Below are 49,146 nucleotides of genomic sequence, written 5' to 3'. Positions count from 1 at the left end.
GCCGTCGTGGCGGCCCTTGTTTACACGCTGTTCCAGCGCACGCAGACGCCGGTGGTCTATCCGTTTTCCCGCGCCGCGGCGGACGACTGGAACTTGCAGGCCAGTCATCCGCAGGCCGTGCGCTGGGAATGGAACGATGACAGTCTGTCCGTCGAGATTGACGAGGAGAAGGCGGCGGGCGCCTACGGCGTCGTCTCCGGCCCCGGCCAGGATGCGCGCAACCGCCTCGCCGTCGTCACCTGGCAGGATTACCCCTATGTTCGCATTGCCGTCGAACCACAGGCGCGCGACAGAACCATCATGCTGGTCTGGCAAACCAGGGGCATTTCGCAGCAGGTGGCGCGGGCGGAGATTCCGGCGCACGCCGACGAGATCATCATCAACACCCATGGCGAGGCGCGCTGGCAGGGCAAGATTTCGTGGGACATCGGCGCCGGCATTTCGGGCCTGAACCTGATTGCGGCGGACAGCATGACCTTGCGCAGCGTGTCGCTGGAGATGACCCTGCCGCTGCCGGACCTGCTCGCGACCGCGTGGCGCGAATACACGGCCATTGAGCCGATCACCACCTATTCAATCAACTTCAGGGCGCACAGCAGGGTTCTCGGGTTTTCGCTGGTGGTCGCGCTCGGCGTGCTGGTGCTGCTGTCCGGCCTGGCGCTGGCGCTGGCGCGCACCCGGCGCAGCGCGGTTGTGTTCTGCTGCGTCGCGTCGGCGGCGTATCTTGCGCTGGATATTCCGTTCATGGGCAGTCTGTTCGCGCATGCGCGCCTCGCCCATGAAGTTTCGGCGTGGCACGCCGACCGCTACGATGAATATGCCTCGCGCTTTGACGAGGAGTTCGCGCAACTCGACCGCGCCCTGCGCGAACACGCGCCGCCGGGCGCCAAGGTGGCTTTTCCGTGGCCGCGCAAGCGGTTTTTTCCGGGCGAGTCGAACTGGCTGGTGTTTTTGTACCGCGACCATGAGTACTACGCCGTGGTCGGCTCGTGGTGGGATACGAGAACCGGCGGCAAATGGATTAGCGACGACATTGAATACCTGTTTTACTACTATCCCGAGGGTTTGGTCGTCGAGGCCGACGGGGAGACGGTTTCGGTCGAGGGCAGCGACAAGAAATACAGGGTTGAGACGCTGTATCAATCATCGCCCGGCGCGCGCCTGCTGAAGGTGGTCCGTTGACCGGGGTTTTTCTGGTTGTTCTGCTGAGCCACTTGCTGCTGGCGGCGAGCGGCCTCGCGCTGATGCAACTGGCGGCGCCCGGGCGGCGCCTGCGCTGGCTGCCCTGCCTGCCATATGCGTGGCCGACGGGCGTTGTCGTGCTGTACGCGGTCGGTTACCTGTTTGTCTTGGCGGGGTGGTGGAGCACGCACTGGAACTACGCCGCCATCGCCGTCATGCTGCTGCTGGTGGCGGCGGGCGCGGTGCTGTACCTGCGGGCGCCGCCGTTGCCCGCCGTTGCCATGCCGGTCATCAAGCCGCGCGACTGGGTGCTGTTCGCGCTGCTGGCCGCCAAATGCGCGGCGGTGGTTTACGCCGCGCTGAATTACCCGGTGATTGATTCGGATGCGACGAATCCCGCCGGCTATGTTTCGCTCGCCAAGAGACTCGGCGAAGGCACCGTGTTTCCGGGCGGCGGCACGGCATCCCCGCTCGGCCCGCCGATACTCGCGGCGTGGGCGAGAATGCCGCTCGACCGCTGGTACGACAGCATGATTGCGGTGCCGTGGCTGTTCGCATGGCTTTCGTTCATTGCCATCGCCGCCGCCGCCTGCTACCGGCTGACGCGCCACACCACGGCCTCGCTGGCGTGCGCCTGGTTGTTCGCGTCGCTGCCGCTGGTGGTCCATCATGCGCTGCGGCCCGGCTTCAACGATTTGCTGGTGGCGTGTTTTTTCATCGCCGTGGCCGGTGTTCTCTGCTTTTTTTATCTGGACAAGGGCAAAACCGCGCGCTTCTGGCTGGTGGTCGCGGGCGCCTGCCTGGTGTGCGGCGCCTTGTCCAAGATGGAGGGCAGGATGTGGCTTGTGGTGCTGTCGGTGATGGGCGCAAGTTACTGGCTGTACGCGCGCGGCCAGTACCCGTGGAGGAAAATTCTGCTGTTTCAACTGGCCGCCGCCGCGGTCGTTTATCTGCTGTACTGGCTGACCGCCGATTTCATCGGCCAGTACGCCAGCGGGAGAGTGGCGTGGTTGTTCGAAAAACGCTACAACTCCGATTCTTTCTTTCATTTCTTTTCCGCGCTGTTCAGTTACGGAAGTTTCAATGTGTTCTGGTGGCTGTTCGTGCCGATGGCGCTGTTCGCGCTGATTGGCCGGGTGGAGATGAGCGCCAGGGCGCTGGTCATCTACATGCTGGCGGTGGTGTTTGCCCTGTTTTATTTCTCCAATTTCACCGGCAACGTACAATTCACCTTGATAGGAACGAATGTGAGCCGGTTCTTTCTTCAGGTCAGCGGCATCATGCTGCCGGTTTACTGCATTTTTGCGCGGCAGGTGCTGGAAATCATGTCGCGCCCGGCGGCGGCAGGGCGATGAAGCAGCCGCGCGTCGCCGTCGTCATTCCGTGCCACCGGGTCAGGGAGCGCATCGTGTCGGTCATCGAGCGCATCCCGCCGTCGTGCGACCGCATCGTCGTCGTGGATGACGCCTGCCCCGAGCGCAGCGGCGAGCAGGTCGCCGCGCAGGTGAAGGATGCGCGGGTTCAGGTGCTGTTCAACGACGAGAACCTCGGCGTCGGCGGCGCGACGCTGCGCGGCTTCGCGCACGCCGCCGAAGACGGCGCCGACATTCTCGTCAAGATCGACGGCGACGGCCAGATGGACCCGCGCCTGCTGCCGCTGTTCACGGCGCCGGTGGCGGAAGGGCGCGCCGACTACGCCAAGGGCAACCGCTTCCACGACCTCGAGGGGCTGAAAGACATGCCGTGGCCGCGGTTGCTTGGAAACGCGATGTTCTCTTTTTTCGCGAAACTGTCCACCGGCTACTGGAACATCTTCGACCCCAACAACGGCTACCTGGCGCTCAACGCGAATGTCTTCCGCGCGCTGCCGGGCGCCAAGATAGACCGCGGCTATTTCTTCGAGAGCGACCTGCTTTTCCGGCTCGGCCTGCTGCGCGCCGTGGTCGAGGATGTGCCGATGCACAGCCGCTACGACGGCGAGGTCAGCGGCATCCGCGCCATCCGCGAGGCGCCGCTCTTCCTGTTCAAGCACCTGCGCAACCTGTTCAAGAGAATCGCCTACAATTATTTTTTGAGGGACTTCAACCTCGCCTCGATAGAACTGGTGCTCGGAAGCGCGCTGCTGATTTTCGGCCTGTCTTTCGGCGCCGTGAAGTGGATGGAGTCCGCCGAGGCCATGCTGACGACGCCGGTCGGCACCATCATGCTGTCGGTGCTTTCGATTATTCTCGGCAGCCAGTTCCTGCTCGCCTTCATCAACTACGATGTGCAGATGGTGCCGAGAACGCCGGTCGCCGGCCTGCTGCGCGGGCTGTCGCGGGATGACGGTGGCGGAAAAATCCAATGACCCGGTGCGCCGCCGCACCCGCCGCCGGGCGGCGCGCTGTGCCGTCGCCAGCCGCCGGCGCGGCGCTTCGGCAATGCGCGCGGCGGCTGTTTTACCGCGCTTCTCCGGCGTTCTTGCGGGCGCGGACGAATCCGGTGAAGCGTTGTGTCCAGCGGTTGTCGGCGGTGGCGCGGCGGTGCAGGTAACTTGCCAGCAGGTTTTTGTGGACGATGCCGTCGCGGCCTTCGCCGAGGCCGTCGCCGCGTGACACCGCGTAGGCGGTGTTGAAGGCGGCGGCGTTGACCAGGCGCGAGTAGTGGAATTCGTGGGCGCGGCGCGTCTTTGCCTCGCCCCCGATGGCGGGCCACGGCATGTGCGCGGTTTCGCTGAACTCGACATGGCCGCGGCCCTGCGGGCGTTCGCACATCAGCGTGTCGGCGGCGATGACGCCGCACATTTCACGGCGGTGTTCGCGCCAGGTGATGGCGCGCGACAGATACATCAGGCCGCCGCATTCGGCGTAGGCCGGCAGGCCGCCGTTGATTGCGCGCGCGACCTCGCCGCGCAGCGCGGCGTTGGCTTCAAGCGCCGCGGCCTGCGTTTCGGGAAAGCCGCCGCCGATGAACAGGCCGTCCACCGGCGGCAGGCGCGTGTCATGCAGGCTGTTGACAAACACCAGTTCGGCGCCGCAGCGTTCAAGGTCTTCGAGGTCGTCGGGGTAATAGAAAGAGAACGCGCGGTCCCTGAAAACGCCGAGACGCAGCGGGCCGCCGTTGTCGCCGGATACCGCAGAAGCGGCGCCGGATGCTTGCAGCGGCCTGCCATCACCGGATACCGTGGAAGCGACGCCGGACGCCGGCGGGTCATCGTTGCCAGACGCTGTTAAAGCGGCGCCGGGTACCGGCAATGTGCCGCCGTCGCCGGACGCTGTTGAAGCGGCGTCGTCAACGGCGCGCAGCAGGTGCTCCAGATCCACCTGCGCGGCGACGGCGTCGCGCAAATCGTTGATGCGCCGCGCCGCGCCGTTCGTTTCGGCGGACGGCACCAGGCCCAGGTGTCTTTCCGGCAGCGTCAGGCGCGCGTCGCGCATCACCGCGCCCAGCACCGGCAGGTCGGTGTATGCCTCGACTGCGGCGGTCAGTTTGGCGCGGTGGCGTTCGCCGCCGACCTTGTTCAGAATCACGCCGGCCAGCGCGACTTGCGGGTCGAACGCGCGGTAGCCTTGCAGCAGCGGCGCGATGCCGCGCGTCATGCCGTCGCAGTCCACGACCAGCACCACCGGCAGGCCGAGCAATCTGGCGAGCGCCGCGTTGCTGTCGGCGCCGTCGGCGGCGACGCCGTCGTACAGCCCCTTGTTGCCCTCGACCAGCGTGCAGCCGCCGGGCGGCGCCGCGTGTGCGGCGACCGTCGCGATGATCCCGGCGTGCGACTGCGTGTTGAAGTCGAGGTTGTAGCAGGGCCGGGCGCAGGCATGCGCCAGCCACTGCGGGTCAATGTAGTCGGGGCCTTTCTTGAACGCGCGCACTTCCATGCCGCGCGCTTTCAGCGCCGCGCACAGGCCGGCGGCGACAACCGTCTTGCCGGACGACTTGTGCGCCGCGCTGACCAGCCACCGCGCCATCGGGCCGCGCCGCCGTCATTCCGCCGCGGCGGCGGCGGTGCTGAAATGGCGGTCGGACAGGTCTTCGGGCAGGAAATCGAGGACGGCCAGCGCGAACATCAGCAGCGCCAGCGACAGCGCGACGCCGCCGACGCCGAGCGTCAGTTCCGGCAGGCTCGGCGTGTAACCGGCGACAACGCCGTCGAAGAAACCGCTGCCTTCCTCCATGCCCGGAAACAGCACCAGCGGGTAGGCCTGGCCGCCGATGATGATGACATACAACTGCGCGAAGGCGCCGACGACGACCAGCGCGCAGCCGGCGGCGACGGCGGCGCGCGAACGCGCCAGCGGCGGCGCGTAGAACAGCAGCAGCGGCAGCAGGCCGCCGGCGCCGACCTGCACGGCCCAGAACAGCAGCGGATAGACGCCGCCGCTCGCCAGCAGGAAATCCTCGACGCCGCGGTGTTCGGCGGCGTAGAGATTGGTCAGGTTGAAGGCGACGACGAAATACAGCACCGCGGCGACGAACACGCCGAGCAGGTTTTTCAGTTTGTGCAGAATCAGGCCGCCGAGCGGGCGTCGCGCGAGGCGGCTGGACGCCATCAGCACGAGGATGAACACGGCGAGGCCGTACGAGAACGACATGGCGACGAACATCGGCGCCATCAGCGCGGCGTCGTAGGCCTGGCGCGCGACCAGAAAGCCGAAGATGGAGCCGGTTCCGGTCGTCAGCACCAGGCGCCACAGCAGCGCCGCGATGCCGGCGCCGCGGTTCCAGCGCCCCATCCGGCGCTCGAACATCGTCCACAGATAGGCGGCGGCGACAAAGATGAAGCCGATGTAGAGAAAGATGTTCCACGCGAAGATGGACTTGAAGTTGTAGTAGGTCATCGCGACAATCAGGCGGTCGGGGCGGCCCAGGTCGAGCACCAGGATGGCAAGCCCGCCGACCAGCAGCGCCACGGCGAGGATGGCCGACAGCCGCGCCAGCGGTTTGTAGTCGAGTTTGCCGAACACCGACGCGATGGAAGCGACATTGAGCGCGCCGGAGGCGGCGACAATCAGGAAGATCGCGAAAACATGCGGCACGCCCCACACAATCTGGTTGTTCATGCCGGTCACATAATGGCCTTCGTGCTCCATGTACCAGGCGGCGCCGGCGCCGGCCAGCGCGAACAGCGCGAAGCCGGCCAGCAGCGCGAAGTAGCCGGCGCTGTCGGCGTCGAGGGCGCGGTGGCGAAACGGCGGCATCGTCACAGGCCCTGGTAGCGCACGCCGGTGTTAAGCCCGAGGTCGGCGCGTATCTGCGCGCCGCCGTGCTCGGCGAGGCGCCTTGAAATCTCGCTGCCGGGGTCGTTGAGGTCGCCGAACACCAGCGCGCGGTGGCCTTCGCGCTCGCACGCCTCGGCGCAGGCGGTGGTTCCGTCGCCGCGGTCCACCTTGTGCACGCAGAAGGTGCAACTCTCGACGGTGCCCTTGCCCCTCGGCGCGTGCGGCAGTTGGTCGGCGAGCGCCTCGTGGATGAACGAGCGCGCCTTGTACGGGCACGCCATCATGCAGTAGCGGCAGCCGATGCAGGTGTGCTTGTCCACCAGCACGATGCCGTCGGCGCGCCGGAACGAGGCGCCGGTCGGGCAGACATCCACGCACGGCGGGTGTTCGCAATGCTGGCACATGACCGGGAATGACTTGGCGTGGCCGCTGACGCGGTCGCGCACGGTCAGTTTGCGTATCCACTGGGCGTCGGTTTCGGGGCGGTCAAATCCGGCCAGGCCGTGCTCGTCGTCGCACGCCTCGACGCACGCGGTGCAGCCGTCGGCGCAGGCGTTGACATCCACCAGCATGCCCCAGCGCACCCGCGCCGACACCGGCTCGTCGGCGGCGCGCACGCCGGCGCGTCCGACGCCGTACAGAAAGACGCCGGGCGCGACGGCCAGCCCCGCCGCCAGCGCGCCGGCTTTCAGGAATTCACGGCGCTGTTTGTCCGGTGGCGGGTTTGGCATGTCAGCGCAGTCGCTCCAGGTGCAGGTCGTTGATGCCGAGGCGGGTCGGGGCCTTGCGCGCCGACTGGCGGCCCGCGGCGTAGGCTTCGGGCGGTCGGTCGGCGTGGCATTGGAAGCAGTCCATTTGCACGCTCGCGTAGCGGTGGCAGACGCTGCAGAAGTGGCCGTCGTCGGTGTGGCGCGGCCACGCGCCGGCGGCGTTTGGCCGGACATGGCAGTCAATGCAGTTGACGAAGCGGTGTTTTTGCGTGCGGATTCCGCGGTGCACCGTTTCGTCGCGCTGGTGCAGGATGAACTGCGCGTGGCGCCGGCGCATGACTTCGGTCGGCTCGACGCACTGCTCGCCCTTGGCTTCGGGCAGGGGGGGCATCAGGTGGCCGTCGGCGGCGGCGCCGGAAAACGCCGCCAGCGCGGCAGTGGCCGTCGCCGCGGCGGCCATCATCAGGCGGCGGGCGCGGCGGGTCAATGGTCTCCCAGCGCCATGTCAATGTAGCCGGTCGGACAGACATCGGCGCAGATGTGGCAGCCGATGCAGCGGTCGTAGTCGGTGTCCACATAGCGCCCGGTCGTCTTCTTCGACTTGTCCACCCGGAAAACCGCGTCCTGCGGGCAGAACACGACGCAGTTGTCGCACTCAAAGCACATGCCGCAACTCATGCAGCGTTCGGCCTCGCCGACGGCCTGCTCCTCGCCGAGGCCGGTGGTGCGCTCCTCGAAGTGCCCCAGCACTTCCTCCGCCGACGGCCCGCGCCCCTCGCGTATGTGCCGCGCGGCATAGGAGAAGTGGCCGAGAAACAGCCGCTCGACCGGGATGACTTCCTGGCTTGAGCGGTCTTCGTAGTTGTGCACCGAGAAGTCGGCGTCGCAGGTGCCGCGCTCGCCGTCGCCGGCGTCGAATTCCTGCGGCTCAAGGCCGGTCTCGCGCAGTTTGTCGAGCAGGTCAAAGTGGTGCACATCCACCTTCGGGCGCTTGCCGAGTTCGGTTTTTCTCAGGTGGTAGTCCACGCTGTCGGCGGCGATCGAGGCCTGGCCGATGGCCGTCGTCAGCAGGTGCGGGCGGATGATGTCGCCGGCGGCGAAGTGCCCGGCGCGCCCGGCGACGCCGTAGAGGCGGTCCACATCCATCAGGCCGCGGCCATTGTCGAATTCCTCAAGCCCCGACAGGTCGCCGCCCTGGCCGATGGCCGACACAATCAGGTCGCACTCAATCTCGAACTCGGTGCCGGCGACCGGCTTCGGCTTGTTTTCCTCCATTTCGCACTTCGCCATCTTCAGCGCGCGCGCGCGCCCGTCGCCGTCCACCAGCACCTCGACCGGCATCACGCCGTTGATGATCTTGACGCCTTCCTTCAGCGCGTCCTCGACCTCGTGTTCGCTGGCCGTCATTTCGCCGCGGTCGAACAGCGAGGTCAGCACCACGGTCGCGCCCTCGCGCGCCGCGGCGAAGGCGGCGTCGTGCGCGACATAGCCGCCGACGACATATTCCGGCTGTTCCTTCTCCGACAGTTTGCGAACCTTGCCGAGGCGCCGCGCCACCGACACGACATCAATCGAGGTGTCGCCGCCGCCGACGCAGACAATCTTGTCGGAGGCCACCTTCAGCAGCCCCTTGTTGAACACCTCGAGAAACTTGACGCCGCTGACGCAGTTCGAGACATCGCCGTTCGGCACCGGCAGGCCGCGCCCGGTCTGACAGCCGAGGCACCAGACGACGGCGTCGAATTCGCGCTCCAGTTCCTCGACCGAGACATCGCGCCCGACGCGCACCGACAGGCGCGTCTCGATGCCGCCCATGTCGAGAATGCGCCGGATTTCGTGGTCGAGCAGGTCGCGCGGCGTGCGGTAGCCGGGAATGCCGTAGCGCATCATGCCGCCGAGTTCCTCGTGTTCGTCGAAGATGACGCCGGCGTGGCCCTTGCGGCGCAGGTGGAAGGCCGCCGACAGGCCGGCGGGGCCGCCGCCGATGATCGCCACTTTCTTGCCGCTCAATTCGGGCGCGTCGTCAAAGCGGAACTTCTGCTCGATGGCGGTGTCGCCGATGTACTGCTCGACCGCGTTGATGCCGACATAGTCCTCGACATGGTTGCGGTTGCAACCGTCCTGGCACGGCGCCGGGCACACCCGCCCCATCATGGACGGGAACGGGTTGGCGTCGGTCGAGCGCCGGAAGGCGTATTCCTGCATGGACATCCCCTCGGGCGGCTTCTCGATGCCGCGCACGATGGACAGCCAGCCGCGGATGTCCTCGCCGGACGGGCAGCTGCCCTGGCACGGCGGCGTCCGGTGCACATAGGTCGGGCACTTGTGCGAGTGGTCGGCGAGAAAGATCTGCTCGGAAAAGCTCTCCCACTTGTGGTCGCCGTCGGCGTAGCGCCGGAAGGTCAGTTTCTGTTCGGGCGCGTCTTGCGCCGCGGTGTTGTCTTTGGCGGTTGCCATGGTGTGTGCTCCTGTCGGTTGCTTGTGCGCGGCGCCGTCACGCCGCCTGTTGTTCCGGGGGTTTGCCGTCGCCGGCTTCGTCGTCGTCGCCGGACTCGCTGCCCGGCATCAGCGCATTGCCGACCAGTTCGTGCAGGCTGATGACCTGGTCCATCGTGAACCCGTAGTAGGGCAGCACCTTGGAGAACTGGCTCTTGCAGATCGCGCAAATCGCGACCATGTGGGTTACGCCGTAGTCTTCGACGACCTCTTTCAGCGCCTCCATCCGCGGCAGCGCGCCCTTGACGCGCAATTCAATGAGGTCGTCGGTCAGCAGGCCGCCGCCGCCGCCGCAGCAGTAGGTGCCCTCGCGCACCGTCTCCGCCGGCATGTCGTGAAAATGGTTGCAGCACGCCTTCAGAATCTCGCGCGGTATCGTGAACTGGCCGCCCGGCTCGCCGCCCATGCGCGACGCGCGCGCGATGTTGCACGAGTCGTGGAAGGTGACGACCTTGTCGTCGTTCTGCGACGGGTCGAGCCGCAGCTGACCGTCGCGTATCAGGCCGTGGGTCACCTCGCAGATGTGCTGCGGCACCGGCCACGCCGGGTCGAGAAAGTCGAACGGCCCGGCCAGCGTGTTCAGGAAACTGTAGGCGACGCGCCAGGCGTGGCCGCACTCGCCGAAGACGATGCGGCGCACGCCGAGTTCAAGCGCCGCCTCGCGCACGCGCAGCGCCATCTTGCGCATGTTCTCGTAGTTGCCGATGAACATGCCGAAGTTGGCGGCCTCGCTCGCGTGCGAACTGAAGGTCCACGAGATGCCGGCCTTGTGCAGCACCTTGGCGTAGCCGATCAGCCCGTCCACATGCGGCTCGGCGAAGAAGTCCGCCGACGGCGTCACCAGCAGCACATCGGCGCCTTTCTCGTCGAGCGGAAAGCGCACCGGCTCGCCGGTGTCCTCGAGCACCTCTTCCTCAAGCCCCTCGAGCGTGTCGCGCAGCGCCGGTTCCGGCAGGCCGAGGTTGTTGCCGATGGCGTGCACCTTGCCGATGATCTCGTTGCAGTACTTCTGGCCCTTGCCGACATGGTCCATCACCTCGCGCGCCGCCATTGATATTTCGGCGGTGTCAATGCCGTAGGGGCAGTACACCGAGCAGCGGCGGCACTGCGAGCACTGGTGAAAATAACTGTACCACTGGTCGAGCACATCCCTGGTCATGTCCTTCGCGCCGACCAGCCACGGGAAGTGTTTGCCGGCGAATGTGTAGTAGCGCCGGTACACCTTCCGGTACAAATCCTGGCGCGCGACCGGCATGTTGTTGGGGTCGGTGGTGCCGAGGTAGTAGTGGCATTTGTCGGTGCACGCGCCGCACTTGACGCACGAGTCGAGGAACACCTGAAGCGAGCGGTATTTCTTGTTCAACTCGCCCATCTTCTCGACCGCCTTGCGCTCCCAGTCGTCCACCAGTTCGCCGGGAAAGCCGAGCGGCTCCTGAAAGCCGGGCTTGGCGACGAACGGTTGGCTGTGCGCCATCGCGCCCTCGCGCAGTTTCGGGATGACGCGGTATTCGCGAAACGCCGGGGTCTCGAACGCCGCGTCAGCCACCGGAACGCTCCAGTTTGGCCGCCCACGGCGCGACATGGCGCTTGCGGCGCGGGTTGTCGGCCTGGTTGCGCGTCGGGCTGAAAAACAAGCCCGGCACATGCAGCAGTTTGCTGAACGGGAAAATCACCATCAGCGCCGCCACCAGCGCCAGGTGCACGGCCATCAGCGGGTCGGGCGGCAGCGGCTGCCAGTCGAGGCGCATCAGGCCGATGAAAAACGCCTTCATTGAGACGATGTCAACCGGCCACACAAAGGTCATCAGCACGCCGGTGACGCCGATGGCGAGCAGCAGCAGCAGCATCAGGTGGTCCGACGGCGACGAGATGTAGCGCACCCGGTCCACGGCGATGCGCCGCAGCCACAGGCCGGCGAGGCCGGCGATCATCATCAGCGACGCGTACTTGCCGACGGGTTGCAGCCACCCGACCCACGCCCACACCGGCTGCGTGAAGTAGCGCAGGTGGCGCAGCAGCACCAGCAGCAGGCCGAAGTGAAACAGCCACCCGAACAGCCAGGTCCATTTGCTGGACTTGAACAGGCTCTCGAAAAAAACGACTTCGCGGAACAGGCGCCAGACGACGCCGCGCCGCGTTGTCGGCGCCGGCGTCGTCGGAATCTTCAGCGGCGCCGGCGCGCGCCGGTAAAGCCAGATGTGCCACGCGAGGCCGCCGACAAGCACGGCGGTCGCCGCGTAGAAAAGCACCGCGTAGGACAGCGTCAGCAACGACATCTTGGTTTCCGTTCGGCTGTGCGCGGCGCGGCGCCGTCCGCCGGTTCCGCATCGCGCCCGGCTCAGACGCAGCCGGTCGGTTTCGGCAGCCCGGCGTATTTGCAGGCCTGTTTGGCCGGCCCGTAGGGAAACAGTTCGTACAGGTATTTGCTGTTCCCCTTGTCCTTGCCGAGTTTCTTGCCGATGGCCTTGGTCAGCACCCGCACCGCCGGCGCGATCTGGTATTCCTCGTAGTACTCACGCAGAAAATTGATGACTTCCCAGTGATTGTCCTCAAGGTCGGCGCCGTCGGCGGTGGCCATCGCCGTCGCCAGTTCGGGCGTCCAGTCGCCGAGGTTGGCAAGGTAGCCCTCCTCGTCGGTCTCGTAGGTTTTTCCGTCTATTTGCAAAGGCATGGTTCTTCCTCCTCGTTGGGCCCTTGTGGTTCAGGGCGTTACAGCCATGATTGTACAGTATCGTGGCTTGTCACCAAGTCCACAAAACCGCCGTAATCCACCGTTTCGACGCCGGGCACCAGCCTTTCCGGCGCCAGCCCGCGCGCCGCGGCGTCGTGCGACAGCACAAAAAATTTCAGGTTTCTTTTCATGCCGTCGGCGAGCAGGCCGCCGAAGCGCGTGTTGTTCGCCGCCGCGACGACGCCGTCCTCAATCAGCAGCACCGTGCTGTCGTCGGCGGCGAGGCGCAGGCAGGTCGCCAGCGCGTTGCGCTCGAACGGCGACTTGTTGACGATGTGCAGCATCGGCGGATGGCGCGCGGCCCGTCAGAAACTCAGGACGATGTCCTGTTCGGCGATCAGCGCCGCCAGTTCGTCGCGCCCGACCAGGTGCAGCGAACTCTTCTCCTTCCAGTCGTCGTCCTCGTCCTCCCAGGTCAGCGCCTGGAGGTCGTCGAGCGACAGCCCGCGTTCCTCGAGCGACTCGCGCTCGATGTAAATCTTGTTGATGTCGTAGTCGCCGAGCGCGGCGTAGGCCGGCGAGAAATTCTTCATGCCGATGCCGTCGGTGTCCTGGCCCTTCATCAACTGATAGACGCCGTCGTCGGCGAAGACGACGCTGATGTCCTGCTCGAACGCCGCCGCAATCAGCACCACCTCGAGCGATTCAAGCGCATAGACGGTGCCGTAGGGCGCCTTGCGGTTCATGTACATGAACTTCTTGGTGACGCCGTTGGCGCCGCCGCCGCCGTTCGCGTCGTCCATCAGTCGCCGAAGGTCACCAGCCGGTCGGACTGGATGCCGGCCTCGATTAACTGCCCCAGCCCGGAGATGCGAAAGCCCGGCGCGATGTTGTCGGCGTCCTTGCCGTGGCGCTTGGCCTCGTCGCCGTCGAGCAGGCCGCGGCGCTGCGCCGCCGCGACGCACAGCACCAGGTCGAGTTCGTGCTCGGCGGCCAGTTGCGACCACAGTTGCGACAGGTTTCTGTCGTCCTGCGGCGGCACCGCCAGGCGGGTGCCGTTGTTGACGCCGTCGTGGTAGAAGAACACGCGGTAAATCTCGTGCCCCTTGTCAAGCGCCGCGCGCGCGAAGCGGTAGGCGCTGTCCGACGCCTGGTGCGTGTAGGGGCCTTCGTTGACCAGCAGCGACAGTTTCATCGGCGGCGCCGGCGGCGGTCAGAAGCGGATGTGGGTGGATGCGTTGAGACTGCGCCGGGCGCCGAGCCAGTTGTCGATGTGGTACTTGGTGAACGGCAGTTCGGTCAGTTCAAAAAAGCGCGGCCAGCCGATGCGCTCAATCCAGTCGTTGATTCGCTCCCAGTCCTTGGCGTCCTCCTTGTAGGTCTGGAGGATTTTCTTGACGACCGCGGTCGCCTCCGGCCAGCGCGGCGGGTTGTTCGGGATGCCGGCGGCGACCAGTTTCTGGAAGGTCGGCTTGCCGCGCGCGTTCGAGTGGTTGCCGCCGACCCAAATCGCCAGTTTCGTGTGCTCCGGGTCGTTGATCTGCATCGGCGGGCACGGCGGGTAGCAGGCGCCGCAGCAGATGCACTTCTTCTCGTCCACCTCAAGCGACGGCTTGCCGTTGACGATGGCCGGGCGTATCGCCGCCACCGGGCAGCGCGCCACCACCGACGGGCGCTCGCAGACATTGGACACGAGGTCGTGGTTGATCTTCGGCGGCTTGGTGTGCTGCACATTGATTGCGATGTCGCCCTGGCCGCCGCAGTTGATCTGGCAGCACGAGGTGGTGATGTGGACGCGGTTCGGCATGTTCCAGTTTCTGAATTCGCCGACCAGTTCGTCCATCATCGCCTTGACGACGCCGGAGGCGTCGGTGCCGGGGATGTCGCAGTGCAGCCAGCCCTGGGTGTGGGAGATCATCGTCACCGAGTTCTTGGTGCCGCCGACGACAAAGCCGGCGTCTTCAAGCGCGTTGATCAGCGGCATGACCTTGCTCTCGTCGCCGACCATGTACTCGATGTTGCTGCGTATCGTGAAGCGCACATAGCCGTCGGCGTAGCGGTCGCCGATGTCGCACAGTTTTCGCAGCGTGAACACATCGAGGATGCGCTGGGTGCCGGCGCGCACCGTCCAGATGGCGTCGCCGCCGTGGGCGACATGCTTGAGCACGCCCGGGCGCGGGTCTTCGTGGTAGGCCCAGTTGCCGTAGTTGCGGCGCATCACCGGGTGCATGTATTGAAGGCCGTCGGGGCAGCCGGATTCAATCGGGTCGCGGTCGTGTTGTTTTGCCATGGTCTTGCCTGTTGTCTGTGGTGTTGCCTGTGTCGCCGTGCGCCGCTCAGGCGGTGGCGGCCTGGCGCGATTGCTTGTGCTCGAACCACCGCGCCGCTTCGTCTTCCCAGTCGTCGGTGCGGACATAGGAACTGGTGCGCGGGTCGGTGATCATGTTCGGGTCCACATCCAGGCCGATGCCCTCGAGGAAGTTGACGAGGCCGATGCGCTCGATCATCTCGCCGCAGCGTTCGTGCTCAAGGCCGTTCTCGGCCCAGAAGTCTATCGTGTTCTCGGCGATCTCGACGAGGCGCTCGAAGTCTTCCGGCGTCTCCAGTTTGATGAACGGCACGATGACGGTGCCCATCAGGTCGCCGATTTTCAGCGTGCGCTTGCCGCCCAGCAGCAGCGTCGCGCCCTTGTCGTCGCCCGGCGACAGCGCCTTCGGCATCACATTCAGGCAGTGCATGCAGCGCACGCAGTTGCGGTTGTCCACCTCGAGCGTGTCGTCTTCGGCCAGCGACAGCGCCTTCGTCGGGCAGCGCGCGATGACATTGTCCACGATGTACTGGCGGCCCTTCTTGGCGACATATTCCTTCACTTCCTTCTGATCCACCTTCATGTCGTCGCGCCAGGTGCCGATGATGGCGAAGTCGGAGCGCTCGATGGAATTCATGCAGTCGTTGGGGCAGCCCGAGACCTTGAACTTGAACTTGTACGGCAGCGACGGGCGGTGCACATCGTCGGTGAAGTTGTTCAGCAGCGTGCGGTGCACCCGCATCTCGTCAATGCTGGACTGTTCGCAGCGCGCCGAGCCGACGCACGACTGCCCGGTGCGCACGCACGGGCCGGCGCCGCCGAGGTCCCAGCCGTATTCGTTGATGTCGTCGAAGAAGTGCTGCGTGTTCTCGGTGGAGGCGCCGATGAACATGATGTTGCCGGTCTGGCCGTGGAAAGTGACGAGGCCCGAACCCCATTTCTCCCAACTTTCGGCGAGTTGGCGCAGCATGCCGGTCGTGTAGTAGTTGCCGGCGGGCGGCTGCACCCTGAGCGTGTGGAATTCCTTTGATGCGGGAAACGCCGAGCCGACTTCCGAGAAGCGCGGAATGATGCCGCTGCCGTAGCCGAAGACGCTGACGGTGCCGCCTTTCCAGTAGCCCTTGCGCGTTTCGTACGAGTGTTCAAGTTGCCCCAGCAGGTCGTTGGCGACGCCGCTGACGCGCCCGTCCGGGTGCTGGTCGCGAAGGCGCTTGATTCCCGAGATGAAACTCGGCCACGGGCCTTTCTCCAGTTCGTCCAACATCGGCGTCGGATGAGTTTGCTTTGTCATCGCATCCTCCGTGAAATCATTCGGTTGTGCATGGCTGTTTGTCGGCCACCCTGCGCGCGCAGAACCGCCGCATGGTGGCCCGGAATTATAACGGCCCTGCGCCCCGCCATCAAACTGGCCTATTGGCATATAACATTGGCGCGGACGGGGCGCGCAAGCCTTGTGTACAGCGGCTTTGCGGCGGCCCGCGCGCGGGCGGCCCGGGGCGGCGGAATTGACAAAGCACGGGGCAATTTCCGACACTATCGCCTGTCATGACCGAAAACTCGCCATTCCTGCCCGGCAACGACGCCGCCTACCGGCGCTGGCGCGAGCGCAAACTTGCGGCCAGGCCGCGTTCGGCGCGGGAGTTGACCGTCGTCATCGGCGACCCGCAGGCGCTGACCGCCGCCGAGCGCGGCGCCATCATCGCCAACTGCCGGCGCTCAAACCTGTGCTTTTACCGCGCGCGCCGCGCGCCGCGCGACCGCGCCGCCTTCAAGCGCCTCGGCGAGCAAATCGGGCTGGCCGCGCTGGTCGGCAACCCGTGCGCCGACGCCGCGCGCATCAGCCACATCACCGCGGTGCCCGGTAGCCGCTACATTCCGTACACGAACAAGGCGCTGAACTGGCACACCGACGGCTATTACAACGAGCCGGGCGACACCGTGCGCGCGTTCTCGATGCACTGCCTGCACCCGGCGGGGCGCGGCGGCGAAAACCACTATCTCGACCCCGAACTGATCTACATCCTGCTGCGCGACGACGACCCCCGCCACATCGAGCAACTGATGCACCCGCAGGCGATGACGCTGCCGGCCAACATGGACAACGGCGCCGTCGTGCGCCCGGCGCGCAGCGTGCCGGTGTTTGCGGTGGACGCCGGCGGCGCGCTGCTGATGCGCTATTCGGCGCGCGCGCGCAACCTGGAATGGCGCGCCGAATGCCGCGCCGCCGCGGCGCGCCTCGGCGAGGTGCTGGAAGAGGCCGCGCAGTGGCGCATTTGCCGCCGCCTGGCCGCGTCCGAGGGCGTGATTTGCAACAATGTGCTGCACAACCGCGCCGCCTTCGAGGACGGCGCCGCGCACGCGCGCCATCTCTACCGCGCGCGCTACCGCGACCGCGTCGAGGGCGGCGGCTGGCGTTCGCTGATGGGGCGCGCGCCGTGCTGAGTGTCAGCGAGGTGCTGATGAGCAACCACGACATGACGAGTTTCGGCCAACTCGTCGAATATGTGCGGCGGTGCGCGCGGCAGGGCGAGATTTTTTTCGAGATGGATTTGCGCCCGCCGTTCGAGGACACGCCCGACGACTGGGCCGAGCGCCTTGAAGCCGCTTTCTCCTCCGCCGACAATATTCCATGAACCGCCGCGTGCAGCCGCGTGCGCGGCAACAGCGACAGCGGGGCCGGGCGGCCCGCAGCGCCCGATGAGGCCTGGCCGGCAACGGCGCGGCGCGGCGGCGCGGGGCGCGCGATGAACCTTCACTGGCAAGAGGAAAGCGCCGCCGACGCCGCGCCGCGCGTGCCGGACGACATCGCCGACCTGAACTTCCGCATCACCTGCCGCCTGCTGCCGGCGGACCATGCGTGGGCGCTTTACCGGGCGTTGTCGCAGGCGCTGCCGTGGCTGGACGACGAGCCGCGCGCGGCGGTGCATTCGATACACGGCGCCGAGTCCGGCAACGGCTGGGAACGCCCGCAGCGCGGCAGCGACGAGATTCATCTGTCGCGGCGCGCGCGGCTGTGCCTGCGGCTGCCGCGCGAGCGCTTTGCCGACGCGCGCGCGTTGCAAGGCGCGCGGCTGGATGTTTCCGGTTACGAGGTGCGCGTCGGCGCCGCCAATGTGCGCCCGCTGAGCAGCGAGACGACGCTGTTCTCGCGCCATCTGCCGGCGCCCGCCGCCGGCGGCGAGAACGCCTTTCTGGAACAGGCCGCGGCGCAACTCGCGGGCGCCGGCGTCAGCGCGTCGCGGATGATGGGCGGGCGCGGCCATGTCATCCGCACGCCCGAGCGCGAGATTGCCGTTTGCAGTCTGATGGTCAGCGGCCTCGCGTTCGGCGACGCCGTTCGTTTGCAGCAGCGCGGGCTGGGCGGCGAGCAGAAACTCGGCTGCGGCATCTTCCTGCCGCACAAGGGCATCGAGGCCGTCGCCTGACGGCGGTTGCCGTTATAATTCGCGCAGTCCGGCAACGATTTTCCCGCCGCCGCCCGACGATTTCCCGATGGCCCCGATGACACTTGAGTTCGCAAAAATGCACGCGCTTGGCAACGACTTCATGATCGTCAACGCGGTGCGGCGCCCGTTTGAGCCGGACGCCGCGCGGGTGCGGGCGCTGGCCGACCGCCGCACCGGCGTCGGCTTTGACCAGTTGCTGCTGGTCGAGGCGCCGCCGGCGGACGATGTGGATTTCGGCTACCGCATTTTCAACGCCGACGGCGGCGAGGTGGCGCAGTGCGGCAACGGCGCGCGCTGCTTCGCGCAGTTTGTCCGCGCGCGCGGGCTGACCGACAAGACGACGCTGCGCGCGCGCACCGCCGGGCGCGTTGTTGAGATGCGGGTGCGCGGCGACGGCCGGGTTTGCGTCGGCATGGGCGAGCCGGTTTTCGACGCCGCGCGGATTCCTTTCGCGTGCGACGGTGATGTGCATGCGTGCCATTTGGATGTCGGCGGCCACCGCCTGCTTTTCGGCGTGCTGTCGTTCGGCAATCCGCACGCGGTGACCGAGGTGGCGCGGCTTGACGACTTTCCGGTGGCGGAGGTCGGCGCGCAGATGCAGGTGCACCAGTGCTTTCCGGAGGGCGTCAACGCCGGGTTCATGCAGCGCCTGGACGAGCGGCGGCTGGCGCTGCGGGTGTATGAAAGGGGCGTCGGCGAGACGGCGGCGTGCGGCAGCGGCGCGTGCGCCGCGGCGGTCGTGGCCGCGCACTGGGAACTGGCTTCCATGCCGGTGGAAGTGCAACTGCCCGGCGGCGCGCTGGAGGTTTCCCGCGGCGACGGCGGGGTGGAATTGAGCGGGCCTTGCGAGCATGTTTATGACGGGGTGTTGGCGTGGTGAGCGGGGGCGTTGGCGTTGTTTGCGGTGTTGCGTTGGGCGTGCCTTGCGGTTGTGTTGTTTGCGGTGTTGCGTTGGATGTGCCTTGCGGTTGTGTTGATGGCGGAGCGCGGGTGTTGTGAGCGCGGATGAAGTGAAGCGCAAGCCGGGCGTTGCCATTGTTCCCGACGATGGCGGCGGGGTGGAACCGGCGCCGCCGTCGCTGGTGACGAAGCAGATTGCGCTGCTGCGCGGCAAGAACGAGGCGTTGCAGCAGAAACTGGAATCGCTGGTGGCCATCGCCCGCAACAACGAGAACCTGAGCATCGGCCTGCACCGGCTGTCGCTGCGGCTGGTGGCCGCAAACACCGTGCGCGACGCGGTTTCCGTGTCGCTGGCCGAGTTGCGGCAGCGGCTGCCCGGCAACCAGGTGGTGATTCGGCTGCTCGGCAAATACGACCCGCACGAGGGGCTGAACGCCGACGGGCGCGACCGCGGCGCGGTCAGCCTGCTGCATTCGCTGGCGGCGTCGGGCAGGCCGGATTGCGGGCCGTTCGACAACGCCGTCAAACTTTCGCTGTTCGGCCATTTCGCGCAGCGCGCCGCGTCCGTCGTCGTGATGCCGCTGGTGGCCGGCGACGAGCGCTTCGGGCTGCTGGCGCTGGGCAGCGCCGACAGCGGCAGTTTCAGCGCCGGCAAGGGCACGATGTTTCTGGTGCAGTTCGGCGAGTTGATCGCGTGCGCGCTGCGCGCCTGCATGCGCCGGGAGAAGCGCGCCGGATGACGCAGCCGCGCGACGCCTGCCGCCAATTTCTCGACACGCTGCACGGCGCGCGCAACTACTCGCCGCGAACGATTGACGCCTACCGGCGCGACATTCTCCGCTTTCTTGATTTTCTGCAAACCGCCGGCGTTGAATGGCGCGCCGCCGGCGAGGAGCATGTGCGCGATTATGTGTCGCGGCGTTTCCTGTCGGGCGTGCGCGGCAGGACATTGCAGCGCGAGTTGTCGGCGCTGCGCCAGTTCTTCCGCTATTGCGGCGAATGCGGATGGATGGACGGCAACCCGGCGGCGACGGTGAGACCGCCGCGGGTGGAAAAGAACCTGCCGCAGACGCTGACGGTGGATCAGGTGGTGGAGTTGCTGGATGGGGGGGGTGCGAGTGCCGGCGCGGGTGGTCGTCGTGTTGGTGCTGGTGGTAGTGGCGCTGGTGCGGGTGTTGGCGGGCGTGGTGCTGGTGGTGGTATTGCCGCCGTCGGCGGGCGCGGTGCAGGCGGCGCGGGCGGCATCGGTGGTGTCGGCGGCGGGCGCGTTGGAGAGGGCGGCGTTGGCAGTGGTCGTGCCGGTGGTGTCGGCGGTGTTCGCTTTGGCGGCAGAGGCGGCGATGGCGAGGCGCTGGCGATGCGCGATTTGGCGATGATAGAACTGGCGTATTCCTCCGGCCTGCGTTTGTCGGAACTGGTGTCGGTGGATTTGGGCGACATTGACCTGGACGCGGACGCGGCGTCTGTGCGCGTGACCGGCAAGGGTTCAAAGCAGCGGGAGGTGCCGGTCGGCGCCCACGCCCGCAACGCGGTGCGCGCGTGGCTGGGATTTCGCGCGCAACTGGCGGACGCCGACGAAACGGCGCTGTTCGTCACGCGCAGCGGCCGCCGCATCGGCGCACGCGCCGTGCAGACGCGCATGCGCCAGTTCGCCCGCCGCCGCGGCCTGCCGCAGCGCCTGCACCCGCACATGCTGCGCCACTCATTCGCAAGCCACCTGCTGGAGTCGTCCGGCGACCTGCGCGCCGTGCAGGAATTGCTCGGCCACGCCGACATCAGCACAACGCAGGTCTATACGCACCTGGATTTTCAGCACCTGGCGAAGGTGTACGACAAGGCGCACCCGCGGGCGCGGAAGAGGAGGGGGAAGTAGGTTGGCTTGTCAGGAACCGTAGCGGTGGAGAATGTCCTTATTCGTTATAAACCTGCCAAGGTGCTAACAAAGAAATCCGTCTTCCCAATAAATTCTTTTACCATTATTCCTTTATATTTCTTATTAATGCTTTTTGTTGATATGGGTCTGATTGGTTGTTTATCAAATTTAGAGTTGACCTTCTCAGAAACAAGAACATATTTAACCGAAATTCTCGGATTAATATTGTGTTCTATTTTGCAGGCTGAAACAAGGTAGTCTAGAATGGGCAACGAGCGTCTCAGCTGCTCGTGCCCTTTTTGATCTCGCATGGTTTCCTTCGTTTCGATAAATACTGCATAGTAGTTCGCATTAGATTGAAAAATAACCAGATAATCACATATTTTGTTGCATCCGCTTTTCAGGCAAGAAAGATGCTTGAGTGCACCTCCTTCTTTCTCTGCGCATATAACCAAAACAGGCTCGCTCGTCCTGATGCAAATTTCCATCCCGGATTGTTTGTCTTTCAATTTGATGACTCGGTGTCCATTAGATGGACGCCCTTTTTCCCAGGCACCGGATCTCAAAATCTCTTTCAGACAGTCCACCAGCGGCATTTTATTTCTCCTCTTCGTGTTCCAGTCGTGTGGCGAGCTCGTTTGACACTTTATTGATGTCATCAATCGTGTTGTCAAAGATGGGCATATTGACCCCGAACTTGTCTATTTTACAAGGATTCAATTGGCCTTCTTCAGCCACATAGCAGCGCAAATCCCTGGAATACAAAAATTCATTGTCGCCGTATTTATGCTTTTTAATGAATTCCTTTTTGCCTTCAAAAGAATTACTTAACATAATAAGATTGTTGACTTCTTTAAGGACGTAATCACTATGAGTGGTAATCAGGACCTTAATGTTATTGCGAATAAAATGAGCCAACATACGTGCCAGCATAATCTGATTTTTTGTGTCCAGGTGGCTTTCAGGCTCATCAATAATGAGCAGCTCATTCTTCATTGCCGCATAACGCAGGTAGAAGTAGAGATCAGATAAGCCACGGGCTGATGAAGAAGCAAGATGCAACGGTATGTCAAAACGCTTATTCTTGCGCCTTGTGGAGACAAAACGTATCTCGTTTTCATCGCTTCTGTAATATCCTTCCATAATCTTTTTTATATCATCATACAGTTTTGCATGATGCATTTCGCTATTCTCCTCTACGAGCCTGGATATGTCTCTTGTGTAGTCGATGTTGTCTTTGATTGGCAATGCATAGCGACTTGCAGTTTTTTCTATAAACATAAGCGGGTCAACTCTTTTTTCTTGCTTACCGCCCATATTTTGGAGGATTTCAACCAATTTATTTTTTGTAAAATCAAGCTCCTTGTAGAATAAGGAAATACCAAAACGTTCAGCTGAGATAATAAACGGGCTGGGGAGTCCCATCAGCAAGAACTGCGTATAGCTAGACAAAACTCTATATTCTATTCCGGGTATCGGAATAGGTCTTTCTGTAAGTTTTTCTGCGGAAAAAATTAAATTTTCCCCATCATATATTATTGAAACTTCTTTTCCTGTGTGTTCAAGTTTCTTTGAAGAGAAATCATTTGAATTACTGACACCAAAGTCAACCTTGATGGATGACCCTGCAAAATTCTTGTGCGAAGAACTAAATATATTTGCAATCTTCATTCTTGAAAAATCACCTGTTATTCTGTCGATTATTTTTCTGCGATCTTTATTGAGAGCAGCACAATCCGTCAAGCATTTATACTGTCCTTCTTCCCTCAATTTCTTGCATACTTGTTTAATATCGACAGCCTGGATAAAGGGATTTTCACGCGAAATTCTCCTTGATTGAATTCGCAAACCCAATGGGTGTATCCAGTCTCTCCATTCCTTCAGGAATCCATACAGGGTATAAACCAAATATGTTTTCCCGGTGTTATTCTGACCAGCGATAATCGTCAAATTCCCGAGCTCCATTTCGGCTTTGTTTATTGGGCCAATATTTGCAAAATGAAATTTCATCTTTTAATCTCCAGAACCTGCGGGTTCCTCCCCCTGCGGTCGTCCATTGGTTTAAATTCGCTTGTGTTCGCCAAGCTCTAAAGGCAATGATGCCGCGCCGTGGCACGCCCCTGTCAAACCTTTATCAATTCCCTCCCGCAGGCGGATTGTTCGCTCGTTCTTTGCCTTTGCGCTGGCAGAGCCGAAGCTTCTTGCGTTTTTAGTAGGTGGCATGGCGGTTGGGGCACACATGAGATGAGGGGCATTATATGGCAGACAGGCGAAGAGGCAAGCAGTTTGGGATAGTCGCAGTGGGTCAGGCCCGGATGAGGCTGGCCCTTCGCATGCGGCGGGTTGCTATCCTCAGGCGTCGATTGGGTTTGGGAGTTCAATCCCCTCGGGGATATTTTCAGGCGGGGTTCTCTCATGGAAGCGAATGTCGGAAAGCATTTTTGTCGTGATATTTTTAGCCTGCGTAAACCATGTTTTATTGCACCAGGAAGAAAGGAGGTTAACCCCGGTCATGTCCGCTTCCCGGAATGACGCGAAATCGAGTGTGGAATCAGAGAAACGTACTTTGGTGAGATTTGCTTCTCTAAATCGAGCGCAGGAAAGGTCCACAGATGCAAAGGTGGTGCCAGCAAGGTTTGCGAATGAAAAGTTAGCGCGTGAAAGAGTTCCCATTTTGAAATTGGCGTTGGCAAGATTGGTTTTTTCAAACCATACTCCGTTACACTTAATATTGAAAAACCGCCCATGCGGGAGGTTAGAGTTGGAAAAATCAAAGTGGGCAAAGCATGCACCTTCTGGGGATTCCATATAAGGCAATTCGGTTTTTGATAAATCTACGCGAAAATCTTTGTTCTTCAAAAATGAATCATATTGGCGGGCGAGCCGGGAAAGTGCATATACACATTCCAGAATATCTAATGGCGGAGGATTAGGCTGTTTGTTGCTGGGTGCTTTCACCGGACTGTTTTCCCGAACAAACCCTGAAAGCAAGTTTAGAACTGTCAACACATCATCTTTGCTGTCACGCCCAATACGTTCCAGTGCAGCAATCGCACCTACGCGCAAAAAAAGTTTGTCAGAACCCAGTTGCTCTATCGCACGAGTGAATCGTTCGGTAATCTGGCCTTGTTCAGAAATTTCAATTTGCCTTGATACATTTTCAACTTGGCGCGATTGTTGTTCGGCCTGTTTTTGTGCGGCTCCGGCCTGCTCATCCGCCGCTTGTGCGCGCCGGGCGGCGATGGCAAGTCCGATGCCACCGCCGACAAACAAGATAATGTTTCGCAAGTGCTCTTCAATGGATTGCCCGAAAAACTTGTGACCGAGCCAGCCTGCGCCGATATAAAGGGCTATGCCCGCCAAAGCCCAACGCAAAATAGCCCTGCCGCTGAACTCTTTTTTCCTCTCATCCGTCATATTTTGCCGCCCGCTCCGCGCTTGACTATTGTAACCCGACCGAGCACGCCCACACCCGCTATAATTCCCCCATGCCTCCCCAACTTTTCACCATCGGCTACTCCATCCACTCTTCGGGCCTCATCGCCTCATGCGCGAAATGCCCCCCGACATCCTCGCGCGTCTGATGCAGCAGCGCAGCCAGGCGCGGCTTGTCCGCTTTGATGAGCAGTTCGTGCCGAACACATCCATTGACAACCTGGAAGAGGAATTGTGGCGCCCGCTGGTGGCGCGCGCCGAAGAGTCCGGGGAGCGGGCGCTGGTCAAATGCCGCCTGCTGGTGGAAACGCAGGGGGAAATGTGCGCCTCCGTCAGCGGGATTCTGATGTGCAGCAAAAAGCCCGATGAATTTCTTCCGGGCGCTTTCATTGAGGCGGTTCGTTACCGGGGCACAAGGAGAGATTCCAATTACCAGATTGACGCAAGCCGGATCACCGGCCCGCTGAACCAACAGATTGATTCGGCCATGCACTTCTTCCGCAAGAATCAATTCAATTCCGCCGTCAAAAAACCTTACCGGAAGGAGACACCGCAGTTCGGCACCCGCGCTGTTTTTGAGGCGGTTGTCAACGCGGTCGCGCACAGGGATTATTCCGTCCACGGCTCCAAAACACGCCTGTTCATGTTCGATGACCGCATGGAAATCTACTCGCCGGGCGCGCTGCCAAACACGGTTTCCATCGAGAGCATCCACCTGCGCCAGGCCACAAGAAATGAATTGCTGACCAGCCTGTTGAGCCGCTGCCGCATCGGCTTTGAGGGCGACGATCCGGGCCGCAGTTTTTATCTCGAACGCCGCGGAGAAGGCGTGCCCATCATCATGGATGAAAGCGAGAAACTGAGCGGGCGCAAGCCGCAATATCAATTGATAGACAACGCCGAACTGCTGCTGACCATCTACTCATACCAACGCCCGCCGGAGTAGTTTGGCCGCCCGGCGCTTCGGGCCTCGCGCATTCCACAAACACCGCTTCCAGGGCAATGTGATTGCCTTCATCGTTGCAGCCCTTGCTCCGGGGATTCCCGCAGACTCACAAACACCTCTCCGGGGCGACAGCCGCTAAACACTTTGCCGCCTTGCCTCGCCCGCCGCCACCCACCCTGCGCCACCCCCAATATCCTGCTAAAATGCCCGTTTCTGCGGTGCTCCCCGCCGCCGAACCCCCGAACCCAGACACATGAACAACCCCGACCAACCCCGGCCACCACCCTCATGAACCCATTCCACGGCACAACCGTCCTCTCCGTTCGCAAGGACGCCACCGTCGTCATCGGCAGTGACGGCCAGGTCTCCATGGGCGGCACCATTGTCAAGCGCAACGCATCCAAGGTGCGCCGCCTGTACCACGACCAGGTGCTGGCCGGTTTCGCCGGCGGCACCGCCGACGCCTTCACGCTGTTCGAGCGTTTTGAGAACAAACTGCAGGAACACAGCGGCCAGTTGACGCGCGCCGCGGTTGAACTGGCGAAAGACTGGCGCACCGACCGCAGCCTGCGCCGCCTCGAGGCGCTGCTCGCCGTCGCCGACAAGAGCGCCTCGCTGATCATCTCCGGCACCGGCGATGTCATCGAGCCGGAAGACAACCTCATCGCCATCGGTTCCGGCGGCAATTACGCGCGCGCCGCCGCCACCGCGCTGCTCGGCCACACGCCGCTGCCGCCGCGCGAAATCGTGCGCGAGGCGCTGCTGATCGCAAGCGAAATCTGCATCTACACCAACGGCGAACTGGTGCTGGAAGAACTGTAAGGAGAACCCCGTGTCCATCATGACGCCGCGCGAAATCGTGCAGGAACTCGACAAGCACATCATCGGCCAGCACAATGCCAAGCGCGCCGTGGCGGTGGCGCTGCGCAACCGCTGGCGCCGCATGCAACTTGAGCAGCACCTGCGCGACGAAATCACGCCGAAGAACATCCTGATGATGGGCCCGACCGGCGTCGGCAAGACCGAAATCGCAAGGCGCCTCGCGCGCCTCGCCGACGCGCCGTTCATCAAGATTGAGGCGACGAAGTTCACCGAAGTCGGCTATGTCGGGCGCGATGTCGAATCCATCATCCGCGACCTCGCCGACATCGCCATCAAGGGCGCGCGCGAGCAACACGCCCGCAAGAACGAACACCGCACGCACGAACTGGCCGAGGAAAAGGTGCTCGACGCGCTGATGCGCCAGGGCGCGGGCCGCGCCGCCCCGCCCAACCGCGCCGCGCCATCCAACCGCGGCACACCATCCAACCGCGCCGCGCCGCCCGACCGCGCCACGCCCCCCGACCGCCCCGCGCCGCCCAACCGCGCCGCGCCGTCCGACCGCGACGCGCGCCAGGAACTGCGCGCGCGCCTGCGCCAGGGCGACCTCGACGACGAGGAAATCACCATTGAAACCGGCCCCGGCTCGGTCAATGTCGAGGTCATGTCGCCCCCCGGCGCCGAGGCCCTGACGCAGCAAATCCAGAAACTCTTCAAGAGCATCGGCAGCGACCAGCGCCAGGAACGCCGCATCAGCGTCGCCAACGCGATGAAACTGTTGATGCAGGAGGAGTCGGAAAAAATGGTCAACGATGAAGAGTTGCAGGCCGCCGCCGTCGAGAATGTCGAGCAGAAGGGCATCGTCTTCCTCGACGAGATAGACAAACTCGCCAAACGCGACCAGCACATCGGCGGCGAGGTCTCGCGCGAGGGCGTGCAGCGCGACCTGCTGCCGCTGATAGAGGGCAGCACCGTCAGCACCAAATACGGCATGGTCAAGACCGACCACATCCTGTTCATCGCGTCCGGCGCCTTCCATTTCTCAAAGCCGTCCGACCTGATCCCGGAACTCCAGGGCCGCCTGCCCATCCGCGTCGAACTCGAATCGCTCGACGCCGCCGCCTTCGTCCGCATCCTGGCCGAGCCGGATGTGTCGCTGATACGCCAGTACTGCGAACTGATGGCCACCGAAAACATGACCATTGAATTCACCGACGAGGCCATCGAGACCATCGCCGGCATCGCCTACGACATCAACCAGAACACCGAAAACATCGGCGCGCGCCGCCTGCACACGGTGATGGAACGCCTGCTGGAAGAGGCGTCGTTCGCGGCGCCCGACAGCGGCGGCAAACTGGTGGTGGACGCCGACTATGTCAACCGCCGCCTGGCCGACATCGCCCGCGACCACGACCTCAGCCGCTACATTCTGTGATGGCCGTCCGCCGCCCGATGAGCGCCGAGAACCCGATGAGCGCGCCCGATGGCCGCCGCCCGCCGCCCGCCAAAAGCCGCCTGATGGCCGCCCGCCGCCCGCCGATAACCCGATGAGCGCCCGCCCCGTCGAGATTCACCTGCACAAAGCCTCGCGCGTGCTCGAGGTCGCGTTTGATGATGGCCGCAGTTTCCGTCTCACATCGGAGTATCTGCGCGTGCATTCGCCGTCGGCGGAAGTCGCCGGCCACGGCCCGGGGCAGGAAGTGCTGCAAGTCGGCAAGGAAGATGTCGCCATCACCGGCGTCGAGCAGGTCGGCAATTACGCCATACAACTTGAGTTCGACGACGGCCACAACAGCGGCATCTACACATGGGACTATCTCTACCGCCTCGGCGCCGAACACGAACAAAACTGGAACCGCTACCTCAAAAGACTCGCCGAAGCCGGCCACCGCCGCAACGAAAACCGCCTCAACTAAGCCGGCCAACCCGCAGCCAGCAACAGCGACAGCACCGGCAACCAGCACCAGCAACCAACACCAGCACCGCCGCCCATGACCCGCCCCAAAACCCACTTCGGTTACCGCAGCGTCGGCCTTGACGAGAAAACCCGCCTGGTCTCCGGCGTGTTCGACTCGGTCGCGCACCACTACGACCTGATGAACGACCTGATGTCGTTCGGCATCCACCGCGCGTGGAAGCGTTTTGCCGTCGCGGTGTCGGGCCTGCGCCCCGGCGCGCGCGTGCTCGACCTCGCCGGCGGCACCGGCGACATGGCCGCCCGAATGTGGCCGCGCCTCGGCGCCCGCGGCCAACTGGTGCTGGCCGACATCAACGAACCGATGCTGCGCCTGGGCCGCCGCCGCCTGCTCAATGCCGGCGCCGCCGCCACCGCCTGCGTGCGCTGCGACGCCGAAAACCTGCCGTTCGCCGACGCCCGCTTTGACTGCGTGATGATGGCCTTCGGCCTTCGCAATGTAACGCGCAAGGAAAACGCCGTCGCCTCCGTCCACCGCGTGCTGAAACCCGGCGGCCGTTTCATCGTGCTTGATTTCTCCAGCCCCGCGCCCGCGCTGCGCGCCGCCTACGACTGGTATTCATTTAATGTCATCCCGCGCCTCGGACGCCGCGTCGCCGGCGACGAGGACAGTTACCGCTACCTGGTCGAGTCCATCCGCAAGCACCCCGACCAGGCGCAACTGACCGACCTGCTGGCCGGCGCCGGCTTCGAGCGCTGCCGCTGTTTCAATCTCAGCGGCGGCATCGCCGCCGTCCACCGCGCCTGCAAACTGTAGTTGCGCCGATGCCGTCCTCCGCCTCCGCGCCGCCGCCCGCCGCGCCGCTCGCCGCATTGATAGCCGCATTGATTGAGAAGGCCGCCAACCGCCACCTGCGCGCCGACCCCGATGTCGCCGCGCGCCTCGGCGCGATGCACGGCAAGGTCATCGGCGTGCGCCTGACGGCGCCGGCGATTGAACTGTTCTTCATGCCGCGCCGCGGCGGCGTGTCGGTCGCGCCCGACTGCGAGCGCGAACCGGACACCTGGGTCGCCGGCGCCGCCGCCGACCTGCTGCGCCTCGGCTTCGCCGACCACGCCGGCCTGCACGGCGCCGGCGCGCGCGCCGAAATCAGCGGTGATGTCGCGCTCGGCCAGGCGTTTCAGCAGGTGTTCCGCGACATTGAGTTTGACGCCGAAGAATACATCGCGCCGTACCTCGGCGACGCGCTGGCGCACGAAGTCGGGCGCGGCGCGCGCGCCGCCGCCGCCTGGCTTGCGCGCGCGTTTGACTCGCTCGCCGACAGCGGCGGCGAATACCTGCGCGAAGAGGCGGGCGCGGCGCCCGGCGAACACGAGTTGCAAGACTTCATCCGCCGCGTGGATGAACTGCGCGACGCCGTCGAACGCCTTGAAGCAAGAATGGCGCGCTGGCCGCAAACCGCGCCCGGCGCGGCGTCCGGCACGCCGCCCAACACGCCGTCCAACACGCCGCCCAACACGCCGCCCGGCGCGGCGCACACTCCGCACTCCCCGCACTGACCCATGCGCCTGCTGTCAAGAATTGGCCGGTTGTTTGTCATCCAGTGGGTGCTGGTGCGTTACCGGCTGGACGAGATTGTGCTGGCCATCCACTTCTTCCGTCCGGTGCATTTCGTGTTCTACCTGCTGCCGTGGAACTGGCTTGGCCGCGAAGGCGCGCGCCCGCTCGCGGTCAGGGTGCGCCTTGCGCTGGAGCACCTCGGCCCGATCTTCGTCAAATTCGGGCAGACGCTTTCCACGCGCCCCGACCTGCTGCCGCCCGATGTCATCGCCGAGCTCGAGAAACTGCAAGACAGGGTGCCGCCGTTCCCCGGCGACGAGGCGCGGCGCATGATAGAGCACTCGCTTGGCCGCCGCATCGAGGAGGTCTTCGCCGCCTTCGACAGCACGCCGCTGGCGTCGGCCTCGATCGCGCAGGTGCACGCGGCGACGCTCAAAAGCGGCGAGGATGTCGTCGTCAAGGTGCTGCGCCCCGGCGTCGAGAAACTCATCCGGCGCGACATCGCCGTGCTGCGGATGATGGCGGCGCTGGCGCGGCAATACTGGTCGGAGGGGCGGCGCCTGCGCGTCGTCGAGGTCGTCGAGGAATACGAAAAGACCGTCATCGCCGAACTGGACCTGCTGCGCGAAGCCGCCAACGCCGGCCAGTTGCGCCGCAATTTCGACAACTCGCCGCTGATGTATGTGCCGCGCGTCTATTGGCAACATTGCCGCGCCGATGTGATGGTGATGGAGCGCATTTACGGCGTCCCGGTCAACGACGCCGCGCGCCTGAAAGAGGCCGGCGTGGATCTGAAAAAACTCGCCGAAATGGGCGTCGAGATTTTCTTCACGCAGGTGTTCCGCGACAACTTCTTCCACGCCGACATGCACCCCGGCAACATCTTCGTGTCGGTCGAGAACCCGGCCAGGCCGCGCTACCTCGGCGTGGACTTCGGCATCATCGGCATGCTGTCGCCCGAAGACCAGCGCTACCTCGCCGGCAACTTCCTGGCGTTTTTCAACCGCGACTACCGCCGCGTCGCCGAACTGCATGTTGAATCGGGCTGGGTGCCCGCCGATGTCCGCATTGACGAATTTGAAGCCGCCATCCGCGCCGTGTGCGAGCCGATTTTCCAGCAGCCGCTCAGCCGCATCTCGTTCGGCGGCCTGCTGCTGCGCCTGTTCCAGACCGCGCGCCGTTTCAACATGGAGGTGCAGCCGCAACTGGTGCTGCTGCAAAAAACGCTGCTGAACATTGAGGGCCTGGGCCGCCAACTCTACCCCGACCTCAACCTGTGGGACACCGCCAAGCCGTTCCTTGAACGCTGGATGGCGCGCCGCCAAAGCCCGCGCACGCTGCTGAAAAAACTGCGCCGCGAACTGCCGATGATGGTCGAACGCGCGCCCGACCTGATTGACGCGCTGCGCCGCGGCGCACTGCACGGGCGCCGCCGCGACGACGGCGCGCGCGCCGAACTTGAGATCGTGCGCCGCGAACTGCGCGCGCTGCGCCGCGGCCTGATCGCGGTGCTGGCCGCCGGCGTCGCACTCATCGCCGCCGCCATCGCGTTCTTCTGATGCCCGAAGAAATCCTCGGCGACCTCAACGACGAGCAGCGCATCGCCGTCACCGCGCCGCCGCTGCCGGTGCTGGTGCTGGCCGGCGCCGGCAGCGGCAAGACGCGCGTGCTGACGCACCGCATCGCGTGGCTGTGCCGCACCGAACACCTGTCGCCCTACAGCATCGCCGCGCTGACCTTCACCAACAAGGCGGCGCAGGAAATGCGCTCGCGCGTCGAGCAACTGCTGGACATGTCCGTTTCCGGCATGTGGTTCGGCACCTTTCACGGCATCTGCCACCGCCTGCTGCGGCTGCACCACGCCGACGCCGGCCTGCCGCAGACCTTCCAGGTGCTGGACGCGCAGGACCAGCGCCGCCTCGTCAAGCGCGTCACGCAAACGCTCGGCCTTGACGAGGCGCACTGGCCGGCGCGCCAGTCGCAGTGGTTCATCAACAACTGCAAGGAATCCGGCGCGCGCCCGTCGTCGGTGCAGGACCTCGGCGACGACATTGGCCGCCGCCAGATGCTGCGCATCTACACCGCCTACGAAGAGGCGCGCCGCCGCGCCGGCCTCGTGGATTTCGCCGAACTGCTGCTGCGCGCGCTGGAACTGCTGCGCGACAACGCCGAATTGCAAACGCATTACCGCGAGCGCTTCCGCCACATCCTGGTGGACGAATTCCAGGACACCAACGCGCTGCAATACGCGCTGATCCGGGTGCTGGCCGGCGCCGACATTCCGGTGTTCGCCGTCGGCGACGACGACCAGTCCATCTACGGCTGGCGCGGCGCGCGCGTCGGCAACCTGCACAGTTTCAGCAAGGACTTCGGGCGCGCGTCGGTGTTCCGGCTTGAGCGCAACTACCGCTCGACGGCGACGATACTCGACGCCGCCAACGCGCTCATCGGCCACAACCGCGGGCGCATGGGCAAGTCGCTGTGGACCGACAGCGGCGCCGGCGCGCCCATCACCGTGTTCGCCGCGTTCAACGAACTGGAAGAGGCCGCCTTCGTCATTGAACGCCTGAACAAGTGGGCCGGGCGCAAGCGCCGTTACAACGAGGCCGCCGTGCTCTACCGCTCCAACGCGCAGTCGCGCGTGATTGAAAGCGCGTTGATTGCCGAAGACATCCCGTACCGCATCTACGGCGGCCTGCGTTTCTTCGAGCGCGCCGTCGTCAAGAACGCGCTGGCCTACCTGCGCCTGATGATGAGCCGCCAGGACGACCCGTCGTTTGAGCGCGTCGTTAATTTCCCGCCGCGCGGCATCGGCGAACGCACGCTGGCCCGCGTGCGCGCCGCCGCGCAGACGCAGGAAAGCAGTTTGTGGGCCGCCGCATTGTCATTGCTGAAACGCGGCGGCAACGGCGGCGGCAGCGGCGAAGGCAAGGGCGCCGCCGCCGGCAACGGCGCCGGCAGCGGCAACGACAACGGCAACGACAACGACAGCGCCGGCGCCGAAAACACACTCGGCGGGCGCGCCGCCGGGGCGCTTGGCGGGTTTTGCGATTTGGTGGAAAACCTGGCCGGCGACAGCGCGCGCCTGTCGCTGGCGGAGATGGCCGGGCAGGTCGCCGACCTGCTCATCGCGCATTACCGCAAGGACAACAGCGAGGCCGCGCGCAGCGCCATTGAAAACCTGGACGAATTCACCGCCGCCGCGCGCGAGTTTGAACGCCTGTGGCGCGACGACGAAGGCGACGGCGAACAGGGCGTCGCCGACGCCTTCCTCGCGCACGCCGCGCTCGAAGCCGGCGAAGGGCAGGGCGGCGCCGCCGACGACTGCGTGCAGTTAATGACACTGCACTCGGCCAAGGGCCTGGAATTTCCGTCGGTCGTCATCGTCGGCCTGGAAGAGGGCCTGTTCCCGCACGAGCGCTCCCTCGCAAGCGCCGACCTGTCCGCGAGCGCCGACGGCGTCGAGGAGGAACGCCGCCTGTGTTATGTCGGCATCACGCGCGCGCGCGAGGAACTGGCGCTGTCATTCGCCGAGACCCGCAACCGCGGCTGGGGCAAGACCGCCTGCAACGAACCGTCGCGCTTCCTCGGCGAAATCCCGCCGCAGTTGATGGCCGAAGTCCGCCCGCGCCTGCACATCGCCCGCCCGCCGCGCACGCCGCGCGCGCAGGCGGCGCACGCGCGGGCGGGCGCGCCGTCGGCGGGCGTGCGCGAAGGCGGCCTGCAAATCGGCCAGTCGGTGGAACACAAAAAATTTGGCCGCGGCGTCGTCATCGCCTGCGAAGGCGCCGGCGAACACGCCCGCGCCAATGTCCGCTTTGAACACGCCGGCGCCAAATGGCTGATGCTGATGTGGGCGGACTTGAAGGTTTTGTAGAAAGGGGGGGGGGCGAGAAAGGCAAAAAACCGCCTTCCGGCGGCTTTTCCCTACCAAATACCGCTCGTCGGAAAGTCGTTGTGCGCGCCTGCGGCCTTGCTATACTCGTGGTATGAGACTTAACCTGCAAGCATTACTGACCAGCGGGCGGCAGTGCGGTGTGGCATTCATCATCGCCGCTGTCGTGCATGGTTTTCTGGGCCCGGGCCTCGCTGCTGAGGTGTTTTTCACCGGAATCCTCGGAGTGGCTGTGCTCCTGGTTGGTAGCATCCAAATATCCGGAGGTAATGCACAATGAGCACCCCTACACTGGTCATCTTGATGGTCTCGACCATACTCATCGTTGTGATGGTCGCCGGTCTGATTGCCGAGCACCGCCGCAACAAACGCAATGACAAATGAGCGCCCCTACACTGGTAGCCTTGGTGGTCGCGGTCATGTTCATCGTTGTGATTGTCGCTACTCTGATTGCCCAGCGCGACAAGCACAGTGATGACAAATGAGCGCCCCTACATTGGTAGTCGTGACACTCTCGACCATACTCATCGTTATCATCGTCGCTACTCTGATTGCCCAGCGTGACAAGCGCAGTGATGACAAATGAGCACCCCAACATTGTTAATCATGATGGTCTCGACCATACTCATCGCCGTCATCGCCGCCTGTCTGATTGACGAACGCCGCCGCAACAAGCGCCGCCAGGCCGCCTTTGGCGAGGCCGGCGGCCTTCTCCTTCGTTTGTCCGCGCAGTGCAATGCCCGCATGAAGGCGTGAAGCGGGTCGTCCGGCCTGTCGGGGGGTGGAGCGGGGGGCGGCCTTATCCCGCCTGCCTGGGGTGGCGTCCGCCGGAAGCCTCAAAAATGCATTTTTTCAATGAGTTACCGCCGTGCGGCGCGGCCTGTGCGGGGCGCCTGCCGTCCGGTGCTTGCAAAGGCTTGCAGGGGGGGTTGTCAAACGCCGGGGCGTTTGTATAATGTGCCCTTCCGAAAGTCGGGAACAAACCTGCTGATGTCAGACAAGCCACCGCATCCCATGTACGCCAACCGCGCGCGCCGCAAGCGTTGCGCCGTTGCGCCCGCGTTTCTGCGCGTCGCCGCCGCGCCCTCGTTTCTGCGCGCCGCCATCGCGCCCGCGTTTCTGCGCGTCGCCGCTGTCGCGGCGTTTTTGTTGGCGCCGGTTTTTCATGGCGTGTCGCAGGCGGCTTATATCACGCAAGCGGAGGCTCTCTTCAATCATATTCAATTGATTGGCTCGTCGAGAGACGGACAGCCGCCGCAGTTGGTGCCCGCTTCGAATCGCACGAACCCGAGTGATACACAACTGTCGCAAAGATTGACTGCGCTTCTGCGCTCGTCCGGTGATTTTCTTTCAGGGTCGGTCGGCAGGGGCGCGGTTGAAATCGCTCTGGCGGGCATCCAGGCCGGGCGGGTTGTTCTCCTCGGCAGTGGCGACAATGCACAAATCCGGTGTACAGGTTGCGACCCTGCGTACAGCAGCCCAGGCCTTAACGCCTTTTTTTCCGTTGTCCCCGACCGGCTTGATGCAACGCAGACGTTTGTGAGCACAAACGACCGCCGGGTGACCTTCACCATCGTCAGCATTGACACCGGAACCGGGAATTTGGCGGCTGTCCCCGTTTACGCCAACAACTTCAGCGCCGCCTCCTTTACGGTTTATGTGGACGGGGCGTCGGTTACGCCCACCAACTTTGGCATGGAGCAGCAGTCGGGAGTAACAGACCTCGTGTCGGGCCTGAATGCGGACATCATATCGGCGTCCGTCACCATCGCAGCCTCCGCCGACCAGCCCACCTCTGTCTCATTTTCATCCTCGGTCAGGCACATGGGCACCGCTTCGGGCAGAATGCAGACAAACAACAACGGCCACGGCAGCCAGCGCACCGTAACCTTCGCCGCCCGGCAAGCGCCGCCCATGCCGCCGCCCGAGCCGGTGGCGATGCTGACTGCGGTCGGCGCCGGCGCCGACCAGAGCAATGTGCTTGAAGACACCACGGTAACCCTGATGGGCAGAATCACCGGCAGCGGCTCGCTGAGTTACACCTGGGCGCAGGTGAACGGCGGCGGCGCCGACGCCACGCCTGTCAGTCCGGGCATCACCATCACCGGCGCCAGCGGCACGCTGACAGGGTCGGGCGACGCCGTCGCCACCTTCACCGCGCCGGAGCAGGCCAGCCACCTGCAGCACGGGCCGCAGTTGGCCGCCACCGACTACTACTTCCGCCTGACCGGCACCGGCGGCTCCATGTCAATCAGCGACACGGTCGTCATCCGGGTCATAGACGCCGCACCGCCGTCGGTGACAGTGACCCCGGCCAATCAGAGAGTGGCGGATGGAGAGACGGCCGCATTGGCCGGCGTTGGCACTCTTGCAGGCATCGGCATCACGGGCCGATGGACGCATATTGACGGCTCCAACCTCGCCACCGCCCAGCCCGTTGCCGGGCCCGGCGCTATTGCAACCAGCCCCGCCAATAGCGGTGTGGGGACGGTCAACAGTCTGGACACGCCCGCCTTGCCGGAGGTCGCCGCCGGGACGGAGCAAAACTTCTACTTCCGCTTTGACGCCACCAGAAGTGACAACTCATCGGCAACCAGCGCGCTCGCGACGGTCACCGCCTTTGACAACGAAGGCACGCCGACAGCCTCCGCCGGCGCCGACCAGGTGGTGAGCACCGACGCCACCGTTACGCTGAACGCGACCGGCAGCGCCGACGCCACCGGCGCCACGGGCGTCGGCGCCAACCTGACTTATGCATGGACCCAGATCACCTCTCTCAGCGACGATACCGAGGTGTCGGGCGCCGGCGCGGTTACATTGAGCGATGCCGCCGCCGCCGAGCCGACCTTCACCGCGCCGTCATCGGCGGCGACCCTGTATTTCAGGCTGGTTGCCAGCGACACCATCACAGGCAACACGGATGACGCGAGAACGACGGTAACGGTGCAGGCGGCCACCACGCCGCCGCCGCCGTTTGTGGCCGGCGCGCCGACGCTTGTGGTCGGGGCGTATGCGCCCAATTTGTCGAATGACGAGCAGGCCAGGGTGCAGGTTGTCGCCAACGATAATGTGATAACCCGCATCCATAATCGCGATTTCCTGGAGACCACCATACCCTGTCCGGCGGACAGTTGTTATACGGTGACTTTCCCGGCGGTGACAGGAACGGTCGCAACGAACGAATTCGAATTTCCGAGGGATTTTGTGTACCTCACGCTTGCCGACAGCACCAACGCGGGCGGCAACACCACTGGCCTGCGTTACTCCCTGAGGGGCGTCATGTCTCCCACCGATCGCCGGGACCAGGCACACGAAGGAGTTGCTCGTCCGACGACTTCGGTTCATAGTCCCGGCAATCTTCGTTCTTCGAATAACTACCACTACTGGAACGTGCTGACTCAGACAGTCAGCGACGCGACGGGCCTCCCCGCCAATGTCAATCAGCCGGGAGTAACGGTGGAATTCTTCAGAAGGCCAGAGACGGAAACCGCCAATAGTATCCGGTATTGGGATTTCCCCGGCACCCGCAGGCATTTTGAACTGCAAGTCGTCGCTGGAGAGGAGGCACAGGCAAGCACGCAGACGGCCATTGTAACTGTCGAGTTCGTCAACCCCCCTCTTCGCACTTTTGGCATCTCCGGGCCGGCTGCCGTGAACGAGGGCGAGGACATGGTGATAACCATCACTGTCACACATGCCGAGGGTGTGGTGCCTCAGGATGTCACGGCGCTATGGCAGATAAGGACCAGGGGCGCCAACCCGGTGTCCAGGCAAGACTTTGTGGGCCTTACCGGGTCCCTCTCAGGCACCCTGAGCATTCCCGCGGCTGCAACGAGCGCCAGCGCCACAGTGCCGGTGGTGTCCGGTGACGCGGATAATGTCGCCGAGACCTACGCCATCGTCCTGAGGAATCCGAGCATCAGGGTAGGGAGCGCGCTGGACCCGATAAGAGTCGAAGGCCAGATTAACGCCGGTGCCGCCGTGTCCGCGCCGACGGTCAGCGCCGGCACCGACCAGGAGAATGTGCTTGAGGGCGGCACCGTCACCCTCGCCGGCACAGTGAACGGCGCCGGCACACTGAGTTACACCTGGGAGCAGGTGGCCTCGGCCGCCAACGACGCCGCCGTGGTCAGTTCAGGCCCCGATTATGTCGGCGCGCTCACCGGCGCCACCGGCACGCCGGGGGCGGCCGGCGTTTCCACCGCGACCTTCACCGCGCCGATGCTGGCGCCCGCCGACAATCACGGGACCGAGTTGGCCGACAACGAATATTACTTCCGCCTGAGCGGCGCCGCCGAGGCCGGCGGCATGAGCTCCACGGCCACCGACATCGTAACCATTGAAGTCATAGACGGTTCGCCGCCGGTGGTGTATGCAATCACCACCGACCAGAGCGTGGTGGAAGGCGCATCGGTCGATCTGCAAGGCAGAATCCTTCTCAACGGTCCCGGCATCACCCTCAGGGGGCGATGGGTGCAGGTTGACGGCCCCGGCACAGATGCCGCCGTGACCAGCCCCGCCAGATTCACCTTCCTCGGCGAGCGGGATTTGGGCGCCGGCAGGTCCGCGCCGTACACCCTTGACTCGATGATTACCGCGCCGAACCAGGGCAACGGGCTGCGAACAACCTATTACCTGCGCCTGGACGGCGTACGAGCCGACAACTCCACGCGGACCAGCATTGTCGCGACCGTCACCGTCAGCGACGACGACGGCTCGCCGACGGCCAATGCCGGCGCCGACCAGACGGTGAACACCGGCGCCGGCGTCAGGCTGGACGCGACCGGCAGCCGCGACGCCGCCGGCAACACGGTCAACCTGGCCTACGCCTGGTCGCAGGTTAGCGCCGACGACGGCAACAACAACCCTCTCCCCCCCGGCGACCCCGGCCTCGTCACCCTGAGCAACCCGGCCACCGCCATCACGACCTTCACCGCGCCGTCTGCGGCGAGTGTCCTGTTCTTCAGGGTGGTCGTAACCGACACCATCACGGGCAACACGAATGACGCGGTTGTTACGATAGCGGTGGAAGAGGCCGCCGTGCAGCCCGCCGTCGCGCCGACGGTGAGCGTCGGCGCCGACATGCGGGTGAACGAAGAAGCGACGGGCCTGGTTCTGACCGGCAGCGTTCAGCGCGACGCCGCCGACAATCCGGCCAGCACGCTGAGTTTTGAGTGGGTGCAGGTGGATTCAGCCGCCGCCGACGCCGCAGAGATTGCCACCGGCGCCGCGCGCCGCGTTACGGCCACCGCCATCGCCACCGCGCCGGACGCGGCCGGCGTCGCCAGCGCCACCTTCACCGCGCCGAGGGCCATGGACAGGCGAGGCAACGGAGTCAGGGTCGTCGCGACGGATGAGTACTTCTTCCGCCTGATTGGCCGCTCCACGGTGCCCGGCCAGCCGGCCGAGGCCAGCAGCGCCACGCTGAAGGTTACCGTGTTCCCGCCGCGCGGCGTTTATGTGTCGGGCAGCGGTTTTCCGGGTGAGGTCATCGTCGGCTCTCCCAACCCGGGTGTTCGCATTATCGAGCAGAACAGGGAGTTCACTGTTACCATCTACCGCAGGGACGGCGTGGATCCCGTCACCGGCCAAATCACGATAGGCGCCGGTATCGGCGGCAGCACGGTGGAGAACACGGGCGTCGCCCCCACCGCGGGCACGGTGCCCGCCCATCCGCGTCCTGATTTCCGCTTCAAGGATATAAGCACTCAACCGGGGCAAACAAAAGCCATAACGGGTGGCGGCAATACCGTAGATTTCGCATACCGGCTTTTGGAAGACTCCATCCCTGAAGACGAGGAGGGCGTCGGTTTCGGCTATAGCATTAACGCCGGCTGCAATGAATGCGTGATAGAGTATCAAGAAGGCTTCATCCAGAACGCGGCCATACAGGACGACGACACCATCACGGTCGGCTGGCAGCAGACGGCGGTGACGGCCAACGAGGCCGACGGCGTGGTTACGCTGACCGCCGTCATCACATCCCCGGCGGCCGGCCAGCCGATTGAGCGCAGCGACTTCAACCTGAGCTACGCCACCGCCGACGGCACCGCGTCCAGCGCCGCCAACGCCGACTTCACGGCGATTTCGGCCACCGAGTTCACGCTCGGCGCCGGCACGCGCAGCGTGCAAATCCCCGTTACCCTGACCAACGACGAGAACATTGAACTCGGCGCGGGCGAGACTTTCACGGTTCGCATCAGCACGATGACCGACACGCCGGCGCTGACGGCCATCGGCGCCGACACGGTAACGGTAACGATACAAGACGACGACTTCCCGGCGCCGGAGGTCAGCATTGCGCCCAACCGCGCCAGTTTCAACGAAGGCGACACCGACGCCCAATTCACGGTAACGCTGACGGGCGGCCCGTTCGCCACCGCCGTGCCGGTGAATTTCGCGGTGACCGGCACCGGCATCACCACCGGCGACTACGACATCACGGCGCCGACCGGCATCGGCGCGGCGGACTCGCAGGGCACATTGATGCTGATGACCCACGCCACCGACACCGCAGGCAACCCGGTCAACGGCACGGTCACGCTGACCATCACCGACGACGACCTGTTTGAAGCCGCCGAAACGCTGGTGCTTGAGGCGCGGACGGCGGACAGCGCGGTCAGCAGCACTTCGGTAACCATCGCCGCCAGCGACCGCGACATCACGCTGCAACTGGTGGACGCCCTCGCGGGCGGCAACCCGTTCCCGCAAACCGCCACCGATGTGGCGGAGGGCGCCACAGTGGATGTCTGCGTCGCCATTGTTGATCCGGCGCCGGGCTTTCCGATTGGCGCCGCGCAGGCGCGGGTGACACTGGCGACCGGAACCGGCAGCCCGACCAACGCGGCGGTTGCGGCGGACTTCATGATTCCGTCCGCCACACTGACGCTTGACAACGCCAACCGCGTGCGCTGCCACAGCATCCAGGCCGTGCAGGACGCAATTCCCGAGCCGGACCAGCAGTTTTTCGTGGCGCTGAACGCGCCGCAGGCCGCCGACTTGACGAACATTGACAGCGCGACCACCTCCGGCAGCGACACCGTCGCCCTCAACATCCGCGACGACGACGGCATCACCGTCGCCTGGAGCGCGTCGGCTGTCACAGTGGGCGAGGGCGCCGCTTCGGCGATGCTGACCGCCGAGATCACATCCCCGGCGGCCGGCACCGCGATTGAGCGCGGCGACTTCAACCTGGCCTACGCCACCGTGGACGGCACGGCGACCGGCGGCGACGACTACACGACAATCAGCGCCGGCGCCATCACGCTCGGGCACAGCGCGCGCAGCGCGAACGCAAGCATCCAGGTTACGCAAGACACCCTGAACGAGGCGAATGAAACCTTCACCGTCAACCTCACCGAAGCGGTGGACGGCGTCAGCCTGGGCACCACCAACATGGCCACGGTAACCATCACCGACGACGACCCGCGCACGGTCAGCATCGGCGTCAACCCGACCTCGGCTGCGGAAAACAGCACGGCGACCTTCACAGTAACGATGGACGGCATGTCGGCAGGCCCCGTTACCGTGCCGCTGACGATTGGCGGCAGTGCCATGGGCGCCGACTACACCCTGCCCGCGGGCAACCGCGAGGTGGTCATTGCGGCCGGCGCAACCGAGCAGACATACAGCGTCGGCATTGTGAACGACACCCTGAACGAGGCGGCGCAGACGGTTGTGGCCACACTCGGCACAATCACCGCGGGCACGGGCGCGGGCACGGTGAATGCCGGAAGCCCCAATTCCGCAACCGTGCAAATCATGGAAAATGATCCGGTCACGCTGTCCATCGCCCGAGTCGGCGACGAGATGGTGCAAGAGGGCTCGAACGCCCGCTTCAGGGTAACGATGAACGGCGCGGCAGCGGGCGCGGAAGGGGTTATCGAGGCGGGCTACACGGTCTTGGGCGGGAGCGCCACCGACTACACCGACAACGGCGGCGGCACGGTCTCCCTGGCCGCCGGCATGACCCAAGCCGTCATTGAATTGGCGATTCGCTCGGACGGAGAAGCGGAAGCCGCCGAAACCCTGACCGTCAGGCTTGACAGCATCACACAGCGCGGCGCCGGCGCCGGCGCGGCAACGATTGGCAGCCCCAACAGCGCCGACATCACGATTCCCCAAAACTCGGCATCGGCCTACTCCTTTGCCTACAGCCCCGCGGCGGCAACGGAGATAGCCGAAGGTGCGTCTGCGACTTACACGCTTGCCGTTTCCGGCCCCGATCTCGGCGCCAACAGCGTGGTGATGGCCTGGGCCGTAACCGCCACCGCCGCCACCGGCGATGTGGACATCACCGCCGACGACTTCCCGGGCGGCATGTTGCCGGGCGGCACACTGACTTTCACGGCCTCGGAGACGAGCCAAACCTTTGTCGTCACCCTCGCCGACGACACCGTGAGCGAGCCGCAGGAGGCCTTCTCGATTGCCTATTCCATCACCACCGATGCGCCGGGCACTTCGGCGACGCCCGACCCGCAGACGGTGACCATCCCCGCCAACGACACCGCCCGCGTGCAGGCGATGGTCTCGGGAACGGCGACAGTCATGGAAGACGGAGATCCGGTCATCATTGTCGTTGACATCGCGGACGGCATCAGGCCGACAGCGCCGATTGAAGTGTCGTGGACCGCCAGGGACAACGAAACCGGCTCAGGCAACAACAACGCGCGTTTCAGAAGGTGGCTGGCCGACCCCGAAGATTACATCGTAACCGGAACCGGTGTGACGAGCATGCTTCACGCCATCAATGCCGGCGGCCCCCGCGAGCTGAGCAGCTTCGGCATAGGCCCCTCAAACGCGCCGGACGGAAAAAGGGGCACGATTGCACTGAACGAGGCGAACAACTACAGGGCCGAGGTGCTTTTTGACCCCGTTGACGACAACATCCTGGAAAGGCGCAGCAACAACAGCCAGAACGAGCAGATATTCAGGTTCCATCTGGCAAGCGCCAGAAATACCGCCGGCGGTGGCGGCGCAAGCGGGGTAAGCGACGCCAGCAGCGCTGTTACCGTCACAATTCAGGACAATGACCGAATCACGGTCAGCATGGAGCGCATCCGCGATGCGGTCGAAGGCGCGGGCTCGACGGCAGTGGCCAGAATCGTCTTTAACGGCGGTGTGTTTCAGCCGCACTATAGACTCCAAATTCGCTACACCATTGGCGGCTGCCAGGCTTTGACTCGCTGCACGGTTGACAGCGGAACCCAGAGTTCAATACTGGGGGGGGCCGGCTTGAACCAGCGGTTCGTACGCACGCTCGATTTAATCCCGCGCGGAAACTACAGTCTCAGGCCCAACGGCGTGATTGTGACCTCGGTCGAGGTGTTTCTCACCGCCGATTCCAACGAATTGAACGAAGCCGAGCGCGACATAAGAATTGAGTGGACAGCAGCGGCCAGCGATTTCGCCGGCAGTGTCGTAGGCGCCAGCCCCATCACGCTGAAACGCGTTGATGACGACGACATCACGATCGCAATCAGCGCGGACCCGCCCCTGGTCAGGGAAGGCGAATCCGTCACTTTCACCGCCGAACTGGCGGGCGCGGCGTCGGGTTCGGTCGCCGATATCGGCGTGCCGTTCACCATCGGCGGCAACGCGGTTGCGGCTGACTACAACCAGAACCCGGCTGTCAGCAGCCCCATCACTATTCCGGCGGGCAGCACCAGCGCCGAAATCCGGTTTGACATCCTCAACGACATGAATGCCGGCGAGACCAGCGAAACCCTGACTGTGACCCTCGGCACGCTGACGACCGACGCTGCCGGCGGCAGAGTCGAGGTCAGCGCCGACCGGGGCAGCGCGACGGCCGTCATCGCCGCCGCCGCGCACATACTCACCCTTGAGTTGGTCAGCGCCGCCACCGTCGCCGAAGGAAACGGCGGCGGAACAACAAATGTCAACTTCCGCGTCCGGCACGAAGGCGACGCCTACACGAGCAACACCCCGGTTAACTGGCAGGTGACCCACGGCGCCACCACCGCCGCCGACATCATGACGACCAACGGCACGGTAACCTTCGGCACGGGTGACGGCGACGGCTCCATGAAGACATTCAGCGTCCCCGTCAGCGCCGACGACCTGAACGAACCTGACGAGACCTTCAGCGTGGCGATCAGCATCGCCAGTGTCACCGCCGACGGCGGCACCCGCATCGGCGGCAGCCCGCAGACCGTCACCATCAACGACGATGACGACGCCCTGGTTAGCCTCGGAAGCGGCGCCGCCGTCCCGGAGGCTGCCGGCACCACCGTCTTTACCGTGAACATGGACCACGAATCGCAGGGCCAGGTTGTCGTGGCCCTGAATGTGTCGGGCAGCGCCGCAATTCCGGCTGACATCACGGTGCCGGCGCAGCGCCAGGTGGTGTTTGCCCCCGGTGATCGCACCGCCAACTTCTCGATTGGCGTGGTGGATGACACCCTGAACGAGGCGCAAGAGAACATCATTGTCACGCTTGGCGCCATCACACCGGAGTCCGGCGTGGCGGGCATGGTGAGCGCCGGCACGCCCAATTCCGAGACAAGGAATATCAACGACAACGACGCGGTTACCGTCAACATCGCCGCCGTCCGGGAGGATGTGAACGAGGGCAGCGACGCCGAATTCACCATCAGCCTGAGCGGGCAGTCGGCGGACGCCATCACCGTGATGTACGGCATCAGCGGCGATGATATAACGGCGTCTGACTACACCGACGCGGGCATGGGCCGCATCACCGTTCCCGCCAATACGGCGATGGAAACCCTGCGGATAGCGATTCTGTCCGACGCGACGCCGGAAGCCACGGAAACCATGATCGTAACGCTGAACACCGCGGACGGCGGGGCGAACGCCGGCTCGGTCAGCATCGGCTCGGCTGCGCGCAGCCGCACCGGCGGCGGTGACCAAGGCGGCTCGCAAGGCGGCACAGGCGGAGGCAACCGGGCCGCCGCCGGCCAGAATGACAGGGCGCGCGTCATCATCGCGCAAAGTTCGTCGGCAACGCGCACGCTGAGCCTCAGCGGCCCGGCCAGCCTCAACGAGGGTGACATGGGCACCTACACCATCACGCTGAACGGCAGCGCTTTCACGGCCAACACCGATGTAACCTGGGTGGTGGAGAGCGCCGGCGAGTCGGGCGCCGACACCGCCGACTTTGCCGGCAACACCACGCCCACCGCCACGATACAGTTCTCAAGCACCGAGGGCGATGGCACCGCAAAACAGTTCATGGTGGGGACGGCTGACGACAACCTGAACGAGAGCACGCAAACCTTCACGGTGCGTCTCAGCGTCGCCGATCCCCGCACCGACGGCGGCACCGGCTTCTCCGGCCCGCAGCAGACGGCCATCACCGACAATGACCCCCTCACGGTGGCCGTCGCCGATGCCGGCACCGTCAACGAGGGTGAAACGGCTTCGTTTGCGGTTACGCTGACCGGCGGCGTGCCGTCGGAGCGGGTGCGGCTGCGGTACACACTCGCCGCCACCGGCGTCGGCGGCTTTGACGACTGGGATCCCGTCAGCCTGTTGCTGGATATTGCCGCCGACACGACGCAGGGCGCGATTGCAGTGCCAATCCGGAACGAGAACATCAACGAAAGCACCGAGACGCTGACGCTGACGCTCGGCACGCCGCAAACGGCGGGCGCAATCAGCGGCGCCGGCGACACGGCCACCGCGACCATCCCGCAAAACGACGATATTCGCCTGGGCCTCAGCTGCATTGGCGCAGCGATATCGGTAATGGAAGGCCAGCAGACTGCCGGGTGCAATTTACTGGAAGGAAGCGGCAACTCCCGCCAGGGCCCGATTACGATTGAGTGGATGGCCGCAGTGGTTACCCAGACCAATCTGGACACCCGCGCGGGCAGCACCACCCGTGCAAACGCCAACAGCGACGGCGAACGCGATTTGAATGCCCGGGATTTGACTTCCCAGGAGAACTCAGGCAACGGCGCCATTGCAATCAGTGCGAGAGCGGCCGGCATCATAACCGGCACTTTGACGACCCCGCCCACTGACGCTGTTAGCGGCAATTTCGGGTCCTTCAGTGTGTCCGCCGTGCAGGACGGGCGCGAGGAGAGCACGGAAACCTTCATCGTCTCCCTCACGCGCATCACCGACCAGTATCAAGGCTCGGGCAGCATCATCGTAGAGAGCGGTCGCGACAGCGCCACATACGAGATTCCGGCCAACCTCGCCGCGCAGCGTTTCGTGGCGTTCGGCGCCGCGACAGCGAACGGCGAGGAAGGCAATGTCATTGACATCCCCGTTGAACTGACCGGCATCGCGCTGGAGTCGAATGTGACGGTGCCCGTTACCGTCGCCGCCGGTTCCGGCGCCAACCCTGCGGAAGCCGGCGATTACACGCTGATGACTACGCAGCTGACCTTCACCGGCACCGGCACGCAAAATGTCCGCCTGCGGATTGAAGACGACAACCTGAATGAAAGCGCCGAAACCGTCGCCGTTATGCTGGGCACGGCAGAAGGCGGCGGCGGCACCGGCGCGCTGGTGCAGGCGCCGAGTTCGGTTGAGGTGACCATCGCGCAGAGCGACCCGATTACCTATTCCATCACCGGGCCGGCCACGGCGGACGAGGGCGCGGAGGCGGCGTTCACTCTCAGCCTGAGCGCCGCGGCGGAAGGCACGGTGAGCGTGGCGCTGGATACAGTCAGCGGGGCCTTGTCCGGCGGCCTGCGCGCTTTGGATTCGGCGGAGCACGGCGGCGTTCCCGCCAGTGTGACGGTGGCTGCCGGCGCTTCCAGCACCGAGTTCAGGGTTAACCTGGTTGACGACAGCCTGGTTGAGGTGGCGGAAGGTTTTCAGATTGCCCCCGGCAACATCACCGGGTCGGCGCAGACCGGCATGGTGAGCGCGGCGGCGGGCGGCGCGCCTGTTGTTCGCATCACCGACAACGACGACGCCTACTACACCATCACGGCGCCTGAAAGCACGGTGGCCGAGGGCGGCGACGCGCGGTTCAACATCAACCTGGTGCGGCAGTCGGACGATGGCAGGGTAACGGCGCCGGGCGATATCGTCGTGCCGTGGTCGGCGCAGGTGGGCGCGCAGGGCAACACCGGCGACGCCAACACGCCTGCCGTGCCGGACATCACCGGCGGCACGGGCGCGGCGGCGGCGGCGAGCGCCTCCGGCGAGGCCACCATCATGGCGGGCCAGAGCACGGCGACGATTACGCTGTCCATCAACAGCGACCAACTGGCGGAAGACGAAGAGACGCTGACGGTGACGCTCGGCGCCTCTGCGACGCTGACGCCGGAAACCGGCGTGGTTGCCAGAAGCCCCGCCAGCGGCGACGCGCAGGTAACGATACCGGAGAACACGGCGGCATCGCAGATATTGTCGGTTGCCCGCATATCCGGCAGCGGCCCGCTGCAGGAAAGCGGCGCCGGCGCCGATTTGTACCGGATGACGCTGGACATCCCGTCCGGCGGCACGGCGACCGATGCCATCACGGTGAACTGGCGGTTCAGCACCGCGACCGTGGGCGCGAACGCCAATCCGGCGGAAACGGCCGACTTCACGGCCTCCAGCGGCTCGGTAACCTTTGACGCCGGCGCCGCCGCCGGCACCTCGGCGACCGTCTCGCTGCAAGTGGTGAACGACAGGCTGAACGAGGGCGACGAGGCATTCTCGCTGCTGTGGGAACTGGCGCAGGCCAACACGGATGTGGCGCTGCCGCCGCGCCTGGACGGAACCATTGCGATAGACACGGCTGACACTATCATCCTGTCTCGCACACTGACGACCCTGCAATGTCATGAAGGCACCAGTTGCGCTCCGTTCACTTATCGCGATTACACGGGGACAGAGGCCACCGAAGATGTCAGCCTTGTATTCACGCTTGACGCAACCGGATCAGTTGACGGCGCCAATGCGTGGCAAGCCGGGGAAGGGGGAATAACGGTGACAGTGGAGCAGACGGCCAATGTGGCAACCCTTACAATGTCCGCTTTCAACTATAACATTAACGTGCAGAGATTTGCAGCGCGGTTTGACCCTCGGCAAGACTCGTTCAACGAGGACACGCAGACGGTTGTCATCCGGGTCACCGGGGGCGAAAGCGCGGGCGCTGTCAGCGTGGCCAACATTGCGACTGCAAGCATCATCGTCCGTGACGACGACCCGACCACGGTGTCGGTCGGCGACGCGCCGGCGGCCAACGAGGGCGATTCCGCGAGGTTCCCGGTGGAGTTCATCGGCGGCATTCCGACGCGCGATGTTGAGATTGACTGGGAAGTGGTGCACGGCACCACGGTGGATGCCGACTTTGTGTCGCTGACGGGCACCGAGAGAATCAGAATCGCCTTTCCGACCGGTCTGGCGGACGCGGTGACAACCGGCATTGTCCGCGTCGCGATTGCGAGGGATGACGATGACGAGGAAGACACCTTCACGCTGCGGCTGACCGGTGCGCGCGGCGCCGGCGGCAGCATCAGCGTGGCCGCCGCCACATCGGGGACGGCGGTGATCAACCGCCTTGATCTGGCGGCGCCGCGCTTCGCCGACCCGGATGAACAGCCCGGCTGGACCGGCGGCCAGCAGGTGCTGTGGGTGAAGATGAACGAGAACATCAAGGTGCTGGCGTCGCCGTCGGGGGCGACGGCTTCGACCGACGCGGCCAGCCTGACGACGCTGAACGCCGGCGACTTCACGGTAACCGAAAACTGCTGCGCGCCGGCGATGTCGGCGGCGGCGGGCATTGCGGTGAGCGCGGTTGCGGCGTTCCCGGACGAGACCAACCCGGCGCTGAGGCTGACGCTTGCGCGCGCGATCACGGGCGGCGCGGCCAATGTGATGGTTGACTACGCGCACTCGGGCGGCAACGCGATTTACGACACGGCGCTGGAGCGCGGCCTTGCGGGGCCGGGCGGGCGCAACATGACCACGGGCACCAGCGTGCTGCTGCCGGTTCTCGCCGCCAACCTGACGGCCGACGCCGACGGCGACGGCATACCGGATGCGGTGGAGGCGAGAATCAGCGGCGACGCCGGCAACCCGTTTGTGGCGGTTACCGATGCGCAGCAGCCGGTGCTGGACATCAGGCGCACGGCTTCGCGCAACCCGGTGGCGTATTCGGGCATCCGCGAACACGGCGTGCGCGCGCACCTGGGCGTGTTGAGCATACCCGCCCTGTCAACGCAGACGGCGGCGCAGACGATTACCGCGTATTACCGCAGCGACACCTTCGGCTACGACGGCACCTACCAGTGCGCCGGCAGCAGCCCGTTCCCGTCGAACTACGACGCGCCGCTGTCGGAAGGCGGCTGTGCGGCGGTGGATTGGGGCGACATCGCGCCGAGCACAAACCACACGATTGCATGGCTTGCGCGTTCGGCGGACGGCGTGTGGGCGGTGAGGACGAACACCGACAGCAACCTGCCGGAGCAGGTCATCTGGCGGATACCGGAACTGAACATGGACGCGCAGAGCCGCTTCACGACGGGCATGCTCGTCATCAGGGCGTCGCTTGACAGCGAACCCTCCGAGGCGCTGCTGCTGCTGCTGTCGAGAACGCCGGTTGGCAGCACCGCGTCGGAGGCGGTGATGGCAAGCGGCGGTCGGATGTTTGCGACGGCGACGCGCACATCGGCTGAGTCGGCGGTGTGGGAGATTACCGGGCTGGTGGCGGATTCCGGCGCCCTGACACCGCACCTCTACCGGCCGGCTGCGCGTCCGACGACGGCGACCGCCAGTTTCATCGGCAATGTCCCGCTGGCCGACGAATACTCGCTGGGCCTGGTGCCGCGGACGCAGGTAACGCGCATCAACGCGCCGGTGCC

The 49,146-nt window shown here is 64.7% G+C and carries 36 protein-coding genes; 19 read left to right on the top strand and 17 right to left on the bottom strand.

Annotated elements, in window-relative coordinates:
* The 3 genes from OXU50_02865 to OXU50_02855 form a co-directional block, all read left to right on the top strand.
* The coding region (locus OXU50_02865; protein ID MDD9868826.1) for a hypothetical protein at window positions 1–1,182 on the top strand (1,182 nt) is incomplete at its 5' end.
* Window positions 1,179–2,537, top strand: coding sequence for a hypothetical protein (locus tag OXU50_02860; protein ID MDD9868825.1), 1,359 nt, complete (start codon window positions 1,179–1,181; stop codon window positions 2,535–2,537). The genes OXU50_02865 and OXU50_02860, both read left to right, overlap by 4 nt.
* Window positions 2,534–3,529 carry a glycosyltransferase family 2 protein gene (locus OXU50_02855; protein ID MDD9868824.1) on the top strand — a complete coding sequence of 332 codons (996 nt, stop codon included), beginning with the start codon at window positions 2,534–2,536 and terminating at the stop codon, window positions 3,527–3,529. Before OXU50_02860 ends, OXU50_02855 begins: the two co-directional genes overlap by 4 nt.
* 91 nt (window positions 3,530–3,620) lie before the next feature.
* On the opposite strand, the gene OXU50_02850 is transcribed toward OXU50_02855, so the two are convergent.
* The 13 genes from OXU50_02850 to dsrA form a co-directional block, all read right to left on the bottom strand.
* Entirely contained in the window at window positions 3,621–5,129 is a 1,509-nt protein-coding gene (locus OXU50_02850; protein ID MDD9868823.1) for a cobyrinate a,c-diamide synthase, read from the bottom strand.
* 15 nt (window positions 5,130–5,144) lie between these two features.
* Window positions 5,145–6,359 carry a polysulfide reductase NrfD gene (gene nrfD / locus OXU50_02845; protein MDD9868822.1) on the bottom strand — a complete coding sequence of 405 codons (1,215 nt, stop codon included), beginning with the start codon at window positions 6,357–6,359 and terminating at the stop codon, window positions 5,145–5,147.
* A 2-nt stretch (window positions 6,360–6,361) separates the two neighbouring features.
* Window positions 6,362–7,111 carry a 4Fe-4S dicluster domain-containing protein gene (locus OXU50_02840; GenBank protein MDD9868821.1) on the bottom strand — a complete coding sequence of 250 codons (750 nt, stop codon included), beginning with the start codon at window positions 7,109–7,111 and terminating at the stop codon, window positions 6,362–6,364.
* A 1-nt stretch (window position 7,112) separates the two neighbouring features.
* Window positions 7,113–7,577 carry a sulfur reduction protein DsrJ gene (locus OXU50_02835; protein ID MDD9868820.1) on the bottom strand — a complete coding sequence of 155 codons (465 nt, stop codon included), beginning with the start codon at window positions 7,575–7,577 and terminating at the stop codon, window positions 7,113–7,115.
* Window positions 7,574–9,547: an NAD(P)-binding protein gene (locus tag OXU50_02830; protein MDD9868819.1), complete on the bottom strand. Its 1,974-nt coding sequence runs from the start codon at window positions 9,545–9,547 to the stop codon at window positions 7,574–7,576. Before OXU50_02830 ends, OXU50_02835 begins: the two co-directional genes overlap by 4 nt.
* A gap of 37 nt (window positions 9,548–9,584) precedes the next feature.
* Window positions 9,585–11,132, bottom strand: a complete 1,548-nt coding sequence (locus tag OXU50_02825) for a (Fe-S)-binding protein (protein MDD9868818.1) — start codon at window positions 11,130–11,132, stop codon at window positions 9,585–9,587.
* Complete coding sequence (locus OXU50_02820; protein MDD9868817.1) at window positions 11,125–11,862, bottom strand: respiratory nitrate reductase subunit gamma; 738 nt, start codon at window positions 11,860–11,862, stop codon at window positions 11,125–11,127. The genes OXU50_02825 and OXU50_02820 overlap by 8 nt, the downstream gene beginning before the upstream one ends.
* 62 nt (window positions 11,863–11,924) lie before the next feature.
* Complete coding sequence (locus OXU50_02815) at window positions 11,925–12,257, bottom strand: TusE/DsrC/DsvC family sulfur relay protein (GenBank protein ID MDD9868816.1); 333 nt, start codon at window positions 12,255–12,257, stop codon at window positions 11,925–11,927.
* A 38-nt stretch (window positions 12,258–12,295) separates the two neighbouring features.
* A complete protein-coding gene (tusB, locus tag OXU50_02810; GenBank protein ID MDD9868815.1) occupies window positions 12,296–12,601 on the bottom strand; it encodes a sulfurtransferase complex subunit TusB in 306 nt (101 codons plus the stop codon).
* A gap of 21 nt (window positions 12,602–12,622) precedes the next feature.
* Window positions 12,623–13,060, bottom strand: coding sequence for a sulfurtransferase complex subunit TusC (gene tusC / locus OXU50_02805; protein ID MDD9868814.1), 438 nt, complete (start codon window positions 13,058–13,060; stop codon window positions 12,623–12,625).
* Window positions 13,060–13,452: a sulfurtransferase complex subunit TusD gene (tusD, locus tag OXU50_02800; GenBank protein ID MDD9868813.1), complete on the bottom strand. Its 393-nt coding sequence runs from the start codon at window positions 13,450–13,452 to the stop codon at window positions 13,060–13,062. Before tusD ends, tusC begins: the two co-directional genes overlap by 1 nt.
* 18 nt (window positions 13,453–13,470) lie before the next feature.
* Window positions 13,471–14,547, bottom strand: coding sequence for a dissimilatory-type sulfite reductase subunit beta (gene dsrB / locus OXU50_02795; GenBank protein MDD9868812.1), 1,077 nt, complete (start codon window positions 14,545–14,547; stop codon window positions 13,471–13,473).
* Between the two features lie 46 nt (window positions 14,548–14,593).
* Window positions 14,594–15,856: a dissimilatory-type sulfite reductase subunit alpha gene (dsrA, locus tag OXU50_02790; protein ID MDD9868811.1), complete on the bottom strand. Its 1,263-nt coding sequence runs from the start codon at window positions 15,854–15,856 to the stop codon at window positions 14,594–14,596.
* Between the two features lie 254 nt (window positions 15,857–16,110).
* On the opposite strand from dsrA, the gene OXU50_02785 reads away from it, so the two are divergent.
* The 6 genes from OXU50_02785 to OXU50_02760 all read left to right on the top strand — a co-directional run bounded on the left by OXU50_02785 (window position 16,111) and on the right by OXU50_02760 (window position 20,784).
* Entirely contained in the window at window positions 16,111–17,007 is an 897-nt protein-coding gene (locus tag OXU50_02785; GenBank protein MDD9868810.1) for a TauD/TfdA family dioxygenase, read from the top strand.
* Window positions 17,001–17,198 carry a sulfur relay protein DsrC gene (locus OXU50_02780; GenBank protein MDD9868809.1) on the top strand — a complete coding sequence of 66 codons (198 nt, stop codon included), beginning with the start codon at window positions 17,001–17,003 and terminating at the stop codon, window positions 17,196–17,198. The genes OXU50_02785 and OXU50_02780 overlap by 7 nt, the downstream gene beginning before the upstream one ends.
* A 111-nt stretch (window positions 17,199–17,309) precedes the next feature.
* The gene (cas6, locus tag OXU50_02775) at window positions 17,310–17,990 is read left to right on the top strand and encodes a type I-MYXAN CRISPR-associated protein Cas6/Cmx6 (protein MDD9868808.1); all 681 of its coding nucleotides are present in this window, start codon (window positions 17,310–17,312) and stop codon (window positions 17,988–17,990) included.
* A 76-nt stretch (window positions 17,991–18,066) separates the two neighbouring features.
* Complete coding sequence (gene dapF / locus OXU50_02770; GenBank protein ID MDD9868807.1) at window positions 18,067–18,891, top strand: diaminopimelate epimerase; 825 nt, start codon at window positions 18,067–18,069, stop codon at window positions 18,889–18,891.
* A gap of 115 nt (window positions 18,892–19,006) precedes the next feature.
* Window positions 19,007–19,651, top strand: coding sequence for a DUF484 family protein (locus OXU50_02765; GenBank protein ID MDD9868806.1), 645 nt, complete (start codon window positions 19,007–19,009; stop codon window positions 19,649–19,651).
* Complete coding sequence (locus OXU50_02760; GenBank protein ID MDD9868805.1) at window positions 19,648–20,784, top strand: tyrosine recombinase XerC; 1,137 nt, start codon at window positions 19,648–19,650, stop codon at window positions 20,782–20,784. Before OXU50_02765 ends, OXU50_02760 begins: the two co-directional genes overlap by 4 nt.
* A 44-nt stretch (window positions 20,785–20,828) precedes the next feature.
* Here the strand turns inward: OXU50_02760 and OXU50_02755 are convergent, their stop codons facing one another.
* The 3 genes from OXU50_02755 to OXU50_02745 form a co-directional block, all read right to left on the bottom strand.
* Window positions 20,829–21,380, bottom strand: a complete 552-nt coding sequence (locus OXU50_02755) for a hypothetical protein (GenBank protein ID MDD9868804.1) — start codon at window positions 21,378–21,380, stop codon at window positions 20,829–20,831.
* Window position 21,381: 1 nt separating this feature from the next.
* Window positions 21,382–22,794 carry an AAA family ATPase gene (locus OXU50_02750; GenBank protein ID MDD9868803.1) on the bottom strand — a complete coding sequence of 471 codons (1,413 nt, stop codon included), beginning with the start codon at window positions 22,792–22,794 and terminating at the stop codon, window positions 21,382–21,384.
* 342 nt (window positions 22,795–23,136) lie between these two features.
* Complete coding sequence (locus OXU50_02745; GenBank protein ID MDD9868802.1) at window positions 23,137–24,201, bottom strand: pentapeptide repeat-containing protein; 1,065 nt, start codon at window positions 24,199–24,201, stop codon at window positions 23,137–23,139.
* Window positions 24,202–24,340: 139 nt separating this feature from the next.
* Between OXU50_02745 and OXU50_02740 the strand changes: the two genes are divergently transcribed.
* From OXU50_02740 to OXU50_02700, 9 genes are all read left to right on the top strand, one after another.
* On the top strand, window positions 24,341–25,165 hold the full coding sequence (locus tag OXU50_02740) for a transcriptional regulator (protein ID MDD9868801.1): 825 nt from the start codon (window positions 24,341–24,343) through the stop codon (window positions 25,163–25,165).
* A gap of 288 nt (window positions 25,166–25,453) precedes the next feature.
* Window positions 25,454–25,987, top strand: a complete 534-nt coding sequence (hslV, locus tag OXU50_02735) for an ATP-dependent protease subunit HslV (GenBank protein MDD9868800.1) — start codon at window positions 25,454–25,456, stop codon at window positions 25,985–25,987.
* A gap of 19 nt (window positions 25,988–26,006) precedes the next feature.
* Window positions 26,007–27,419 (top strand): ATP-dependent protease ATPase subunit HslU, encoded by a 1,413-nt coding sequence (gene hslU, locus OXU50_02730; GenBank protein ID MDD9868799.1) that lies wholly within the window; start codon window positions 26,007–26,009, stop codon window positions 27,417–27,419.
* A 112-nt stretch (window positions 27,420–27,531) separates the two neighbouring features.
* Window positions 27,532–27,900 (top strand): DUF971 domain-containing protein, encoded by a 369-nt coding sequence (locus OXU50_02725; protein MDD9868798.1) that lies wholly within the window; start codon window positions 27,532–27,534, stop codon window positions 27,898–27,900.
* A 75-nt stretch (window positions 27,901–27,975) separates the two neighbouring features.
* Window positions 27,976–28,716 carry a class I SAM-dependent methyltransferase gene (locus OXU50_02720; protein MDD9868797.1) on the top strand — a complete coding sequence of 247 codons (741 nt, stop codon included), beginning with the start codon at window positions 27,976–27,978 and terminating at the stop codon, window positions 28,714–28,716.
* A gap of 8 nt (window positions 28,717–28,724) precedes the next feature.
* Window positions 28,725–29,459 (top strand): SCP2 sterol-binding domain-containing protein, encoded by a 735-nt coding sequence (locus OXU50_02715; protein MDD9868796.1) that lies wholly within the window; start codon window positions 28,725–28,727, stop codon window positions 29,457–29,459.
* Between the two features lie 3 nt (window positions 29,460–29,462).
* Window positions 29,463–31,019, top strand: coding sequence for a ubiquinone biosynthesis regulatory protein kinase UbiB (gene ubiB / locus OXU50_02710; protein MDD9868795.1), 1,557 nt, complete (start codon window positions 29,463–29,465; stop codon window positions 31,017–31,019).
* Window positions 31,019–33,337: a UvrD-helicase domain-containing protein gene (locus tag OXU50_02705; GenBank protein MDD9868794.1), complete on the top strand. Its 2,319-nt coding sequence runs from the start codon at window positions 31,019–31,021 to the stop codon at window positions 33,335–33,337. The genes ubiB and OXU50_02705 overlap by 1 nt, the downstream gene beginning before the upstream one ends.
* A gap of 600 nt (window positions 33,338–33,937) precedes the next feature.
* Window positions 33,938–34,111, top strand: a complete 174-nt coding sequence (locus tag OXU50_02700) for a hypothetical protein (GenBank protein MDD9868793.1) — start codon at window positions 33,938–33,940, stop codon at window positions 34,109–34,111.
* Window positions 34,112–34,348: 237 nt separating this feature from the next.
* On the opposite strand, the gene OXU50_02695 is transcribed toward OXU50_02700, so the two are convergent.
* Window positions 34,349–34,522, bottom strand: a complete 174-nt coding sequence (locus OXU50_02695; protein MDD9868792.1) for a hypothetical protein — start codon at window positions 34,520–34,522, stop codon at window positions 34,349–34,351.
* Window positions 34,523–34,894: 372 nt separating this feature from the next.
* Between OXU50_02695 and OXU50_02690 the strand changes: the two genes are divergently transcribed.
* On the top strand, window positions 34,895–49,146 hold a 14,252-nt coding region (locus OXU50_02690; protein MDD9868791.1), incomplete at its 3' end, for a hypothetical protein.

It is taken from the genome of Gammaproteobacteria bacterium (assembly GCA_028817225.1).
Taxonomy (GTDB): Bacteria; Pseudomonadota; Gammaproteobacteria; order Poriferisulfidales; family Oxydemutatoraceae; genus Oxydemutator.
This window is presented reverse-complemented; position numbering and strand designations above follow the sequence as displayed.

Bases quoted from the DNA above. Each gene is read 5' to 3' on its own strand.
- cas6 (MDD9868808.1), top strand. From the start codon at position 17,310: ATGAACCTTCACTGGCAAGAGGAAAGCGCCGCCGACGCCGCGCCGCGC.
- dsrB (MDD9868812.1), bottom strand. From the start codon at position 14,547: ATGGCAAAACAACACGACCGCGACCCGATTGAATCCGGCTGCCCCGAC.
- OXU50_02850 (MDD9868823.1), bottom strand. From the start codon at position 5,129: ATGGCGCGGTGGCTGGTCAGCGCGGCGCACAAGTCGTCCGGCAAGACG.
- dapF (MDD9868807.1), top strand. From the start codon at position 18,067: ATGACACTTGAGTTCGCAAAAATGCACGCGCTTGGCAACGACTTCATG.
- OXU50_02750 (MDD9868803.1), bottom strand. From the start codon at position 22,794: ATGAAATTTCATTTTGCAAATATTGGCCCAATAAACAAAGCCGAAATG.
- OXU50_02740 (MDD9868801.1), top strand. From the start codon at position 24,341: ATGCCCCCCGACATCCTCGCGCGTCTGATGCAGCAGCGCAGCCAGGCG.
- OXU50_02840 (MDD9868821.1), bottom strand. From the start codon at position 7,111: ATGCCAAACCCGCCACCGGACAAACAGCGCCGTGAATTCCTGAAAGCC.
- nrfD (MDD9868822.1), bottom strand. From the start codon at position 6,359: ATGCCGCCGTTTCGCCACCGCGCCCTCGACGCCGACAGCGCCGGCTAC.
- hslV (MDD9868800.1), top strand. From the start codon at position 25,454: ATGAACCCATTCCACGGCACAACCGTCCTCTCCGTTCGCAAGGACGCC.
- OXU50_02785 (MDD9868810.1), top strand. From the start codon at position 16,111: ATGACCGAAAACTCGCCATTCCTGCCCGGCAACGACGCCGCCTACCGG.
- OXU50_02720 (MDD9868797.1), top strand. From the start codon at position 27,976: ATGACCCGCCCCAAAACCCACTTCGGTTACCGCAGCGTCGGCCTTGAC.
- OXU50_02820 (MDD9868817.1), bottom strand. From the start codon at position 11,862: ATGTCGTTGCTGACGCTGTCCTACGCGGTGCTTTTCTACGCGGCGACC.
- OXU50_02745 (MDD9868802.1), bottom strand. From the start codon at position 24,201: ATGACGGATGAGAGGAAAAAAGAGTTCAGCGGCAGGGCTATTTTGCGT.
- OXU50_02715 (MDD9868796.1), top strand. From the start codon at position 28,725: ATGCCGTCCTCCGCCTCCGCGCCGCCGCCCGCCGCGCCGCTCGCCGCA.
- OXU50_02830 (MDD9868819.1), bottom strand. From the start codon at position 9,547: ATGGCAACCGCCAAAGACAACACCGCGGCGCAAGACGCGCCCGAACAG.
- OXU50_02855 (MDD9868824.1), top strand. From the start codon at position 2,534: ATGAAGCAGCCGCGCGTCGCCGTCGTCATTCCGTGCCACCGGGTCAGG.
- OXU50_02705 (MDD9868794.1), top strand. From the start codon at position 31,019: ATGCCCGAAGAAATCCTCGGCGACCTCAACGACGAGCAGCGCATCGCC.
- OXU50_02700 (MDD9868793.1), top strand. From the start codon at position 33,938: ATGAGCACCCCAACATTGTTAATCATGATGGTCTCGACCATACTCATC.
- hslU (MDD9868799.1), top strand. From the start codon at position 26,007: ATGACGCCGCGCGAAATCGTGCAGGAACTCGACAAGCACATCATCGGC.
- tusB (MDD9868815.1), bottom strand. From the start codon at position 12,601: ATGCTGCACATCGTCAACAAGTCGCCGTTCGAGCGCAACGCGCTGGCG.
- tusD (MDD9868813.1), bottom strand. From the start codon at position 13,452: ATGAAACTGTCGCTGCTGGTCAACGAAGGCCCCTACACGCACCAGGCG.
- ubiB (MDD9868795.1), top strand. From the start codon at position 29,463: ATGCGCCTGCTGTCAAGAATTGGCCGGTTGTTTGTCATCCAGTGGGTG.
- dsrA (MDD9868811.1), bottom strand. From the start codon at position 15,856: ATGACAAAGCAAACTCATCCGACGCCGATGTTGGACGAACTGGAGAAA.
- tusC (MDD9868814.1), bottom strand. From the start codon at position 13,060: ATGGACGACGCGAACGGCGGCGGCGGCGCCAACGGCGTCACCAAGAAG.
- OXU50_02760 (MDD9868805.1), top strand. From the start codon at position 19,648: ATGACGCAGCCGCGCGACGCCTGCCGCCAATTTCTCGACACGCTGCAC.
- OXU50_02815 (MDD9868816.1), bottom strand. From the start codon at position 12,257: ATGCCTTTGCAAATAGACGGAAAAACCTACGAGACCGACGAGGAGGGC.
- OXU50_02755 (MDD9868804.1), bottom strand. From the start codon at position 21,380: ATGCCGCTGGTGGACTGTCTGAAAGAGATTTTGAGATCCGGTGCCTGG.
- OXU50_02725 (MDD9868798.1), top strand. From the start codon at position 27,532: ATGAGCGCCCGCCCCGTCGAGATTCACCTGCACAAAGCCTCGCGCGTG.
- OXU50_02695 (MDD9868792.1), bottom strand. From the start codon at position 34,522: ATGAAAAACCGGCGCCAACAAAAACGCCGCGACAGCGGCGACGCGCAG.